Below are 57,671 nucleotides of genomic sequence, written 5' to 3'. Positions count from 1 at the left end.
ACCCGGGATGCCGCAACCATTGCCGGACGCGCATGGGTTGAGGAGGTGTTCCGGCAGGTGGACCCGGGGGTCACCCTGAGCTGGCAGGTGCAGGACGGAGACGAGGCAAGCCCCGGCCAATCGCTGTTTTCCATGGAAGGCCCGGCTCGCAGCCTGCTCACCGCCGAGCGCTCAGCCCTGAACTGGCTGCAGTTGCTGTCCGGCGTTGCCACCACATGTGCCGGCCATGCCCGCCGTGTCGCCCATACCGGTGTTCAGCTACTGGATACCCGCAAGACCTTGCCTGGCCTGCGACTGGCGCAGAAATACGCGGTCACCTGCGGTGGCTGCCATAACCATCGCATTGGTCTGTGGGATGCCTTCCTGATCAAGGAAAACCACATTGCCGCCTGTGGCTCCATTGCGGATGCCGTCAGAGAGGCCCGCCGACTTGCCCCTGGCCGGCCGGTGGAAGTGGAAACCGAAAATCTGGAAGAACTGGATCAGGCCCTGGCCGCAGGCGCGGACATCATCATGCTGGATGAGTTCTCACTGGAGGATATGCGCCAGGCGGTTATTCACACGGCTGGCGCCGCAAAGCTGGAAGCGTCCGGCGGCGTCAACAGCGGGACACTGGTGCCGATTGCCGAGACCGGTGTCGACTATATCTCTATCGGAGCACTGACCAAGGATGTCAGGGCGGTGGACCTGTCCATGCGCCTAGACACCCACGACTGATTCGGCCGGAGGCCCAGTTTACACGCTCAGGTCTGATTACGATTACACGCTCAGGGCTGTCCGGACAGCAGGCGGTCCATTTCTTCCAGCTTGCTAATCAGGGCGGCCCCGGACTCTTCCCTGCCCCTGAAGTGCTCTTCCGCCATCGGTGCCATACCTGACACCTGAGGCAGGGGCTGACCGCCCTCAATCAACACTTTCATGCGGCTGACAAAGACGAACTGCAGCCACTGGGTAAACTCCAGCGTGTCCACGGCAAATGGCTGGGCACTCTGCAGCGCCTCTGGCGATGGAGGCTCGCTCTCCCAAGCATCAATTCGCCGCAACTCAATCTCTATCTGAAGCAGGCTGTCCGCGACACAGGTGGTATGGTCGGACGAATTCGCCATAGATACGCTCACTCTCAATCTGCCAGGGGTTCCAGTTCAACGGTTTCGCCATGAAGCACTCGGTACAGGTCTTCATACTGCCGTGTCAGCGGATGTTTCGGTGCCATATGAATCAACGGTTGCCGGCTCTGGTGCGACTCCTTCATCTTCACCGAGCTGGACAACCTCACCGGCAATACGGGCAGGCCCTCGTCCATCAGCTCACGCACCAGCTTCTTTGGCAGGCTGGCGCGGGGCTGGAACTGGTTTGCGACAATACCTTCGACCACGAGGTCTTCGTTGTGGTCTTCCTGCAGCTCCTGAATCTCGTGAAGGATGCTGTAGAGGGCCTGACGGGAAAAATCATCGCAATCGAAAGGGATAAGGCATCGCTGCGCCGCAATCAATGCGGATCGAGTGTAGAAATTGAGCGCCGGCGCCGTATCAATGTAGATTTCGTCAAACGACTCACCGAGTTTCTTCAGCGCTTCTCTCAGCTTGTAAATCTTGTGCTTGGCTTCCAGTTTGCGCTCCAGAAAATCCAGTTCCGGGCTGGAAGGCATAACAAACAGGTTGTCGAAGGGAGAGGCGTGGACAAACTCGTCAGCGCGCCGATTAAACACGGTAAACGCTACCGTCTGCTCAAGGTAGTCGGCAATGGTATCCTTGAGCTCGCCCGCGGGCCTACCCAGCAGGTAGTGGGTGGAATTACCCTGGGGATCAAGATCGACAACCAGTGTTCGTTTGCCCCGGGCGGCGCTGATCGCGGCCAGGTTACAGGTGATACTGGACTTGCCGACGCCACCTTTTTGGTTAAACACTACTCGTCTCATGCTGCTTCCTCTGACAGTTTCCCTGCGAATATAACGCCCTACCAGCCCAACACCGACTTAACGAACGGGATCGTCAGTCGTCGCTGGGCGCGTAATGAGTTTTCATCCAGGCGATCCAGAATGGCCAGCAGATCGGCCAGTTTCCGGGGTGCTCGCCTGAGTATGAATACGGCCACATCATCACTGAGGACAAGGCCGCGCTGCTCCGCCCTCGCCATCAGTATCCTCAGGCGATCATCGTCGCGATAGATGCCCAATTGAATGGTCAGGCCATGACTCAACCGGGACACCAGGTCCTGCAACCCGAATGGCAACGACGCCGGCAGTTCCGACAGGCTGACGACCATCAGGTGCCCATGGTCATTCACCCGATTGTACAGATGGAAGATGGCCTCTTCCCAGTTTTCCTGGCCCGCAATGAGATCCAGGTCATCCAGGCAGATCACTGACTGGCCTTCCAGCCCTGAGAGCGAGTCGGGCCCCAAGGGCAACAACTCCTCCATGCTGACACAAACTGCACTCTGTTGGTTTTGCTCCGCCAGATGACAGACCGCCTGCAACAGGTGGCTTTTGCCAGTGTCTGCGTCGCCACAGACGGCGATGACGGGTACAACACCAACCTGCTCGCAGGCAGACTTAAGTCTTGCCGCGGCATCGGCATTCCGGCCACCATGAAAATTATCAAAACGGGCGTCGTCTCGAAGCTTGACCCCCAACACCAGCTGTGACGCACTCACTGCCTCTTTGCCCTCCATGCCCTCAGACTCCATACGCCGATATAGTGCGCACCGCTGAAAATGGCTGAGGCCGCCACCAGCAGAATGCCAACGTCCATAACCCACGGTTGCATCGGCAAATCCGCCAGCAGAATGATGATCGCGAGGGCCACCAGAATCTGGATCAGGGTGTTAAGTTTGCCGGGCAGGCTCGGCTGCATTTCAAAGCGACCGACACCGTAATGAAACGCCAGCCCACCACACACGATCAGGAGATCCCGGCCCAGCACCAACCAGAACAGCCAGGCCGGGAGTACGCCAGTTATAGCCAGCATCAGATAGGTGGTGATCAGCAGTGCCTTGTCCGCCAATGGGTCGGCAATGGCGCCAAGCCGGGTTCGCCAGTTGTAGTGACGAGCTAGGAAACCATCAAAGGCATCCGTTGCGGATGCCAGAAAAAATATCACCAGGGCAAAACGATATTCCTTGGCCATAAGGGCTGCCGCAAAAGGAGCAATCAGCAAAATGCGCAAAAACGTCAGCGCATTTGGAATCCAGCGCCAGCGGTGCGTCATGACATGACTCCCCTAATACCGAACACCGCGATATTATTCCCCGTCTTCCGACTCGACGATGGAGGCAGGCTGCCAGCGGTAATGAAGCACCTGATAGAGTGACTCGAACGCCTGTTCTGACTCTTCCTCGTTTGCCAGTAGAGGCTGGTAAACGAACAGCGGGTTGGCGGAGGCCGCAGCGCTCTCCGTGCTCTGTTCCGCCAGTGCAATACCGCCTTGCGGGGCCTGCTGCACCGATTGGGCCTGCGCCTGACCACCGGGTTGACGCTCATCACCTGTGGGCATGCGTGAGACCTCGGCGTCTGAAAGCGGAACCAGCCGCGGGTCCAGGGCAATGTACTGCTTCAGCTGCTCCATCTCCCCTGAAAAGGCAACCCTGAGCGTCAGTTGGTCCTTCCGCGCTCTGGTGGCACCCGCATCGACCACGGGCGACAGGTTTTTGAGAACCCCATTCACACGGGCGTAATCCTTCAGATTGCTGACTCCATGCACAACGATGTCCACCTGTGGAGACTCGCCGACATCACTGCCCGCAACCGCATAACGATCGGCAAACATTTCCGCCCAGCGCCCGACCACGGCAGCAGCCAGAGCTTGCGGCGTGTCGGCGGTCACCGATTGCTCCGTACTATCCAGCCCCATACCGTCAAACACCCATCCGGCACGCCACTGTGATCCGGAACGGCTGACCCGTACCAGCGACATCAGGTCATGCTCCATATCCTCGGACGATCTGCGAACACTGGATGTAAACTGTCCCCATATGTCCGACAACAGTTCACGGTCGTCCCGGTATCTTGCGGGAGGAAGCCCCACCGGCAAACCCCGGTCAACCGCCGCGTCCTGAAAAACGCGACGCCACTGTTCGTCGGCGCCCGTCCCTGTACTGTCGCTTCCCTGATGAACCAAGGTACGGCGCCCGCCTTCTTCGACCGCGATCCAGGCCAGCGTCAGCGGCCGATTCGCGCCCCAGACCGGTGCATCCGCGGACGCCAGCGCACGGTTGACGCCGACCGCGCCGAAGCTCATCCGTAGCCTGTGATTTCCCGTATCGGAGCGTAAGAACTGGTAGGACTGAAGCAGCGATTCGGCGTTCGCCAGGAGTTCTTCAACGCCTTCGTTGCGCAGCACGTCGCGGGTGCCGGAAACGCGTACAAACACCCGGCTCAGGCCGTCCGCATAGCCCTGCTCAAGTTCCTGTGGCTGCGAGCCAGCGACGGGCACTTCCACCGAGTAAAGGCCGGTAACGGTAACAGCTGCCGCTGGCGCGGCCATCAGCGCCAGTACGCCAAACAACCGGAGTGACTGACGGACTATCCGCGCTGCCTGCATCGAGATTTTTCCTGAGTCTGGCATGAAACACCCTGCGATTCGTCTTAATGGCGCATAGGATACACCAAGCCCCCTGGTGTGAGTAGCTAACCGGGATTGCAGAAAGTCAATCCGGCGCCACACTGCCTAAAGGATGACAAACGGGGCAATTGCATTTGGAGCGCCGTTCCGCACCTGTTAAAATCCGCCGCCTGTCCCACTGTCCAAACGGTTAAGCACACCATGAGCGAACAGAAGCCCTCTCTCACCTATCGTGATGCCGGCGTTGATATTGATGCCGGTAACGAACTCGTCGACCGCATCAAGAATACCGCGGCGCGCACACGTCGCCCGGAAGTCCTTGGCGGCCTCGGTGGCTTTGGCGCCATGGTGGCTATTCCCCCTGGCTACAATGAGCCGGTGCTGGTATCAGGCACCGACGGCGTCGGCACCAAGCTTCGACTCGCCATGCAACTCCAGAAGCACGACACCATTGGCATTGACCTTGTGGCCATGTGTGTCAACGACCTGGTAGTAGGCGGCGCGGAACCCCTGTTCTTCCTGGACTACTACGCTACCGGCAAGCTGAATGTCGACGTGGCCGCCCAGGTTGTCGACGGCATTGGCGCTGGCTGTGAACAGGCCGGCTGCTCCCTGGTGGGTGGCGAGACGGCGGAAATGCCGGGTATGTACGAAGGGGACGACTACGATCTGGCCGGTTTCTGTGTGGGTGTGGCAGAGCGCAGCGAGATCATTGATGGCAGCCGCGTGCAGGCTGGCGACGTTCTGCTCGCCCTGGGTTCTTCCGGCCCGCATTCCAATGGTTACTCCCTGATCCGCAAGATCCTGGAAGTCAGTAACGCTGACCTGAACCAGATGGTTGCCGACGTCACCCTCGCGGATGCCCTGATGGCGCCCACCCGCATTTATGTGAAAAACCTGCTCCAGCTCGTCCGCGAAGTGGACGTTCGTGCACTTTCCCACATCACCGGCGGCGGCCTTCCGGAGAACATTCCCCGGGTTCTGCCTGACGGCATGGTAGCAGCCATCGATACGGACAGCTGGCAGCTACCCCCGGTGTTCCAATGGCTGAAGGATGCCGGCGGCGTTGCCAGCGAAGAAATGTACCGCACCTTCAACTGTGGCGTCGGTATGGTTGTATGCATCCCCGCCAACCAGCGCGAACTGGCCCTTGATACGCTGAACGCTCTGGGTGAAAAAGTCTGGCAGGTCGGCATCATTGAAGCCTCTGACGACGCCACGGCCTCTGCATCAGTACGTTATGCGCCAGGGCTGTTGTCGGCATGAAGGCAGATTCCGTAACCGCCCCACGCATCCTGGTCCTGGCTTCCGGCAGCGGCACCAACCTCCAGGCCCTCATCAACGCCAGCCGGGAGCGGGACTTTCCCGGCCAGATCGTTGCGGTAGGGTGCAACCGCCCTGGCGCCTTCGCTCTGGAGAGGGCAGCCCAGGCCAACATCGACACCTTCACCGTGGATCACACCCATTACGGTTCCCGCGAGGAGTTCGACGGCGCACTGATGGCGGAGATTCGCCGTCACAACCCGGACCTGATCGTCCTGGCGGGCTTCATGCGCATCCTGACCACGGATTTCGTGCGGGCACTGCGTGGCACCATGCTGAACGTGCACCCTTCCCTTCTGCCCAAGTACACCGGGCTGAAGACCCATCAGCGTGCACTGGACGCTGGCGAAACAACCCACGGCGTGTCCATTCATTTTGTCACCGAAGAACTGGATGGCGGGCCGGTGATTGCCCAGGCAGAAGTGAGCATATCCCCGGACGACACCCCGGAATCCCTCGCCGAGAAAGTCCAGGAGAAAGAACACGTGCTTTACCCGATCGTAGTGCGCTGGTTCTGTGAGGGACGCATTCAACTGGGCACCGACTATGTAGTGTTCGACGGTCAGCCACTGAATCGACCGGTGGTACTTCCGGACGAGAACTCAGCAGCCTCGGCCTGAGTAAACTTATCGTCATCTCCGGAAGCAACCAGTCACGCTAGACTGTTCAGTGACAGATCTGCCATTGCAACCGGAGGAGTCGCATGCCCCTGAAATTCAGCCTCACAGCGTTGCCCGCCCTGTTAACCGGGGCGCTGCTTCTCGGAGCCTCGCTCGCACACGCCTCGGACGAGCAGGAGGACGTTACCCTCCAACCCATGAAGCTCAGCTACAACGCCTCCCTGGACAAGGGCATCTCCCTCAATGGTGACGCCCGCCGCATCCTGGAACAACGGGACGATGGCACCTGGCATTTCAGAACCGACGTGGATTCCTTTGTTGCAGACATTGACGAATCGCTGATCTTCCGCTGGGAAGACAATCAGGTGGTTCCCCTGCGTTACCGCTACAAGCTCTCCGGCCTCTTCATCCGGGACCGTGAGGAAGCGATCGATTTTGACTGGGAAAATAACGTGGTCAGTGGGCATCACGAAGGCGATAAGTTTTCGATGAAGCTGGAGAAAGGCGCCATGGACCCCATGGGCTATCAGCTGCAGCTAAGCCAGGACATCAAGGCCGGCAAGCGCGAGATGGAATACCGCGTCATCGACAAGGGCGACTACGACACCGACAAATTCGCCGTCGTTGACGAGGAAACCGTGCGCATCAACGGCGACGACATCCGCACACTTAAGGCCGAGAAAGTTCGCGACAGCGACAGCAAACGCGAATCCCTGATGTGGTTCGCGCCGGAGCGTGACTATCTGCTGATTCGCTTCCTCCAGGTAGAACCTGACGGCAGCGAGTACGAACTGACCATCAGCGACGCCAGGGTGGGCCACTAGAGCGGTGAGTTAAGGGCTGGCCGTCGCCCAGACAGTCTTCACCTCATCCGCGATGATTCGCAGCCCCTCCGCCACGCGCTCATCGTCCTGTGAGTAGGTCACCCGCAGGCATTCGTGGCGGTGCTTCCAGCCGTCTTCCGGCAAACCGGGGAAGAAGTAGTGCCCCGAGACCACCAGCACGCCCCGCGCTTTCAGCCGCTGATACAGCTCCAGACTGCTGATCGGCAGCCCCGGAAACCAGAGCCAGAGAAACATGGCGCCTTCGGGTTTATGGACATACCAGCGACAGCTGTCCTCGCCCATGGCATCCCGGAACACCGCCACCGCCCGCTCCATTTTCGCCTTGTAGAACGGGCAGACCACGTCCCGGCTGAGAGACAGGATTTCTCCTGAGCGCACCAGAGGCTCCGCCAGCATGGCGCCAAAGCTACCAGTGGCAAGGTTCATGATGGCATTGATGCCCGACAAGGCCTTGATCACCGGCTCCGCCGCAATAACGATGCCCGTACGCACGGCCGGCAGGCCGAACTTGGACAGGCTCAGACACAGGATCACCTGGTCGTTCCAGTGGGGTTTCGCATCCACAAACAGCAGGCTTGGAAACGGTGTACCGTAGGCTCCATCCACAATCAGCGGGATGTCGTGCTGGCGGGCCATGGCTTCCAACCGGGACAGCTCTTCGTCGGTGACCACATTTCCAGTGGGGTTCGTGGGCCGGGAAACGCAGATGGCGCCGGTTTCAGCCGTTACCTCAACCGCATCGAAATCCACCCGGTATTTGAACTCATGGGCGTCGGTGAATGAGATATCCGGCTGCACGGCGTGGAACAGCCCGGGCTCAATACCGGCATCGGCATAGCCTATGTACTCTGGCGCCAGTGGCAACAGGACATGCTTGTGCACCCCATCACCATAGTCACCACCAAACATATTGAACAGCATGAAAAACGCGGCCTGACTGCCATTGGTCAGGGCAATATTTTCCGGCTTCAATCCCCAGCCATACTCACGATTCAGAAGCTCGGCCAAGGAGGCAATGAACTGCTTCTCACCCTGGGGCGGGTCATAAATACCAACCAGCCTGCGCGTATCACCATCACTTTGGGCCATGTCGGCCAGTATCTGCTGGACCCGAGCCTGGATCTCGGGAATATGACCGGGATTGCCCCCACCCATCATGATCATGTCGTCGCCGGACGCCAGGGCGTTGCCAAGGTCATCCATCAGGGAGGTGATTCCCGCATCCGCGGTAAATTTCCGACCAAAGGAAGAGAGTTTCATGATGCTTTTCGGTACCGGATTAGAACGGATTGTCACCCAAGTGTAGGCCAGAGCCAGCAGCGCTGCCGGTCAGTCGCTCAGCGAGATGCCCAGGTTGCTCACACCGTCGTTGGCGGCATCGCCGTGGATGCGTTCAACAAACTGGCTGGTGGGCGTGCGCTGGCGTTTGAGGGCCAGGATCAGGTCGCGCTGGAATACCTTGTCTTCTTTCATCAGCGGGTGCTGGTCCAATAGCCTGACCAGCTCATCTTCTTCCAGATCTTCACCTTCAGAAAGCTCAACAAAGTTCATGACGGTCGCGGTGGCCATCTGGGAGGCGTCGGTTGCACGGTGCTTGCCCGGATTGAGCCGGTTCAGCAACGCCTGTTCCAGCAACTGGCAAAAATCAAAGGCGGGATAGACACCGTAAGCGTCATAGGCGCTCACATCTGGCGACAGCGATTCGAGTTTCGCCAGCAATTGGGGAATGGCCGCTTCGGAAACGTCCTTTTGCAGCATTTCCCAGCCAAGATCGAGCAAGTGGCGCATTTTCGCACCGGTTTTGAGCCCAACGGCGTCCGCAAACAGGGCGTAATTGGGGAAGGAGCGCTCAGCGAGGGCCATCAGGAAGGTAAATTCCCGCCAGCCCTGCAGTTGTGAGACAGCTTTCAGAAACTGATTGGCGTTCACTGTGGCTCTCTCCTGACGATGTCGCTTACCGGAATCGCCCCTGCGGCACTGCCACTCATGTTCGCGGCAGGGTCACGCCTGTTTGCCCCAGGTACTTTCCGCCCCGGTCTTTGTAGCTGGTGTCGCAGATTTCATCGGACTCAAAGAACAGCATCTGGGCGACGCCTTCGTTGGCGTAGATTTTGGCCGGCAAATTGGTGGTGTTGGAAAATTCCAGGGTGACCTGCCCTTCCCACTCGGGTTCCAGTGGTGTGACGTTGACGATGATGCCACACCGCGCGTAGGTGGATTTGCCCAGGCAGATGGTCAGCACACTGCGGGGGATACGGAAGTATTCCACGGTGCGCGCCAGGGCAAAGGAGTTGGGCGGGATGATGCAGACGTCGCCGGTGTAGTTGACGAAGCTGTTGTCGTCGAAGTTCTTCGGGTCCACGGTGGCGGAGTGGACGTTGGTGAAGATTTTGAATTCGTTGCTGCAACGGACATCGTAGCCGTAGCTGGATGTGCCGTAGGAGATTACGCGGCCTTTTTCGGTTTCGCGGACCTGATCGTATTCAAAGGGTTCGATCATGCCGTGATCCCGGGACATCCGGCGAATCCAGTGGTCGGATTTGATGCTCATGGGTGACGTCTCGTATCCATAAAAAAGAGAGGCGGTAGTTTACCTGTTCACTTAATGACTGTCGAAGGCTTGGGTTCTGAATTTGCTTCCTGGCTTCGGGGGCTGCCAGAACAGACGGGACCTTCCGAAACACGCCGTTGATACGTCCATGTAGGCTTGAGAAAAACATCCATGTTTTTCACAGTTTCGGAAGGCCCCGTCTGTTCTGGCGATCCAGCTTTCGTGGTGGTCTATAGCTCAGCCCACCTCTTGGTGTTGCGGGCTTTACTAGTGTTCAGTGACGGACACGCTGGAGATCGAACCGGTAAGATTTCGCTCTCGTGTGGACAACTCCGCACCTACCCGGCGGGCGATATCCTTGTAGCGCCTTGCCACTTCCGAATCGGGTTCTGCCACCACAGACGGGGTGCCGCCGTCGGTCTGTTCGCGGATGGTCAGGTGCAGCGGGAGTTGGCCCAACAGCGTGGTGTCGTACTCTTCGGCGATGCGTTCGCCGCCGCCGTGGCCGAAAAGGGGTTCTTCGTGGCCGCAGTTGCTGCAGATGTGGACGCTCATGTTTTCCACCACGCCCAGCACGGATATGTCCACCTTGCGGAACATTTCGATGCCTTTTTTGCCGTCCAGCAGGGCGATGTCCTGGGGTGTAGTGACGATGACGGCGCCGTTTACCGGGACTTTCTGGGCGATGGTGAGCTGGATGTCGCCCGTGCCCGGGGGCATGTCGAGGATGAGGTAGTCCAGTTCGTTCCACAGGGTCTGTTGCAGCAGTTGCATGACGGCGCCACTGACCATGGGGCCGCGCCAGACCATGGGGGTTTTATCGGTGACGACGAAGGCCATGGAGTTGGCCTGCAGGCCGTGAGCTTCCATGGGGACGAAGTATTTGTTTTCCCGGGTGTCGGGGCGTTTGCCCTCGGGAACGCCCAGCATCATACCGATGCTGGGGCCGTAGATGTCTGCGTCGAGTATGCCCACGCGGGCGCCTTCGGCTTGCAGCGCCAGGGCGAGGTTGACGGCGGTGGTGGATTTGCCCACACCGCCCTTGCCGGAGGCCACGGCAATGATGTTCTTGACGCCGGGAACGGACTGGATGTCTTTCTGGCCTTTGTGGGAGTGGATTTTCTGTCCCACGTGGACATCCACGCCTTCAACGCCCTCGACGTCGTCGAGGGCGTTGGTGAGCAGCTCTTTCAGGGCGCCGGCGATGCCTTTGGACGGGTATGGCAATTCGATCATCACGGTGACCTTGCCGCTGTCGTCCGCGGTCAGGGATTTCACCGCACCCAATTCATACAGGTCCTTGCCCAGGTAGGGGTCGCGGTACTGTTGTACGGCGGTTTCCAGTGCCTGCTGTGAAATCTGTGCCATCGGAATCTCCGGTCTAACGTCACGCGCATTTATTAGCGCGGAAACAGGTGTTTCGGGTGAAAATTATCTGCTCGGAAGGTATCATTTGTGCCCGTTTCTGGCCATAAGGGTTCTTTACCCGGAGCAAGGCCGGTAAACGCGAACGCCCAACTCCTGACGAATGAAGGTTCGGACCACAACATGACGCAAGCGAGTTCAAAGCAACAGCGCGATATTCTGGTAACCAGCGCCCTGCCGTACGCCAATGGCCCCATCCACCTGGGCCATCTGCTGGAATACATTCAGACGGATATCTGGGTGCGCTATCAGAAAATGCGTGGCCAGAACTGCTACTACGTTTGTGCGGACGATGCTCATGGTACTGCTATTATGCTCCGTGCCGAGCGGGAAGGCATCTCCTCCGAGAGCCTGATCGACCGTATCCGGGACGAGCACCAGCAGGATTTCGGCGGCTTCCACATCCGCTTCGACAACTATTACACCACTCATTCCGAGGAGAACCGCCAGTTCTCGGAATACATTTATCGCCAGTTGCAGGAAAACGGCCACATCGCCACCCGCAAGATTACCCAGGCGTTCGATCCTGAAAAGAACATGTTCCTGGCGGACCGGTTCATTAAGGGCACCTGCCCCAAGTGCAAGACCGAAGACCAGTACGGCGACAACTGCGAAGCCTGTGGCGCCACCTATACCCCGGCTGAGCTGATCAATCCCCGCTCGGCGGTCTCCGGTGCCACGCCGGTGGACAAAGAATCCGAGCACTACTTCTTCCGCCTGCCGGAATTTGCGGACTTTCTCGCGAACTGGACCCGCAGCGGTACGCTGCAACCCCAGGTGGCCAATAAACTGGCCGAGTGGCTGGATGCTGGTCTGCAGGAATGGGACATCAGCCGCGATGCGCCCTATTTCGGCTTCGAGATTCCGGATGCACCCGGCAAGTACTTCTACGTCTGGCTCGACGCGCCCATTGGTTACCTCGCCAGTTTCAAGAACCTGTGCAACCGGGAAGGCATTGATTTCGAGCATTTCTGGAAGGCGGATTCCACCGCCGAGGTGTACCACTTTATCGGCAAGGACATTATCAATTTCCACGCCCTGTTCTGGCCGTCCATGCTGCACAGCGCCGGGTTCCGCACACCCAGTGCCGTCTGGGCCCATGGTTTCGTGACGGTAAATGGTAAGAAAATGTCCAAGTCCCGGGGCACGTTCATCATGGCCCGGACCTATCTGGACCATCTGAATCCGGAATACCTGCGCTACTACTTCGCCGCCAAACTCACCGGCAGCGTCGACGATATGGACCTGAACCTGGAAGACTTCGCCGCGCGGGTGAACTCGGACCTGGTGGGCAAGGTGGTCAACATTGCCAGTCGCAGCGCCGGGTTCATCACCAAGCGCTTTGATGGCCAGCTCGGTACCGTCACCGAACATGAAAAGCTGAAAGAGTTTATCGAGGCCGGCGATGAGATCGCGGACTTTTTCGAGGCCCGGGAGTTCGGCCGCGCCATGCGTCGAATCATGGAACTGGCTGACATCGCCAACCAGTACGTGAATGACGAGCAGCCCTGGGTCATTGCCAAGCAGGACGGCCAGGACGACAACCTGCAGGCCATCTGCACCAACGCCATCAACATGTTCCACCTGCTGATGACTTACCTGGCGCCGGTTCTGCCGGAAACCGCCAAGGCTTCCGAGGCGTTCCTGAATGCGCCGCTGGACTGGAACAAGCGCGAGCAACGGCTTGAGAATCACGGCATCAACAAGTTCAAGCCGCTGATGAACCGCGTGGATATGGCTCAGATCGAAAAAATGCTGGACGCGTCCAAGGAAGAAATGCCCGCAGCGACAGGACAGAAGGCCCCGGAAGCCAATCTCGAGCCCATTGCGGATGAAATAGAATTCGGGGATTTCGCGAAGGTGGATCTTCGGGTCGTCAGAATTGTCAAAGCCGAACACGTGGACGGCGCCGACAAGCTGCTTCGCCTTACCCTTGACGTTGGAGAGGGCGAGCGCAACGTTTTTGCCGGCATCAAATCGGCGTACAAACCTGAGGACCTCGAAGGACGCCTGACGGTGATGGTGGCCAACCTCAAGCCCCGAAAGATGAAATTCGGAATGTCAGAGGGCATGGTGCTGGCGGCCGGCCCCGGCGGAAAAGACATTTTCATCCTGTCACCGGATTCGGGCGCCACGCCCGGCATGCGGATTATGTAATGGCGCGCTCTGATGACTGAGTATCTGCTGATCCTGGTCAGCACCATACTGGTGAACAATTTTGTGCTGGTTCAGTTTCTTGGACTGTGCCCGTTCATGGGCGTATCCGGGAAGCTGGAAACCGCCATGGGCATGTCATTGGCCACCACGTTTGTGCTGACCCTGGCCTCGGTGTGCAGCTACCTGGCGTATACCTACCTGCTGGAGCCGCTGGACCTGGCGTTCCTGAAAACCATCACGTTCATCCTGGTCATCGCCGTTGTGGTGCAGTTCACGGAGATGGTGGTGCGCAAGACCAGCCCCCTGCTCTATCGGGTATTGGGCATTTTCCTGCCGTTGATCACCACCAACTGTGCGGTTCTGGGTGTTGCCCTGCTCAACCTCAACAAGAACAATAACTTCGTGGAGTCTGTCCTGTACGGGTTCGGCGCCGCCGCCGGCTTTTCGCTGGTGCTGGTGCTGTTTGCTGCCATGCGTGAACGCATCGCCGTGGCCGATGTTCCGGTTGCCTTCCGGGGCGCCGCCATTGGCATGGTCACCGCCGGGTTGATGTCTCTGGCTTTCCTGGGCTTTACTGGTCTGGTCAGCGTCTGACGGAGCGTTTGTATTATGTGGACGAGCATACTGATTGCCGTACTGGTTCTGCTCGCGCTGGCGGTTGTGTTCGGCGGCCTGCTGGGCTTTGCCGCAGAGCGCTTTCGGGTGGAAGGCAACCCGTTGGTGGACCAGATTGACTCCATGCTTCCCCAAACCCAGTGCGGCCAGTGTGGTTTTCCCGGCTGCCGTCCCTACGCCGAATCCATTGCCAACGGCGATGCCATCAACAAATGCCCTCCGGGCGGTGAAACCACCATCAAGGCACTGGCGGACCTGCTGGACGTGGAGCCACAACCGCTGGACGCGGAACACGGGGTGGAACAGGCCAAGCGTGTTGCGGTGATTCGCGAGGACGAGTGCATTGGTTGCACCAAGTGTATCCAGGCCTGCCCGGTGGACGCCATCCTCGGCGCCGCAAAACACATGCATACCGTAATCGAGAGCGAATGCACCGGCTGTGATCTGTGTGTGGAACCCTGCCCGGTGGACTGTATCGACATGATTACGGTAGAGCCCGACATTCGCTCCTGGACCTGGACACCGCCCAAATCCGGTGTGATTGCCACCGATCGTCAGGGGGCCAACGCCTGATGACACAGCTCTGGGACTTTTCCGGCGGCATCCATCCTGCCGAAAACAAACACCAGTCCACATCACGCCCGATCACTGGCGCCGGCCTGCCAGAAGTTCTGGTATTGCCGTTGCAGCAGCATATAGGCGAGCCGGCCGAATCCTGTGTTGCAGTCGGCGATCGAGTCCTCAAAGGCCAGAAAATAGCCGACGTGACCGGCGGCATGGGCGTACCCGTTCACGCGCCGACGTCCGGCACCATTGAATCCGTCAGCCTTCAGCCCGTTCCCCACCCCTCCGGAATGAGCGACTGGTGCATTACCCTCAAGCCCGACGGAAAAGATGAGTGGGCACCTCTCAACCCGATAACGAACTACCGGGATCTGGACCGGGAAACGGTGCTCGAACAAATCCGCGACGCCGGCATTTCCGGCATGGGAGGCGCCGGCTTCCCCACAAACATCAAGCTACGCCCGCCGAGGGACCGGAAGGTAAACACGCTGATCCTGAACGGCGCGGAGTGTGAGCCCTACATCACGGCCGACGATATGTCGATGCGGGAGAACGCGGTCGAGATCATTGCCGGGTTGCGCATCATGGCGTGGATACTGCGCCCGGAGCGGGTTGTGATCGGCATTGAGGACAACAAGCCAGAGGCCATCTCAGCGCTCAGGAAAGCCGCGGAGGGCACCCAGACAGAGATCGCGGTCATCCCCACCAAATATCCCTCTGGCGGTGAAAAACAGCTGATACAGATCCTGACAGGCATGGAAGTGCCCAGTGGCGGGATTCCAGCGGATATTGGAGTGATGTGCCAGAACGTGGGCACAGCCATCGCCGTATCCGCCGCCATTCATCGGGGCGAGCCGTTGATTTCCCGTGTCACAACGGTCACTGGGTATGCAGTGACCGATCCCGGTAATTTCGAGGTCCTGATCGGCACACCTATCGACTACCTGCTCTCGCAGGCCGGGCAGGAAAACAGCAAGCTCCACCGCCTTGTTCTGGGTGGGCCGATGATGGGCTATACCCTGGAAACGCCAGCCGTACCGGTGGTCAAGACCACCAACTGCGTCATTGCCGCCACTGCCACGGAATTACCGGACCCGGCTCCGGAACAACCCTGTATTCGCTGCAGCATGTGCGCCGAAGCCTGCCCAATGGAGTTGCTGCCCCAGCAACTGTTCTGGTACTCCAAAGCCGGGGAGTTCGACAAAGCCGAGCACCTGAACCTGTTCGACTGCATCGAATGTGGTGCCTGTTCTTACGTCTGCCCCAGCTCCATTCCGCTGGTGCAGTATTACCGGGCGGCCAAAGGCGAGATACGGGTACAACAGGCTGAACAGCTGAAAGCGGATCGCGCCCGTGAACGTTTTGAAGCCCGTCAGGCGAGACTCGAACGGGAACAGCAGGAGAAAGAGCAGCGCCGCAAAGAACGAGCGAAGGCGGCTGCCGAAGCCCAGGCCAGGAAGCAGGCCGAGGCTGAAAAGGCGGAAGCAGAAGGCCAGCCCGCCGATGACCGTGCCGCCAAAGCCGCCCTGGTGCAGGAAGCCCTTGCCCGCAAAAAGGCCAAGGGCCAACAACAGGCCGAAACGAAAGCCGAGACATCTGAAACCAAAGCCGCCAGCGAACCGGCACCCGATATTGACGCCCTAGAGAAGCAGCTTGCCCAGGCCACCGCAAAGCTGAACACCATGCAAAGCATGCTGGAGGACGCCAGGGCCGAGAATGCGGACAATGTCGAAAAACTCGAGAGAGCCGTCACCAAGAACCACGACCGGGTGAAGCGGGCGGAAGAGGCTCTGGCAGAGGCCCGGCAATCTGTGGCGGCCACCGATACCCAAACGACAGACTCATGATGAACAGGCTCCAACGCTAATGGCACTTGCGCAACAGTCCTCGCCCCACGCCCGTAACGCCCGCTCCACGTCACAGGTCATGCTGTGGGTGATTCTGGCGGCCCTGCCCGGCCTGCTGGCGCTGACCCTGTTCTTTGGCTGGGGCAATCTGATCAACGTGGTCTGGTGCATCGCGGTGGCACTGGCAGCCGAGGCTGCCATTCTGAAGCTTCGCAAGCGCCCGGTGGTTTTCTTCCTGAAAGACAACACCGCTGCGGTCACTGGCCTTTTGCTGGGCCTTTCCCTGCCTCAGTTTGCGCCCTGGTGGGTGTCCGCGGTTGCCGTCATCGCCGCCATCGTCATGGCCAAGCAGCTCTATGGTGGCCTGGGCTCCAACCCGTTCAACCCTGCCATGGTGGGTTACGCTCTGGTGTTGATCTCGTTCCCCGTGGCCATGACCACGAATTGGGCACAGCCCGGTCTCCTATGGGAGACCGCTCCGGGGTTTGGCGACACCCTGGGCATGATCGCCTCCGGTCAGCAAACAGCGGTAGACGCCTTTACCATGGCCACGCCGCTGGATGAGTACAAACACAAGATTACCACTCACACCGCAGCGGAGGTGCTTGCTCACCCCACTTTCGGCGACGGTGTTGCACGGGGCTGGGAGTGGGTCAACGCCGCGTTCCTAGTGGGTGGCCTGGTTCTTGTCGGCCTGAAGATTATCACCTGGCACATTCCAGTCAGCATGCTGGCGGGCCTCGCGCTTATGGGCCTTGCCTTTGGCAGCAACGCGGACCAGTATGCGCCGCTGTCCATGCACCTGCTGGCAGGGGGCACCATGTTAGGTGCATTCTTTATCGCCACAGACCCGGTGTCCGCCGCGTCCAGCCATCAGGGCAAGCTGATCTACGGAGCGGGTATTGGTATCCTGATTTACCTGATCCGCACCTGGGGCGCCTACCCCGATGCGGTGGCCTTCAGCGTTCTGCTGATGAACTTCGCGGTGCCGTTTATCGACCACTACACGCCGCCTCGTACCTATGGGCATCACAAGCCCCGGCGCGGCATTCCCGGCAAGGGTCAGGGGTAAAGCATGGCAGCACTCGCAAAGTCCATCCGTCGCAACGCCATTGGCCTGGGCCTGTTCGCCATCATTACCGGCGGCACCATCGCCATCACCCAGGTTATGACGGCCGAGCGCATACAGGAACAGGCCGCCAGAGCGGAAGCTCAGGCGCTGTTTGAGATCATTCCGGAAAACCGGCACGACAATCATCTGCTGACCGACACGGTGCAGCTTCCTGCGGATAACGGAATGAACGCTAACGACCCCGTCACGGCCTGGGTGGCACGTCGCAATGGCCGCCCTACCGGATTGATCATGCCGGTGGTGGCCCCTGACGGTTATTCTGGCAACATTCACTTATTGGTGGGCCTGGATATGAAGGGCACGGTGCTGGGCGTTCGGGTGACCAGCCACCGGGAAACCCCTGGCCTGGGCGACCGCATTGAAACCAAGAAGTCAGACTGGATCCACTCGTTCACCGGCCGCTCTCTTGGCAACCCGGAACCAGAACGCTGGACTGTCAGGAAGAATGGCGGGGTATTTGACCAGTTCACCGGTGCGACCATCACCCCGAAAGCCGTGGTTAATGCGGTGCAAAAAACACTCATCTATTTCCGTGAGCATCGCAGCGACATTCGCGACATCCTCAATGAACCCGCGTCACCCCGAAGCACGCCTCTGACGCCCGAGGAAATCGCTGGCCAGACACCAGAACGGGAGCATTCGTAGCATGGCGACCAAATCCAGCTCAGAGATCATCCGTGACGGGCTTTGGACCAACAACCCTGCCCTGGTTCAGGTGTTGGGGCTTTGCCCCCTGCTAGCGGTGACCAGTACCGTCGTTAATGCCATCGGCCTGGGCCTGGCAACGCTGATGGTACTGATGGGCTCGAACCTGGCAGTGTCACTGATCCGCAACTTTGTCAGCGAGTCGGTGCGCCTGCCTGCCTTCGTGATGATCATCGCCTCTTTCGTCACCTGCGCTGAACTGCTGATGCAGGCCTATACCTATGAGCTCTACCAGATCCTGGGTATTTTCATTCCATTGATTGTGACCAACTGTGCCATTCTGGGCCGCGCGGATGCGTTTGCCTCCAAGAACCCGCCCCTACCCGCCCTGCTGGACGGTGTCATGATGGGTACCGGCTTTCTGGTAGTGCTGATTGCACTCGGCGCCATGCGGGAGCTCGTAGGCCAGGGCACCCTGTTTACCGATATGGATCTCCTGCTGGGCCCTATGGCGGCAGACTGGGGAATCCGTCCGCTGGAGCAATACCCTGACGTGCTCTTCATGGTACTGCCACCGGGCGCCTTTGTAGGGCTGGGGCTGCTTATCGCGCTGAAGAATGGCATCGACAATCATCTCAAGGCCCGCCGTACAGCGGCAGAGCCCATCGTGGCCGGTAGCAAGCGAGTGCGGGTAACAGGCCATGTATCCTGAACATCCAATGACCATTACTGTCTCAGCCAGCGGATAACCCATGAACAAGGCAAAACGTACGGAAATCTTTACCCGTTTGCGGGCAGCCAATCCGACGCCCACAACCGAGTTGAACTATACCAACCCGTTCGAACTGCTGATCGCAGTGATCCTCTCGGCCCAGGCCACGGACGTCGGTGTGAACAAGGCAACAGCAAAACTATACCCCGTAGCCAACACACCCGAAAAAATACTCGCACTGGGAGTGGATGGCCTGAAGGAATACATCAAAACCATCGGGCTGTTTAACAGCAAGGCCGAGAACGTGATCAAGACCTGTCGTGCGCTGATTGAAAAACACGGCGGGGAAGTTCCGGACAACCGGGAAGACCTGGAAGCCCTTCCGGGTGTGGGCCGCAAGACCGCCAATGTGGTTCTGAACACCGCGTTCGGGCAACCGGCAATGGCGGTGGATACCCACATCTTCCGGGTATCGAACAGAACGGGAATTGCGCCGGGCAAGAACGTGCTGGAAGTGGAGAAGCGCCTGATGCGGCTGGTGCCCAGGGAGTTCCTGCTGGATGCCCACCACTGGCTGATCCTTCACGGGCGCTACACCTGTACCGCCAGGAAGCCCAAATGCGGCGCCTGCATCATCGAAGATCTGTGCGAATTCAAGCAGAAACGGGATTACATGGACTGACACCGGCCCCGGATAACCGGAACCGGTGCACCTTACTGTGCGCTTACCGCTGGCCCAGCATCTTCTCTTTCAGATCTTCCTGGGCAGGCTCGTCTGACAACCAGATGCCGAACAGGGCCTTCTTGAACTCCAGGTCGCCAATGGTGGCGCGTTCCTTGCCATTCTTAAGAACGCGCACGCCTTCACCCGGCAGGTAAACGAGATCAAACACGTCACCGTCCTTGATCTCTTCTGAAAACACATCCAGGAACGCATCCACATCGTCCTTGATCGCGGCCAGGTCTCCCCCTGTGGAATTCTCAAACCCTTCCATTGTGGCTGATTTCATTTTGTCGCTGGTGATCATCCCGGAAATAATGTGCAGGGTGATGGCCTGGGGCTCGTCAGCGTTGATAATGGCCTGGCCATCGTCGATGGTCTCAGGCACATACAGACCGCCGATATAAAGGTCCATGAACCACTTGGAACGGGTACCCGCACCGTTGAGCTTGAGCTCGGTATCCATCGCCGAGTAGGTATCCGGCACATCAACGCCCTCCACCGTCAGAGCGGCGGCTGGTGTTGTAAGGGCTGCTGTCAGCAGCAGTGATGCAAATCCTGTTGATAGGGCCTTCTTCATCGTCCTTTCCTTATTGATCGTTATTATTGAATGTCTGATTGCACCGGAGTTCGACACCCATATCCCCCTCCGGCCATCAAAGTTTAACAGGGAGCAAACGAACGCTTACGCCGGCTGGTTCTCATTTGGCAACGCAAAAAAAACCGGCCTGCAGACAGCGGGCCGGTTTTTGGTGGTACAGAACCGATTACTTGAACAGCATGGTTCCCGACAGGCCTTCCTTCTCCAGGATTTCGCGAAGGCGACGTAGCGCCTCCACCTGGATCTGGCGAACCCGCTCACGGGTCAGACCAATCTCCTGGCCCACTTCCTCAAGCGTGCTGATGGGGTAACCTCTCAAGCCAAAGCGGCGGGACAACACTTCCTGCTGTTTGTCACTGAGCTGATCGATCCACTTTTCGACACAGGAGCACATGTTGTTGTCCTGCAGCAGGTCGGCGGGATCAGAGGCGCCTTCGTCTGCGACGGTATCCAGAAGGGATTTTTCACCGCCGGTACCAATAGGCGTGTCCATGGACGCAACGCGCTCGTTCAGGCCCAGCATCCGCTTAACGTCTGCTACCGGCTTGTCGACCATGCGCGCAATTTCTTCCGCCGACGGCTCGTGGTCCAGCTTCTGGGTAAGCTCCCGTGCCGCGCGCAGGTACAGGTTGAGTTCCTTAACGACGTGGATGGGAAGGCGGATGGTGCGGGTCTGGTTCATGATGGCCCGCTCAATGGTCTGGCGGATCCACCAGGTCGCGTAGGTGGAGAAACGGAAGCCCCTCTCGGGGTCAAATTTCTCTACCGCACGGATAAGCCCAAGGTTACCCTCTTCTATCAGGTCCAACAGTGTCAGACCACGGTTCACGTAACGCCGGGCAATCTTGACCACCAGGCGTAGATTGCTCTCGATCATACGTTTGCGACCGGACTCCTCTCCCTTACGGGCGAGCCGTGCAAAGTACACTTCTTCTTCGGGTGTTAAGAGAGGAGAGAAACCGATTTCGTTGAGATAAAGCTGGGTGGCGTCCAGTTGTTTCTGGCTGGTGAAGTATCGACCCTGGGCCGGGATGTCTTCTTCTGTTTCAACGGCTTCCACTTCGGCCGTTTCTTTTTCTTCTACTTTGTCTTCCGCTAACAGCTGATCGTCTGCGTCTTCAACATCTGATACACGATCAATGATGAGTTCTTCATGCTCTGCTGACATAACTCTTTGCCCCGCCTTTCAATGATCCTGGAAATTCGCTCACGTCTTTTTGTTATTGCGAGCGCCTGCTTTCTTCGTGTTCTTGTTCAGGACATTTATTGCTAGCTGTTGACGGTTGCCGGAACCGTCGTTTTTTTATTGTTTGTCTCGACTATTATCTTTCGTTGCCTCTGATTTTCGGTGCCGAACGCCAGGTTTTGTTCTGCCAATCCGTTTCATCGGGCCGGGAGGTAGTGGGCGGGGTCGACCGGGTTGCCATTTTTCCGGATTTCAAAATGCAACTTGGGCCTGTCCGTGCCGCTGTTTCCCAGTTCAGCGATGACCTGTCCGGCTTTAACGTCCTCCCCTTCCTGCACCAGAATCTTCCGGTTGTGAGCATAAGCACTCAAATAGTGCTCGTTGTGGTTCACTATGATCAAGTTGCCATAACCGAGCAACCCACTTCCAGCATAAACGACATTACCACTTGCCGCTGCCCTCACAGAGTCACCTGCTTTTCCAGCAATATCAATACCTTTATTGACTTTCCCGGATGTAGAATAACCTGCAATTACGGTGCCAACGTGGGGCCAGCGCCAGTTGACATTGGATACTGTCTGGCTTTGACCCGTTAATGGTGACGACTTATCGGGCCGCCGCGAAACCGTCGGCTTTGGCTCCGGTTTGGGAGCAGGCTGTCGCGATGCGGTGCGGGTTGGTGGTCGCGAGACCGACGTTTTACTACTTCCGCCAGTCTGCGCTGTGGATGTTACATTTCCGCGAAGGTCCAGCCTGAGAACCTGCCCTGCCTTGATGTGGTAAGGCGGGCTTATACCATTGGCATTACCTAATTCCCGGTAGTCACGGCCGTACCGCCAGGCGATGCTATAGAGCGTTTCCCCGGATTTGACAACGTGGCGGCCCCAGTACACTGGCGGGTTGTAGAGGTCATCACGGTAGATTGCCTGCGTGTTGCAGCCAGTCAGCAGCATGGCGCCAAAAAGCACAAGCAGAAAGGTGTAGAGGCGCGTCCGTTTTTTTGAACACGGAGAGGCAGGGGCACCGGAGGGGAGCCGCGGGAAGACTGCCGTCGCAGCAATGATGGACCCACGCACTAATCTCAAAAGAATAAAAATACGCCCGTTATTAGTAATTCGTATAAAAAATTCGGCGGTTTATAAAGTGTTTTAAGTAACTTGCTAATTTATTGCACATTTTGGGCATGAAACCAAGTTACCCATCTGTTGCGTTTGTTACTGCCCGAAACAACCGTACGGATCAAAAAGTAACACTTAGTCTCGATACGCCCGTGAACGCCGTCACAACAGCGAGCAGAAAACCAGGCTAGCGGGCGGCGCCAGGCTGTTTTTTCCTGCCCACCCATTCCACCAGCAAAACCAGCAACAGACCGGCGAACGCACAGGTTATCGCCAGCAGTAACTGTGACTCGTCACCGGTCAACTCAGCATAGCCCATCGGACTGACGCTTGCTTCGTTCAGGGGCACCTGCTGGCCGGCACTATTGGTGCGCCAGCTTAGTGTCTCTTTCCAGGGCCAGACCTTGTTCAGCGCCCCCACCATAAAGCCAGTCAACAACGCCAGCACAAGGTCATGGTAGCGATGGAACGCCCAGGTAATGAGCCGGGCAACCGACAGTAAACCGACCAGGCAACCAACAGCGAAAATCCCGAGGATGCCCAGATCCAGGGAACGTATGGCGTCCAGCACCGGGACGTACATACCCAGAATCACCAGGATAAAACTGCCGGAGATTCCTGGCAGGATCATGGCGCAGATGGCCAGGGCCCCGGCACCGAAGAACACCGGCATAGAGGGCGACAACGGGCTGCCGGACAAAGTCGTTACCCACCAGGCAAAAACGGTTCCCACCGAAAATGGCAACAGCAACAATGGCTCATAACGACGAACCTGACGGCCGACGTGCCACACTGACGCGACGATCAGGCCGAAGAAAAAACTCCAGATAAGGATCGGATAAGTGGCAAGGGCATGACTGATCACGGACGCGAGGGTGGCAATACTGCCCAGGATCCCCGCCAGCAGACACAGTAGGAAGGTGCCGTCACACGCCGCCCAGAATTGCCTCACCTGACCACGGATCAGATGCTGGAAGAAGGCTTGTGGAACGGCATTGATGGCTTCCAGCAACCGGAAGTAGATGCCGGTAATGAATGCAATGGTGCCACCCGACACGCCGGGGACGATATCAGCCGCCCCCATGGCCATGCCCCTCAGGAATACCGCAAAGGGGTGATGGGAGTGAGGTACGTCGGCAGAAGACTCAGAGGGGCGTTCTGCGGTCACCGTACAACCCCACCCAACAACGGCACAAAACGCACCGGTTCAATATCCCTGGTCTCGAAACGGTCGCCCTGGCGTACCATTTCCACCAACATCTGTGTGCCCTCGCCGATCGGCGCCACAATAACGCCTCCATCCGCCAGTTGGTCTTTCAGTTCCGGCGGGATCTCACGGGGTGCCGCGGTGACGATGATGCCGTCAAACGGCCCCTGTTCTGGCCACCCCATACCTCCGTCTGCGTGCTTGAGCATCGTGTTACGGTAGCCAAGCTGTCGAAGCCGGTCACGGGCCCGGTCCTGGAGCGGTTTGATGCGCTCAACGCTGAAAACCTGATCCACCAACCCGGCAAGGATCGCGGTCTGGTAGCCCGACCCGGTTCCCAGTTCCAGCACTTTCCGGGGTTTGTGGTGCATCAGGGATTCTGTCATTCGCGCGACAATATAAGGCTGAGACAGGGTCTGACTGTAGCCAATGGGCAGCGCAGTATCTTCGTAGGCCCTATGGGAAAGCGCTTCATCAAGGAATATGTGACGCGGCACGTCCGCCATGGCCGTAAGCACCTGCTCATCGGCTATACCAGCCTCTCTGAGCCTTTGTATCAGTCGCATACGGGTTCGGCGGGACGTCATTCCAATACCGTCAATCGCTGCCACCATTAACGTCCCTCCCGTCCTGACAGCAACTCAACCCACTCTCGCAGTGGCGACAGTACCTCATGGCGCGTCATATCCACATGGACGGGAGTGATCGAAACGTAATTCTCGCGCACCGCGTTGAAATCGGTCCCCGGTCCGGCGTCGCTGCCCTTGCCAGCGGCACCGATCCAGTAACGGGACTTGCCCCGGGGGCAGGTCATCGGCACCGCGCCTTCAGCCCGGTCGCGATGGCCAAGCCGGGTCACGCGGAAGCCGGCAATATCTTCCCATGGCACATCGGGAACGTTCACATTGAGAATGCATCGAGGACCAAGAGTTAACGGCTGATCGCTTTCCAGCAACGCGCGAACAACCCTGGCCGCCGTTTCGTAGTGGAAACGGCCTTCGTTCACCAGCGATACCGCTATTGCTGGCAACCCCAGGTTTCTGCCCTCGGTGGCAGCCGCCACCGTACCCGAATAGATAATATCGTCGCCGAGGTTAGCGTGGGTATTGATGCCCGAGACCACTCGATCAAACGGCTCTTCAAACAGCCCGTTAACCGCAAGGTGAACGCAATCTGTCGGGGTCCCGTCCACGGACCGGAAGCCATTGGGATGGTCTTCCACTGTTAGCGGGCGGCTCAGCGTCAAGGCATTGCTGGCACCGCTATGGTCCCGATCCGGCGCCACGACTTCAAGATGGCCCAGCCCCTGGAGCCCGTCGTGTAGGGCCTGAAGACCAGGCGAATGAACGCCATCATCATTGGACAACAGAATTCGCACAATTTTCTCCAATAAACGTGGTTGCGTCCATTATATCAAACACATCGTCCAGCAACGTTGTTGCGTATTGCCCCGGCGCAAGCCGGAACGACAACCGCAACTGGTCATTGCCGTCCCAATGCCACTCCAGACCTTCCGGTTTCAGGCTCAGCGGCCGACGCTCAGGCTTCATGCGGGTGGTTGAAAACACCGCTGCCAGCTGCGGGTGCTCCGCAACCACGGAACGCTCGATTTCGCCCTGGACCGACACTGCCTCGGTGCCACCGTCGCCCCAGAGAGGACCTGTCACCATCAGGTTCTGATTTTCACAGGCGCCAGGCTCTCCCTCCAGAGGTTCCAGCCAGGTGCCAGTCTCAACACGATGGGCGAGCACCTCGTTGAATAACCACGAACGTGCCGCCGAAAAGTACAATACGTTCTTACTGTCGCGACTGCCAGAGGTTGACCGCCCTCGCCCACGCTTTTTGACATTGCGACCACTCCGACGGTTCAGTGTTGTCGGGTCCATGGTCAGCGCCCTATCCAGATTGGCACCGCCATGGCCAAACCGTTGCGAACCGAAATAATTCGGGCATCCGAGGTCCCGCAACCGGGCCAGAGCCGCATCGATAGCAGATGTGTCGCCGACCACGTCCTTTAGCACCAGCTCAAACCGGTTGCCCTGATGATCGCCCCGCCTCAGTTTTCGAGCCTGGCGGTACTGAGCCAATACCGGCCAGTGTTCCTCCACCGCCTGGATGAACGCTCCATCGTCGTCTTCCTGTCCCGGCCGATAAAGGCTAAACCACTGACGCGTGACCGCATGACGGTCCTTCAGCCCGCAAAAACCCACGTCGAAATGCCTGCAACCGCAGATATTAGCAAGCTGCCGCGCCACGTAGTCGGTGTTATCCCCGACTTTTTCCAGACGCAGGCACAGATGCTCTCCCCCACCGCCACTGTCATCGGGCATAGACAGATCTTCATCCACGAAAAAGTCGCCGGGGAGCGATTTGATACGCGCCGAAGCCACCCGAGAGCCCGAGGAGGTTGGCCAGTCGAGTCGCCAGCCGTTGGAAGCGTGCTGAGCATCCGTCATGATGAAACCGGCTCCAGCAGGCAAACCGCCTGGCACGCAATGCCCTCACCGCGGCCGGCAAAGCCCAGCTTTTCGGTGGTGGTCGCCTTGACGCTGACCCGGCTCGCCGGGATGGCAAGATCCTCGGCAATGGTCAACCGCATGGCCTCAATATGGGGCGCCATTTTCGGGGCCTGGGCAATAATGGTGGCATCCACGTTACCGACACCATACCCTTCACCGGCAACACGCTCCATCACGCGGCGCAGCAAGTCCCGGCTGTCCGCTCCCGCCCACTCATCACTGGTATCGGGAAACAGGTGACCGATGTCGCCCAGGGCCACGGCACCCAACAGGGCATCTGCAAGGGCGTGCAAAAGCACGTCCCCGTCGGAATGGGCCTTGAGGGCATGGGTGTGCGGAATGGTCACACCGCCAATAACGACTTGATTTCCCTCACAGAAAGCATGGACATCAAAGCCCTGCCCGATTCGCATAGTGCTGTTTCCTTTTCAATCAGTAACGATGCAGGCTTGCCGCTAGAGACGGCTGAGGATAAAACCGGCCAGTGCCAGATCAGCGGGTACCGTAATCTTTATATTATCCGGTCGCCCCTCAACGATACAGGGAACATTGCCTGCGTATTCCATGGCCGAGGCTTCATCGGTCACCGGGTAACCTGACGCAATGGCAGCTTTCAGAGCCATCCTCAAGGCGCCACAACGGAACATTTGAGGAGTCAGGGCGCGCCACAGATGACGACGGTCGATGGTTGTCTCCACCTGATTGCTGTCACTTGCCACAAGTTTGAGCGTATCGGCCACCGGCGTCGCCAGCAAGCCACCCACAGGGTGATCCTGAAGTTGGGTCAGCAATCGTTCGAGGTCATTGGGATGCAGGCAAGGCCGGGCGGCATCGTGTACCAGCACCCAATCGTCGTCATCCGCCCGAGAGGCCAGTGCCTCAAGTGCAGACAATACCGAATCCGCACGCTCAGCGCCCCCGGCACAGGACTCTATACGTGCGTCAGAACTGGCTGCAGTTTCCGGCCACCAGGGATCGTCCGCGCGAATAGCGACCACACAACCTGAAAAATCAGCATTGTCCAATAACCTGGAGAGAGTGATATCAAGGATATATTGATGGTCCAGCCTGAGATACTGCTTCGGGCAGTCTGCCTTCATTCGCTGGCCGGAACCGGCGGCGGGAACAATCAACCAATAGCGGGGTTTACTCATGGACGTGGTCAGCTTTGATCGGCCTGGCTTGCGGCTGGGTTACTGCTCGACCACCAGGAAGAAGGTTTCATCGTTGCGGATCAGCCCCAGGTTCATGCGGGCACGTTCTTCAACCGCACCTTTCTCACCGCGGAGGTTACGAACTTCCGCATAGAGACGCTCATTGCGGGCTGAAAGCTCGGCGTTTTCCTCGCGCTGCTCGGCAATGGCGTTCTCCAGTCCCCATACCTGGGCAAAACTACCTTCCCCAACCCACAGGCGCACCTGCAGCAGGAGAATAAGAATAATCATGATGGACCAGAGTAACTTCATTGCGAATTCCGTTTACGATGCATCAACCGGACAGTAAGTATAGACCTTAGTGTAGTTTAGCAACAAGTTCTGCTAACCAGTTGTACAAAAAGGCCATCATGCCTCACATTTTGAGGATCACGATGGCCTTTCCGGATCGGTTACCTGTCAGCATCCCGCCGACAGGGTATCCTTCACAGGCGATTAGCCCTGGCCTTTGATCTCGCTCAGGCCACGATAGGGAGCCTTTCCATCCAACGCTTCCTCAATGCGAAGCAACTGGTTGTACTTGGCAACCCGGTCAGAGCGGCACAGGGAGCCGGTCTTGATCTGACCCGCACAGGTGGCCACGGCCAGATCGGCGATGGTGGTGTCTTCAGTTTCACCGGAACGGTGGGAAATCACCGCCGTGTAACCCGCATCCTGAGCCATCTTGATGGCGTCGAGAGTTTCGCTCAGGCTACCAATCTGGTTGAACTTGATCAGGATGGAGTTACCAATGCTCTTGTCGATACCCTGCTTGAGGATTTTGGTATTGGTCACGAACAGGTCGTCACCTACCAGCTGAACCTTGTCACCCAACTTCTCAGTCAGCACTTTCCAGCCGTCCCAGTCGCTCTCATCCATACCGTCTTCGATAGACACAATCGGATAACGCTCGCACAGACCAGCGAGATAGTCGGCGAAACCGGCGGAATCAAAGGACTTGCCCTCACCGGAAAGCTGGTACTGACCATCCTTATAGAACTCGGATGAGGCACAGTCCAGCGCCAGGGTCACATCAGTACCCAGCTTGTAGCCAGCCTTCTCCACCGCTTCCTGGATCACCGCCAGAGCGCCTTCGTTGGAAGGCAGATCCGGTGCAAAACCACCTTCGTCACCCACGGCGGTGTTAAGGCCTTTGCTGTTCAGCACTTTCTTCAGCGCGTGGAAAATTTCCGCACCAATGCGCAGCGCTTCGGCAAATGACTTCGCAGCCACCGGCTGGACCATAAATTCCTGGATATCAACGTTGTTGTCTGCGTGCTCGCCACCGTTGAGGATATTCATCATCGGCACCGGCATGCTGTACTTGCCGGAGGTGCCGTTCAGGTCCGCAATGTGAGCATACAGCGGCTTGCCCAGTGAAGCGGCAGCGGCTTTGGCAGCGGCCAGGGAGACAGCCAGAATAGCGTTGGCGCCCAGGTTGGCTTTGTTCTCAGTGCCATCCAACTCAAGCATGATGTTGTCGAGAGCACGCTGATCAGCTGCGTCTTTACCAATCAGGGCATCGCGAATCTTGGCGTTTACCGCCTCAACAGCTTTCAGAACGCCCTTACCCAGATAGCGGCTCGTATCCTTGTCACGAAGCTCCAGAGCTTCGCGTGAACCCGTCGACGCACCAGAGGGGGCGCAAGCACTGCCGATGGTGCCGTCCTCAAGAATCACGTCCGCTTCAACCGTGGGGTTCCCGCGAGAATCCAGTACTTCACGGCCTTTAATGTTGGCAATCTTGGTCATTCTTCTCTGTCTCCAAGTTTGATTTCAAAATTGGGAGTAAGAGCGAGCGGGAACGGCCCTACGAAAAACGCTAAAAGCACATCCCTGTGCGCTTGGGCTCCGCCATCCATGGCTCCGCACATTTTCGTAGGGCCGTTCCCGCTCACTCCCACAGTCCTTCTGGAACGCAAAAAAACCGCCAATCAGGCGGTATCAATAGGTTTGAAACTCTTCACAAGGTCATCAACGGCCTTCACCCGGGCCAGGAACGGCTCAAGCTGGCTCAGGCGGAGAGCACAGGGCCCGTCGCACTTGGCTTGATCCGGGTCGGGGTGAGCCTCAAGGAACAGACCCGCAAGCCCCTGGGACATGCCCGCCAGGGCCAGGTCGGTTACCTGGGCTCGGCGGCCACCGGCTGAATCCGCGCGACCACCGGGCATCTGCAAGGCGTGAGTGACGTCAAACATCACCGGCACATTCATGGACTTCATGATACCGAAGCCCAACATATCCACCACAAGGTTGTTGTACCCGAAGCTGGTGCCGCGCTCACACAGGATCACCTTGTCGTTACCGGCTTCACCACACTTCGCAATGATGTGCTTCATTTCCTGTGGCGCCAGGAACTGGGCCTTCTTGATGTTGATGACCGCTCCGGTTTCTGCCATGGCAACAACAAGATCCGTCTGTCGGCTCAGGAAAGCCGGCAATTGGATGATATCGCAAACTTCTGCGGCAGGTGCAGCCTGCTCAGGCTCGTGAACATCGGAAATGATAGGGACACCGAACTTGCTCTTGATGTCCGCCAGAATCTGCAGCCCCTTCTCAAGACCGGGGCCGCGGAAGGAATGCACGGACGAGCGGTTGGCCTTGTCGAATGACGCTTTGAATACGTAGGGAATCCCGAGCTTGCTGGTGGCCTCGACGTACGCCTCGGCCACTTCCATCGCCATTTCGGCAGATTCCAGCACGTTCATGCCACCGAACAACACGAACGGCTTATCGTTGGCAACCTCGATTCCCGAGACGTTCACCGTACTCTGCGCCATGATCAGGATTCCTTTTTACGGGCCAGGGCTGCCTCAACAAAGCCCTTGAACAGCGGGTGGCCGTCCCGGGGCGTGGAGGTAAATTCCGGGTGGAACTGGCATGCCACGAACCAGGGATGATCAGGCACTTCCACAACCTCAACCAGCTTGCCGTCGGTGGAGCGACCGGAAATTCTCAGGCCGGCACCTTCCAACTGTGGCAGGAAATGATTGTTCACCTCGAACCGATGACGGTGGCGCTCACGGATGGTCTTACGACCGTAACAGTTGGCGATGGTGGAACCTTCAGCGACCACGCAGTCCTGAGCGCCCAGGCGCATGGTGCCGCCCAGATCAGACTCTTCGGTGCGCTCCTCTTTCTCGCCGCTGGCATCCAGCCACTCCGTGATCAGCCCCACAACCGGCTCCGGGGTGTGTTCGCGGAATTCGGTGCTGTGGGCATCTTTCAGGCCCGCCACGTTGCGGGCGTATTCAATAACGGCCACCTGCATACCCAGGCAGATACCCAGGTACGGAACCTTGTTTTCGCGGGCGTACTGCACCGTGCGGATCTTGCCTTCGACACCGCGTTCACCAAAGCCACCTGGAACCAGAATGGCATCGGCACTGGCCAGCGCACCGGTACCATCGCGCTCGATGTCTTCGGAGTCAATGTAGTTCATACGGACTTTGGTGCGGGTCTTGATACCGGCATGCAGGAGCGACTCGATCAACGATTTGTAGGCGTCCAGCAACTCCATGTACTTGCCGACCATGGCGATAGTAACTTCACCTTCCGGATTCATCAGGGACTCAACGACCGCATCCCATTCGCCCAGGTTGGCCGGGCTGGCATCCAGACTGAAACGCTCAATAACCAGCTGGTCCAGACCAAATTCGTGCAGCATGCGCGGAATGGCGTAGATGGACTTGGCATCCTGCAACGGAATGACCGCCCGCTCTTCCACGTTGGTGAACAGTGCGATCTTGCGACGGGAACTGGCGTCCACTTCGTGCTCCGAACGACACAGCAGAATATCCGGCTGCAGGCCGATGGAACGCATTTCCTTTACCGAGTGCTGGGTAGGTTTGGTCTTGATCTCACCGGCCGTGGCGATGTAGGGAACCAGGGTCAGGTGCATGAACAACGCACGCTGCGGGCCAACTTCCACCTTCAACTGGCGGCAGGCCTCAAGGAATGGCAGCGATTCAATATCGCCCACCGTGCCGCCGATTTCGATCAGTGCCACATCGGCGCCGGAAGCGCCTTCAACCACACGACGCTTGATCTCGTCCGTGATGTGGGGAATCACCTGAACCGTACCACCGAGGTAATCACCCCGGCGCTCCTTACGAATCACTTCCTCGTAGACGCGACCGGTGGTGAAATTGTTCCGGCGTGACATCGGCGTGCGAATAAATCGCTCGTAGTGCCCCAGGTCCAGATCGGTTTCCGCGCCATCTTCGGTGACAAAAACTTCACCGTGCTGGAACGGACTCATGGTGCCGGGGTCCACGTTGATGTACGGGTCCAGCTTGAGAATAGTGACCTTCAGGCCGCGTGCCTCTAGGATCGCAGCCAGAGAGGCCGATGCGATACCTTTCCCCAAGGAGGACACGACACCGCCGGTGACGAAAATATAACGCGTCATGCAGATTCCGTGATTTGTCTGGTTCGGTGAAGGAGGGAGATTGTCATCTCAAGATGGGACGCCAGACTACCAGAAAGGCGCCACCTTCTCAATTACATTCCCGCTCCACAACAATCCGCCAGCCACTGGCCGGGGCCTCTCCACAGTATTTGCCGGAAACCCACAAGTCGCCAGCTCCGACCACTTCTTCATGGCCGTCCACCACCTCAAGAAGCAGCGGTAGCCGGGCTCTTTCCCAGGGTGGAACATTTTTTTCCTGAAGCCAGTTCTTCAATAATTTCGACGGGCCGCCAGGGGCTGGGCGGATGCGTTCGCCCCCTGCCCTCGTAGATACCCTTATTTCCGGCGCCGGTGTTTTAGGCTTACCTGACGCCGCCAGCGTCAATCGCCATCCACCCCACGATAGCGCCTGATCCGGAACCAGGACAGGCTTTCCGGCAGGCAATTTCGTGAACTCGGGAACCAGGTACAGGCACCCCCGAAAACGTCGAATCACGAACCCCGTTCCCCGAAGCTCCGGCTCCCTGTCCGCCGGCGAGCTCAGAAAATCTTCCAGAACCTGCGGCCAGTCTGCAATGGCGGGGGGCTGATAACGAAAATACCTTGCCCACCAGCGCAGCAGGTTTTTCTGCTCCGCCAGAGACAGTGCACCGAGCGCACTCAAACAAAGCTCACCAGAAGGCCCGGCACATTGTTTAAAGTGGATTTCCGCCAGCTTTGCAGCCAACTCGTCCCCCTCTCGACACGAATGGGCGGTATGCCCCATACGACTGATCAGCGACGGCCAGCGTGACTTGAGGAGAGGAAAAATCGACGTACGGAGAAAGTTGCGATCAAAGCGCTCATCGATATTACTGGGATCTTCCATCCACTCGATACCGTGCTGAACTGCCCATCCGTGAAGCTCTGCGCGACTGAAATCAAGCAGTGGTCGATACAGCCGACCAGCACCCAGAGGGCGTGTCACCGGCATACCACCCAGCCCCGCCATGCCAGTCCCGCGCAACAACCGAAACAGCACTGTTTCAGCTTGATCATCACCATGATGGGCCATCAACAGTAACTCTCCCGGCGCCAGAATCTCCTCAAACACCTGGTAACGCGCATTCCGGGCGGCCTCCTCAATACCGCCACCGCTAGCGCCAATATCCGAAGATTCGCGACCGCTGACGGTGACACGGTGACTGTCGAGTGGCACACCAAGCTGCCGGCAAATCGATCGACAGAAACGCTCGGTTTGATCGGCGTTAGGCTGCAACTGATGGTTGATATGAACCGCAGAAATCTGGCCGCTATGGGCGTACAGCCAGGTGGCAACATGAAGAAGCAGAACGGAGTCCATGCCACCGCTGAGGGCAATGCGAAGGTGTGAATGATCAGGCAGGTGCCTGACCGGAGTACATAGCGCCTCCGGCCAGTCTCTTCCGGAGCCGGGGTTACCGGCCGGTGTCATATCGGGTCAACCGCTCGTAGCGGCGGGACACCAGTTCGTCGGCCGGCAGGCGACCGAGTTCGGCAATGCCCTTACTCAGGGTCTCACGCAGGGATTCTGCCATTTCTTCCAGGCTGCGATGCGCCCCGCCCAGCGGTTCTGTAATAACGTTGTCCGCCAGCCCAAGATCCTTCAGTCGGTCGGCGGTCACGCCCATCGCTTCTGCCGCCTGGGAAGCGTATTCCGCACTCTTCCACAGGATTGACGCACAGCCTTCGGGTGAAATGACTGCATAGGTGGAATACTGAAGCATATTCAACTGATCGCACACGCCGATGGCCAAAGCACCGCCAGAGCCACCCTCGCCTACCACCGTAGAAATAATCGGCGTCTTCAGGCGGGACATGACGGCCAGGTTGAAGGCGATCGCTTCACTCTGGCCACGCTCTTCGGCTCCGATACCTGGATAGGCACCCGGGGTATCAATAAAGGTCAGGATCGGCATGCGAAAACGCTCAGCCATCTCCATCAGCCGCAAAGCCTTACGGTACCCTTCCGGGCGCGGCATACCGAAATTCCGCTTTACCTTGTCGCGTACTTCCCGGCCTTTCTGGTGACCAATCACCATGACTGGCTTGCCATCCAGGCGGGCAGTGCCACCGACGATGGCCTGATCATCCGCATAGCGACGGTCACCGTGCAACTCGTCGAAGTCGTCAAAGATCATGTCAACGTAGTCGAGGGTATAGGGCCGGCGGGGATGACGAGCCAGGCGGGCTACGTCCCAGGGTTTGAGGTTCGAGAAGATGCTTTCAGTCAGGCTGACACTCTTCTTGCGCAGCCGGCTGATCTCATCGGTGATGTTGATATCGGTATCATTTCCCACCATGCGAAGCTCTTCAATCTTGGCTTCAAGGTCGGCAATCGGTTGTTCGAAATCCAGATAATTAGGGTTCATGATGTTCCATCATTTGCTTGCAAGGCGAGAATGTAAGTCGCCAAACCAGAATTTTGGACAAAGATAGCAGCGCCTGAGCATTGGCTAAAGCGGACCTTCGTATGAGTCCGCTTTCTGACAAAAACGTAATTATTCAACGTGTCCGCCATACCCGGGATGAACCTTGCCGGATAGTATCAATCATAGACCAGTTCTACCGACTGGTCGCCTACGAGGTATTTCAACTCCAATAACAGGTCGTCATCGGGCTGTACGCGCCACGATTCACCCAGTTCGATACGGGTACTGGCATTATCGCTACTGTATTCAATCCATACCGGGCTGCCCTCACAACGGAAGGGCCTGAGCGTGGAGTCCAGTTTATCCAGCAGGCCGTTCTGAAGCTGATCCGCGTGAATAGCGAGCTTGAGACCACGACTGAACTGTTGCCGGGCCGTACCAACATCCATCACCGAGCTGACGCGCATCTTCATCTGGCCAGAATAATCATCATGGCTGACCTGGCCTTCCACCACAATGACCTGGTCGGACTGAAGCAACTCCCGATTCTCGAAAAAAGCCTCTGAAAACAAAGTGGCCTCAATGCGGGCACTGCGATCATCCAGGGTGATAAACGCCATGGTCGACCCTGTACGGGTCTTCATGGAACGTTGCGCAACGACAAGGCCGGCAACACGCTGGGGCTGGCGAGCCGGTTTGAGATCAGCAATGGATGAACGCACGAACCGACGCACTTCTTTCTCATATTCATCGAACGGATGGCCCGTCAGGTAAAGGCCCAAGGTGTCTTTTTCCCCCTTGAGGCGCTCTTTCTTGGGCCATTCCCGCACATTCGCCACGTCGGAATAAGGATCGCCATCTTCCCCGCCCATCAGCATGTCGCCAAACATGTCGGTCATGCCCACGGACTCGTTGCGGGATTGCTGGCCGGCCTGCTGAATGGCCTTATCTATGCTGGCCATCAACTGGGCGCGCCCTGCCCCCAGCTTATCCATGGCACCGGAGCGGATCAGGGCCTCCATGGCCCTCTTGTTTACTTTTTTCAGATCCACCCGGCGGCAGAAATCGAAAATATCCTGGTAGGGCTCGCCGTCGGCGCGGCCGGCCTGAATACTGCCAATCGGTCCCTCACCAAGCCCCTTGATGGCGCCGAGACCGTACACAATGGCGCCGTCATCGTTGACGGTAAAAGTGTATTCAGAGCGGCTGACGTCGGGCACCAGCAGCTCCAACCCCATGCTGCGGCACTCCTCCACCAGCGTGACCACCTTGTCGGTGTTCTGCATATCCGCCGTGAGTACCGCGGCCATAAACTCAGCGGGATAATGAGCCTTCAGCCACAGGGTCTGGTAGGAAACCAGCGCGTAGGCCGCCGAGTGGGATTTGTTGAAGCCATAGCCAGCAAACTTTTCAACCAGGTCGAAAATGTTCTCCGCCAGGGTTTTGTTGATGTCATTGTTTTCACAGCCGTCGAGAAAGAACTGCTTCTGCTTGGCCATTTCCTCGGGCTTTTTCTTACCCATGGCCCGGCGCAGCATGTCGGCGTTACCAAGACTGTAGCCGGCCATCACCTGGGCAATCTGCATAACCTGTTCCTGATACAGGATAACGCCATAGGTGGGCTCGAGAACGGGCTTCAACCCCTCATACTGATAATCAGGATGCGGGAATGACATGGGCTGCCTGCCATGCTTCCGGTCGATGAAGTCATCCACCATGCCCGACTGCAGTGGCCCCGGACGGAACAAGGCGACCAGGGCGATCATATCCTCCAGGGAGTCCGGTTGCAGGCGGCGAATCAGGTCTTTCATGCCACGGGATTCAAGCTGAAACACCGCTGTGGTTTCCGCCTTCTTGAGCATGTCGAACGAAGGCACGTCGTCCAGCGGAATCTCGTTAATGTCCAGCGCCGGCTTGCCCTGTTTCTCCAGGCGCGGGTTAATCATCTTCAGGGCCCAGTCGATGATGGTCAGGGTCCGCAGCCCCAGGAAGTCAAACTTCACCAGGCCGGCGTCTTCCACATCGCCCTTGTCGAACTGGGTCACCAGGCTGCCGCCCTCGTCATCACAGTACAGCGGCGAGAAATCGGTAATCTTGGTGGGCGCAATCACCACGCCGCCGGCGTGCTTACCGGCGTTTCGACACACACCCTCGAGTTTCAGGGCCATTTCCCAGATTTCCTGGGCTTCCTCGTCATTTTCCAGGAACTCGACCAGTTGTGGTTCCTGCTCCAGGGCCTTCTCCAGGGTCATACCCGGCTCAAAGGGAATCATCTTGGAGAGTTTGTCCGCCAGCCCGTACGACTTGCCCTGAACCCGGGCAACGTCCCGCACAACCGCCTTGGCAGCCATGGTGCCGAAGGTAATGATCTGGGATACCGCCTCGCGGCCGTATTTTTCCGCCACGTAGGCGATAACACGATCACGGCCTTCCATGCAGAAATCGACGTCGAAGTCGGGCATCGAAACCCGTTCGGGGTTCAGGAAGCGCTCGAACAGCAGGTCGTATTCCAGAGGATCAAGATCGGTAATCAACTGGGCGTAGGCCACCAGGGAGCCAGCACCGGAACCCCGGCCAGGACCTACCGGCACGCCGTTATTCTTGGCCCACTTAATGAAGTCCATAACGATTAGGAAGTACCCCGGGAACCCCATCTGGATAATGATATCCAGCTCGAAGTTCAGGCGCTTATAGTAGGCCTCGCGCTTGGCATCGTATTCGGGGTCGTCCTTGCTGAGGGTTTTCGCCAGCCGCTCTTCCAGGCCTTCTTCCGACACCTTTCGGAAGTAGTCATCCATGGTCATGCCATCGGGAATGGGGTAGTTCGGCAGGAAATACTCCCCCATACGCACCGGGACCGAGCAGCGTCGGGCAATTTCCACCGTATTTTCGACTGCCTCGGGGATATCAGAGAACAGCTCAATCATTTCATCGGCGCTGCGCAGATACTGCTGGTCGCTGAAACGACGCTCCCGCCTGGGGTCGTCCAGGGTCCGGCTCTCGCCAATGCAGACCCTTGCCTCATGGGCTTCGAAATCCTCGGCATGGAGGAAGTGGACATCGTTTGTCGCCACCACCGGGCAGCCCAGCGCCTCCGCCAGCTCAACATTCAGGTGCAGGCAATCTTCATCCCCAGGACGCCCGGTGCGTTGCAACTCCAGGTAAAACGACCCCGGGTAAAGGTTCATCCAGTATTCGGCACGCTGTCTGGCAAGGTCCAGCTTGCCCGACATCAGCGCCTTGCCCACGTCCCCCAGTCGCGCTCCAGACAGGGCAATCAGCCCTTCGGTGCGGCTTTCCAGCCACTTTCGCTGGATAATTGGCTTACCGAAACGCTGCCCCTCTGTGTACCCCAGCGAGACCACTTCGGTCAGATTCAGGTAGCCATCGTTGTTACGGGCCAGCAGAGTGATGCGAAACGGGTTGTCGGGCTCGTCCGGGTTTTCGACCCACAGGTCTGCGCCGATAATGGGCTTCACCCCAGCACCCATGGCCGCCTTGTAGAAGCGCACCAGGGAGCACATATTGGACTGCTCCGTAAGCCCGACAGCGGGCATGCCCAGTTCTGCAACACGACCGATCAGGGGTTTCACGCGCACCAGGCCATCGACCATGGAATATTCGGAATGCACGCGGAGGTGGACAAAGGTCTGTGACATAGCGTCGGAAATTTCCTGCAGGTTAATGGCGGTTCGGGGCCAGGTCAGCGACCAATCAATTCTTTGATGTCTTCTTCAGTTTGCGGGCCGAAGCGGGCCTCGACGAGGTCTCCATCCGGATCCACAATAAACGTTGCGGGCAGGGCCACGGGTGTTTCCCAGCCAAATTGCGGCCCTGGATCCTCTGCCAGCATGCTGTACTCAATACCCATTCTTCGCCCCAGGTCGATCAGTTCCTGGCCACGAACATCATCAAAATTCACACCGAGGACAACCACGGCACTGGCGGTGTCGATACTGTTCAGCTCCGGAATTTCCTCCAGGCAGGGTTTGCACCACTCGGCCCAATAATTGACCAGCACCCAGTGGCCCCTCAGGCTCTCCCACTGCAGTACGGTTCCGTCCGACTTTTCAAACTCGTGGTTCTGGCAGCCTGCCAGCGGCAACAAGGCCAATAGTATACCGATCCCGCACAACCTGGTGGAATAACGCACCAGTGCAGAGTACTTTGCAGGATATCGCGCAGGGTATTGCAAAGGGTGGCCTCCTGTTAGACTACGGCGCTCAGACAAACTTGCGGTTAACCTGACCTGGGAAGAGGGAGAACCATGACAGAACCAACCCGAATTTTCCACAATCCGCGCTGTTCAAAATCCCGGCAAACCCTTGAACTCCTTCGCGAACAAGGTGTTGAACCGGACATTATACGTTACCTGGAAACGCCACCGACAGAGCAAATCCTGGAACAGATCCTTGCAGCCCTGGACATCACTCCCAGAGAGCTGATGAGAACAGGGGAAAAGGAATACAAGGAACAGGGCCTGGACGACCCCGAGCTTGGCCGTGAGACGCTGATCAAAGCGATGGTCGACACTCCGAAGCTGATTGAGCGCCCCATCGTAATCAGGGGTAACAAGGTAGCCCTGGGCCGACCGCCCGAAAATGTCCTGAATATTCTCTAACCGGAGATCTCCAATGGCGACCACCTCGCCCTATATCCTGGTGCTGTATTACAGCCGCACTGGGCAAACGGCCGAATTGGCCGCCCAGATTGCCCGGGGCGTATCCCGGGTGCAGGGTATGGATGCCAGAATTCGCACCGTGCCCAGCGTGTCGCCGGACACCGAGGCGTCCCTGCCTGCGGTACCGGACGACGGCGCGCCCTATGCCAGCAAGGATGATCTTGCGAACTGTGCGGGCCTGGCCATCGGCAGCCCGACCCGGTTCGGCAACATGGCAGCACCGCTGAAGTATTTCCTCGACAGCACCGGCGACCTGTGGCTGAACGGAACCCTCAACGGAAAGCCCGCCGGCGCGTTTACGTCCACTGGCAGCCTGCATGGCGGTCAGGAGAGCACCCTGCTGACGATGATGGTGCCACTGCTGCATCATGGAATGGTGCTGTGCGGTGTGCCCTATTCGGAAAGCGCGCTCAACGAGACCTCCGCCGGGGGTACGCCCTACGGCCCTTCCCACTGGGCTGGCACCGGAGAGCCACAGTCCGTGAACGACCACGAAAAAGCCATATGCCAGACATTTGGCGAGCGCCTTGCGCGGCTTGCCATGAAATTGCGCTAACCCCGGCGCCACTTAACGACAACGGATCACCGAATGCTTCACAACCCCAAAGCCCGAATAACCGCCCGACTGACCATACTGCTTTATCTGGCCACACTGGCGGCCCTGCTTGTCAGCACCTTTTACCCCGTGCAGGTCGAGGGCGTTTCCGTCACGCTGATGCTCAGCGTAAAGCTGGTCCCGCTGCTGGCGTTTGCCGTACCAGTGTTCCGGGGCCACAACCGTGGTTACATCTGGCTCAGTTTCGTGGTGATTTTCTATTTTACCCAGTACGTCGTATCGTCCTGGCTCAGCGAAGGCGCTATCACCCCTCTGATCATCGCAGTGCTGACCTTCCTGCTGTTTACTGTGGCCATGGTCCACCTTAAGGTGAACCGTCCGCAGCCCGTTACCGAAACCTGACAGGGAACGCATCATGGCCGACAGCACTCATCCACCCGCGCCACATAGAAGTACCTTGACCCTGAGGGATATCTGCACGGCGCTGGTCACCGGTGGTGAGATTACCCAGGAGGATGCCGAACGGGTTCTCTCGGCCAATATTGGTATCCAGACAGGGGGCAGCGGGCCCGCTAGCCAGCGCCATCCACTGGAACTGGTCGCCAAGGCCGGGTTGGAGAGCCAGAAAACCGGCCGCACCCTGGATCTGGACAGACTGACCCAGTGGCTCGCGGAGTGGGCGGAACAGCCCTACTACCACATCGACCCCCTGAAGATAGATACACCCGCGATTGCCCGGGTGATGTCCTATGCCTTTGCCCAGCGACACGGCATTCTCGCGGTTGAAATAGGTGAGGATGAAGTTCTCATCGCCAGCACCGAACCCTTCAAGAATGACTGGGAAGGCAACCTGCGCCAGGCGGTGAGAAAAGACATCCGCCGCGTGGTCGCCAACCCCGAGGATATCCGCCGTTACACCGTTGAGTTCTATCAACTGGCGAGCTCCGTCAGCAAGGCAGGCGGCAACAACGCAGCCAACCCCGCCGGTACCCAGAATTTCGAGCAACTGCTGGACCTCGGGGCCAGCGAACACCCGGATGCCAACGACCAGCACGTGGTCAAGATTGTTGACTGGCTGCTGCAGTACGCCTTCGACCAACGCGCATCGGATATCCACATAGAACCACGGCGCAATGTCACCCAGGTGCGCTTTCGCATCGATGGGGTGCTGCACAACGTCTACGAATTCCCGGACCAGGTCGGCGTGGCCGTGACCAGCCGCCTGAAGATTCTCGGCAGGCTGAACGTGGCGGAAAAGCGCCGCCCCCAGGACGGCCGCATAAAAACCCGAAAGCCGGACAACAGCGAAGTGGAGTTGCGGCTGGCCACCATGCCAACCGCGTTTGGCGAGAAAATGGTGTTGCGGATATTTGATCCGGAAGTGCTGTTAAAGTCCTACGAACAACTGGGGTTTTCCAAGGAAGACCGGGAACGCTGGCAGGCTATTACCGATCACCCCCACGGCATTGTTCTGGTCACCGGCCCTACCGGCTCTGGCAAGACCACCACCCTGTACTCAACCCTCAAGCAACTGGCCACTCCCGAGGTGAACATCTGCACCATCGAGGACCCGATTGAGATGGTGGAGCCGGCCTTCAACCAGATGCAGGTTCAGACCAACATCGAACTGACGTTTGCCTCGGGCGTGCGGGCGCTGCTGCGACAGGATCCGGACATCATCATGATTGGTGAGATCCGTGACCTGGCAACTGCAGAAATGGCGGTTCAGGCGGCTCTGACCGGGCACCTTGTGCTGTCCACCCTGCACACCAACGATGCCCCCAGCGCCATCACCCGCTTGATGGAACTGGGCATCCCCCCCTACCTGATTCGTGCCACGGTGCTGGGCGTAATGGCACAACGGCTAACCAGAACCCTGTGCCCCCACTGCAAGGCGCCAGGGCCGGTGGACGCGCAGGCCTGGCAAAGCCTGACCCGACCCTGGAAAGCCACCATGCCCAAGCAGGTCTACCACCCGGTTGGCTGCCTGGAGTGCCGAAACACCGGTTACTATGGTCGGGCCGGCGTGTATGAAATCATGCAACTGTCCGGCAACCTGATCCGGCAGATTACCGAGCAGTGCGAACTGGACCAACTGAGAGTGGATGCGTACAAGGATGGCATGAAATCCCTGCGGCTTAGCGGCGCGCAGAAAGTGGCCGCCGGCTCCACCACGGTCGAGGAAATCCTGCGGGTAACCCCCGAAAGCCAGCGTTGATGCGCTCCCGGTTATCATGCCAGACATGGTTGAGCGCTACTGGGGAAACGCTCCGCACTGGGTGAGCAACTGCTGCCAACGCTCTTTATGGGCCGTAATGGCGCGGGCCAGTTGTCCCCAGACACTGTCGGTATTGCCCGTTTCCAGATAGAGCCGATACCAATCGCGGAACGCAGACGGCATGGTCTCTGACTGCTGGGCGGCGAGCGTATCCAGCGGTTTGATCAGCGCCTCCCTCGCCTGCTCAATGCGGCCGAGATAGTCCTCAATATCATCGCCGTAACCGTCGGTATAGATATCCACGAGCTCGTCGGGCGGCGCTTCAGGCTCCGACCCCGAGCAAAGTGGTGCCCCTTCCACTCTCCTGGTCAACAGAGCCGTTGCGTCCTCAAGCCGCGCTGTGATCAGCCGAGCGCTGTTTAATAGCTGACCCGCACGATGTTCTGCCTGCCAGAGTTGATGCACACCACCCACATAATCCAACGGCTCATCTGTGTTGCCGTCCAGCAGGCCTCTGACCGTCTGGTTGACTCGCTTTACGCCCGAAGACAACTCCGCCAGAACCTTGTCATCGCCGCTCCCGAGATAATATCCCTGCGACAGGGTAAACAGACGCTCAATCTCTTCCACCCCCCAGGTGGCGTTCCATATCGCAATGGGGAGCGACTCGGTTTTATGGGCGATGGCCTCTTCCAGTTCTTCCTGTATATCCTCGCCATCGGTCTCCGAAATACAGGTCTCAGCGGCACGGATAAACCGTGTTTCATAACGCAATCGATTCAACGGTTGCATTACCCGCCCCATGATCGAATTCCTTTCGCCGACCACGTATTGCAACTCACACCCGTAAAGAGACAGGAAATCGAGCATTCCCATGTCCAGATCCGGCATGTCGAGAACGCGCTCCCGTCGGTGCGGGATCTGGGGAACAGGGGCTATATCGGAGAGTTCGGGGCGCAGTTCCAGAGCATCGGCTACGCTCACAACGTACCCATCCATCATATCTGGAACACCGGAATCCGGCGCGCAGCCGGCAAGATATAGGCACACCAAAGGCATTATCAGGCATCGAACGTCAGGCACCATGGAGGGTCAACCCTGCTGCAGAAACCTGTCGACCCCTGCAAAGTCCGTAGCCACCGCCCGCTTCGTGTCCGGCAGATCTCCCTCACGCACAAGCCAGACCGTGCGCATGCCAGCGTCCTCAGCGGCCTTCAGTTCGGCCTCAACATCGGAGAGGAACAGCACCGTTCTGGGTTCGACACCCAATTCGTCGATGATGTTGCTGTAGGAAGTTGATTCCTTCTTACCGCCGATACGGGTATCAAAGTAACCGGAAAAGAATGGCGTTAAATCCCCGGCTTCGCTGAAACCGAAAATCAGCTTCTGTGCCTTCACAGAACCGGAAGAATATACGAACAGCCGCAAACCTCGATCATGCCAGCGCTGCAGATACTCGGCGGCATCGTCGTAGATGTGCCCCCGGAAAGCACCCTGCTGGTAACCCTGCTCCCAGAGCATTCCCTGCAAGGCCTTCAACGGTGTTTCCTTGCGATCTTCCCGAATCCAGGTATCCAGCACCTCAACAAGCCCGTCGATATCCTCCCTGGCGACACCTGATGTGTGGGCAACGGCATACAACTGCTCACGGATTTCCGTGCTGTCCGCCGCACCTTCCCGTACAAACTCGGCCATATGCTTCGCCGAGTAGGGAAACAAAACCTCATGCACAAAGGAGATCGAACTGGTGGTTCCCTCGATATCCGTCAGGATCACGCGGATCATCCAGCCACTCCCGCCAGGCGCTCATAGCGCGGCAGCCGGCTGGCGATGTCTTCACCAGTGAAGTCTGCCACCCAGCCTTCCGGGTTGGTAAACAGACGGATGCAGGCAAACGCAGGCTCCGGCCCCATATCAAACCAGTGGCGTGTGCCATCCGGCACGCTGATAAGGTCATTTTTCTGGCACAGAACAGCGTACACCTGGTCACCAAAATGCAGGTAAAACAGACCCTGCCCGCGAACAAAGAAACGCACCTCGTCTTCGCTGTGCACATGCTCATCCAGAAATTTCTGGCGGAAGGCCTCTTTCTGGGGGTTGTCCGGGTTCAGGCTGATGACATCCGCTGCCTGGAAGCCACATTCCTCCTTCAGCGCCTGGATCTCACCGGAATAGGCCTCAAGAATGTCATCAGATGACGCGTCTGCAGGCAGATCCCGGGTAGCCCATTGCTCAAAACGAACGCCGTGCTCTGCCAACAGGTTAGCGATTTTGCCCGCGTCTTCGGTCACGATGCGGGGGGATTCGGGCACACTCTGGTCAAAAATACTCAAGGTTGTCATCGGCGGACCCTCATGGTTTCAAGCTCACATTCGAAAAGGAATTCAAAGGCTTCGACGTGGCGCAGGCAGTCTGACATGGTCCTGCCCCAGGTATAAAGGCCGTGCCCACGAATCAGGTAACCCGGTTGTTCAGGATGCTGACGAAACCAATCTCTGGTTTGGTCCGCCAGCGCCGGAATATCCTGAGTATTGTCGAACACCGGCACGGTCAGTTGCGACTCGTGGGTATCAACCCCGGAAAACGCTTTCTGTAACTCGTACCCCTGTAACTTCAGCGGTTCTCCGGCGGGCAGCAGCCGGCTCAACACCGTTGCCTTGACAGAGTGGGTATGCAACACCGCACCAACGTCCGGAAAGGTCTGGTAAAGAACCGTATGCAAACGTGTTTCCGCCGACGATCGTGCATTGCTCTGGATGGGGTTACCAGAAAGGTCCACCACCATGACATCACCCGCCACCAGCTGGCCTTTGTGTCGGCCGGACACCGTGACGGCGATATGCTCATCATCGATCCGCGCCGAATAGTTGCTGCTGGTAGCCGGCGACCAGCCCTGGCCGTAGAGAAACCGGCCGGCATCAATGATGGACTGCGCGGCAATGGCGTAGCGGGTTACGTCAAACAAAAATCACCTCGGAACAGACACGCCGGATCAGCGCTTGATGATTACCATTATAAGGATGAGCGTGCCGCCCGCAAAGGCCGACGAACGCTCACCGGTCGGCTTGGAAAGCCATGGATCATACCGTGGCTTTCAGCGGAAGGCTGCGCTGGCGCTTCCCGCTCAGGGCAAATAACGCGTTACCCAAAGCGGGTATCACCGGAGGTACACCGGGCTCCCCCACACCGGTGGGCGATTCATCGCTATCAATGATATCCACCACCACCTCGGGCCGCTGATCATGACGCATGAGCGGGTAATCGTGAAAATTACTTTGCTGGACCTGTCCGCCTTCCAGGGTAATGTTGCCGTAGAGCGCTGCCGTGAGGCCAAAGATAATACCGCCCTCGATCTGGTCGCGAACAATGTCCGGATTGACCACCTGGCCGCAATCCACAGCACAGCACACCCTGTGCACCCGGATTTCCCCGAACTCAACGCTGGCCTCAACCACCTGGGCCACGTAGGTGCCAAAACTGCGGAACAGGGCAACGCCACGGGCCCGCCCTTCGGGTGCGGCGCTATCCCATTGGGCAAGTTGGGCAACCCTGTCCAGCACGCCCAGGTGTCTAGGTTCGTGATCAATCAATGAGCGCCGGAACCGGTACGGGTCCTGGCCTTGCTCATGAGCCAGCTCATCCATAAAGGTTTCAACAGCAAAGCCGTTGTGAGAGAAACCCACAGACCGCCACCAGGACACCGGCACCCCCGGATCTGTGTGGGTATGGCGTATGTCGATATTCGGCACCCGATACGGATATTCTATGGCACCTTCGATGGCGGAATGATCCTTCGGAGTCGCGACACCCTCGGCGAGCAGCCCAACGCGCCCCAGAGTGCCGTACAGGAATTTCGGAGCCCAGGGGTACTGGGCTGGTGCCGCATTTCGTACGTACCAGTCCAGTATCTGCGGGCCAACAATCTGATGGTGCCAGCCAGTGACGTTATCGCCGCTGACACTGGCCCGCATCCGGTGCAGCATGGCCGGACGATAAACATCGTGACGGGTATCTTCTTCCCGAGACCAGATCAGCTTGACCGGTTTGCGTACCCGGTAGGCGACAGACGCCGCTTCCTCGATGTAATCATTGGTCAGCCGGCGCCCAAAGCCACCGCCTAGGAAGGTGGTATGGATGGTCACCTCATCGGGCGAGAGATCCGTCACCCTCGCAGCCGCGATCCGACCAAGATCGGGTGCCTGGGTCGGTGCCCAGACTTCAATGGCGCCGTCCCGATACCACGCCGTGGCATTCATCGGTTCCAACGTCGCATGGGCAAGGTAAGGCTGCTCATAACTGGCCTCCACCACGCGCTCCGCACCTTGTTGTGCGTCGTCATAATCACCTTCGCTGCGCTCGCTTTCCCCCGGGTCTTCATCGGCGGCTTTGTGGTACGAGGAGAACACCTGTTCGGAGGACACATCCAACGCGCCGTCGTTGTCCCATTCGATCGTCAGGGCGTCCTGGGCCTTACGGGCCCGCCAGTATTTATCTGCCACAACTGCCACGCCACGCTCGATCTCGAACACATCCAGAACGCCCGGCAACCGGCGAGCGGCGGTATCATCGTATGATTTTACCCGGGCGCCATAGCGCGCAGGGCGGGACACCACCGCGTAAACCATGCCCTCAAGTTCGACATCAATGCCGTAGATTGGCGCGCCTGTGGACTTGGCTTCGGCATCCAGGCGTCCCCGTTGCTTGCCTATGTACTTCCACTCCTCACGGGGTTTGAGTGACGGAGCCTCCGGCACCGGCTGCTTCGCCGCCAGTTCTACCAGCCGACCGTAAGCCAGGCTGTCGCGCCCGTTCGGATGGATGACCCTGCCTTCGACCGCCCGGCACTCAGCGGGGCTGACTTCCCAGACATTGGCTGCGGCAGCAACCAGCATCATACGGGCAGAGGCTCCCGCCACCCGTAACGGCTGCCAACTGGTCGCCAGACTGGTGCTGCCGCCGGTCAATTGCAGGTTGTAGAGGGGATTACGGTATTCCGGGGCCGCAGGGGCAAATCGCGGTTTGATGGAGGCTGGCGCCACCCCGAGCTCTTCCGCAATGAGGGTGGTCAGGCCAGTGTAAGTTCCCTGCCCCATCTCAACACGCGCCAAGGTGAAGTAGACCTGATCATCGGTCGTCAGCTCCAGCCAGGCATCCGGTTTCCAGCTACCATCCTGCTCATCATAACCATTCTGGATGCCAGCGCAGCCCGGAAGCGACAGGGACAAGACCAGCCCGCCGGAGGAGCCGGCGGTTACCTTCAGGAAATCGCGTCGATTCATGGACATATTACGCTTCCCCCCGATCAGGTCGGGCAGCGTCGTCAACAACCACAGACTCAACCGCCGCGATGATGCGGGAATAGGTACCGCAACGGCAAAGGTTTCCGCTCAAGGCCGCGACGATATCATCGTGAGAGGGAGCGTCGTTGTGCTGCAAAAGGTGGGCGGCGCTCATGATCTGGCCGGACTGGCAGTAACCGCATTGGGGCACGCCATGTTCGACCCATGCCTTTTGCAAAGGATGCAGGTTTCCATCTTGCGACAGACCTTCGATGGTCGTCACATCCCCACCGTCGGCCAATTCTACCGGGGTGGAACAGGAACGCACCGGATGCCCGTTCAGGTGCACGGTACAGGCGCCGCAGAGCCCCATGCCGCATCCAAATTTGGTACCTTTCAGTCCGAGTTCATCGCGGATCACCCACAACAGCGGAGTATCGCTGTCTATGTCGAGCATCCGTTCCCGGCCATTAACGGTAAGGCTCACGGCCATGGTTGTTCTCTCCCCTGCTGCCCAGAGCACTGGCCCCGGCTGAGTTTTATTATTATGAACGCTGAGCGTTCTTATTTGATGACGTCGTTGCCGTCCTTATCCGTCCAGATCTTCCGTTCGCCGGTTTCCATTTTACCCTGGGAGTCCCAGACCTCGCGGTCGGTTGTTGCCTCTTCCACCTTGCCGTTGTCATTCCACATAACCCGGTCTTTACATCCGGCCAGTGCCGCTACCACGAAAAGTACCAACATCAGTTGCTTCACACTTACCTCCAGACCGATCTTATCGGCGTTGGGTGAATAGTCAGGATCCGTGAATCTCACGGTTACGCTGTTTGTCGCGGTCGCCCTTGCGGACCATGACATAGACGGCGCCGGTGCCGCCATGGCGCTTCTGGGCCGAATGAAACGCCAGCACATCTTCCAACTCTGGCAGCCATTTGGCCAGATGGCTCTTGAGCTGGGCGATACCGTCGGGGTTACGCTCTCCCTTGCCGTGGAGAATAATGACGGATCGAAGTCCATAGCGCACGCAATCATTAATGAAGCCGAATACATCCCGACGCGCTTCTTCAACGGTCATCCGGTGCAGGTCCAGGCGCGCTTCGATCGGGTATTGCCCAAGACGGAGCTTACGGAATACGCCATGCTGAACTCCGGGCCGTTGCCAACAGAGAACATCGTGCGCTGTCAGAGGCTCAACCATATCCGCCGTCAGTGGATTGCAGTCTCTGTGCGGCTGATCTATGGCGGACCGCTGACGCTCAAGGTGCCCTGGGGTCAGATCCTTTGGGGCTTTAACATCGGCTTTGTTCGGCTTCCGGATACGGCGGACATCCTTCATTTCCTCCAGGAAGCTCAGGCGCTCATCTTTGGTTGTCATGGCGATATCATTTACGGTCGAAGTTGCATGGACTTTACCACCCGGCTCACCCATCATAAAGGAGGCCCCTCGCCCTACCCACTGCCGGGCCGGGGCTGGCCCGCGCTCAGACAACCATCGTAGGGCCGGTAGATAGACCGTTGGTCTACACTTCAGGCTCATAAGCACGACAACGGACCGCGATTATGACTGCCGCATCGCAAGACAGTGCACGCCCCCAGAATACCCGTGCCATCATGGCATTTCTGCGGGAGCATTCGCCTTTTTCAAACATGGACGATGCACATCTGGCCCATTATGCCGAGCATGCCTCGCTGAGATTCTACGCCGATGGCGATGTAGTGCTGTCACCGGACGACGGCCCGGTGCAACGGTTCTACGTGGTCAAACAGGGCCGTATTCGCGGCGAACGGGAGCGAGACAGGGACGGAGAAACCGAAACCACCTTTGAAATCAGCCAGGGCGAATGTTTTCCATTGGCCGCGCTGATTGGAGAACGCCCCACCCGCACACTGCATCGCGCCTCCGGAGACACCTTCTGTCTGAGCATTGAACACGACACCTTTGTCATGCTGTTCTCGCAGAGTGATCCCTTTCGTGATTTCTGCCTTCGCGGCGTCAGCAGCCTGCTTGATCAGGTGAATCAGCGCATACAGACCGGCGCCATGGCTTCCATTGGTTCCAGTAACTCGCTGGACACCCCGCTGGAACGTTACGCTATTCGCAACCCCATCGTCTGCTCGCCGGACCTCCCGGTCCGAAAAGCGGTTGCGCGCATGCACGAAAACAGTGTCGGGAGCATCGTGATCACCGATGACGAACGGCATCCTACGGGTATATTCACCCTCAGGGACCTGCGCACCATGGTGGCAGAGGAGAAGGGCCCTCTGGACACGCCTATCGGCCAGGTCATGACCCGGAACCCCTGCTGCCTCACAGCCAACGCAGATGCTTTTGAAGCCGCCATGCTGATGGCAGAGCATCACTTTGCTCACATTTGCGTGGTGGATGACGAGCACCGACTGATTGGCATGGTATCCGAGCGTGATCTGTTCTCGCTTCAGCGGGTCGATCTGGTCAACCTTGCCAGGACCATTGGCACTGCCAGTCATCTCCGCACCTTGGTCAGCCTCCGTAAGGATGTGTCCCGGCTGGTGGACGCGATGCTCGCTCACGGGGCCGATTCCGGTCAGGTGGTAAAAATCATTACCACCTTGAACGATGTCACTGTAAGACGGGTCCTGGAACTGAACATCAAGAAGAACGACCCCGGCATCCCTTTCACCTGGCTGACATTCGGAAGCGAAGGTCGGCAGGAACAAACCCTGTTAACGGATCAGGACAACGGCATCCTGTTCCAGACACCGGAGGGGATGACCGAGGAACAGGTCAGGGAAAAACTGCTGCCCTTCGCGGAAACCGTCAACAAGGAGTTGGCGGAATGCGGCTTTACCCTGTGCAAGGGTAATATCATGGCCAGCAATCCCAAACTGTGCCTTAGCGGCAGGGAGTGGGATGACTGGTTTGCCCGTTTCATTGACGCCTCAACCCCGCAGAATCTGGTGTATTCGTCCATTTTTCTCGACATGCGGGCGGTATTCGGGCCAATGGAACCACTGGAACGATTGCTGGATAAAGTGCTTACGCGCATACGCAAGAACGACCTGTTCCAGAAGATGCTGGCGGGCAACGCCATTACCCGCAAACCTCCCCTGACCATGTTCCGCAACTTCCGTTATGCCCCGGATGGCAAGAAAAACACACTTGATCTGAAGCGCCAGGGGCTTGCTCCTTTCGTGGAAGCCGTTCGGGTATTTGCCCTCGCCAATAGCGTCGGCTCGGCCAACACATTGGAGCGCATGCAACAGCTCGCCATAAAAGGTGTCTTTGACACCAAAGACGCCAACGCATGGCAGGAGGCCTACAGCCTGATCCAGGCTATCCGGATGAGGGCACACCAGGAAATGCTGGACCGGGGCGAGCCCCTGTCCAATTATATAAACCCGGATGACCTTAACCCGCTGGACCGCCGGATTCTTCGCGAATCCTTCCGCCAGGCACAACGCCTGCAACAGAAACTGGAAATCACCTACCAACTCTGAAAACCGGGTCAACAGTTATGCTGGAGCAGATCAAAGACTGGATCGAACGGCGCAGGGCCGGCAGCACCGGTGGTCACGACCGAGAACACTTGCCAACGCCAAAAACCGCCGGAGACCAGCGCCTGTCAGACTGCCGGCTGATCGTACTTGATCTGGAAACGACCGGCCTCAACCCGGCAAAAGACAATGTCATCGCCATTGGCGCGGTGGCTATCCGGCACAACGCCATTGACCTGGGTGACCAGTTTGATCTGATCCTGCGTCGCCCGGAGCTGGACATCAGCGAGACGGTACTCATCCACGGCATTGGGCCGGAAGCCCTGACTCAGGGACATGAGACTGAAGACGCACTGCTCCATCTGCTGGAATGGATGAATGGCGACCCTATCCTTGCCTACCATTCCGCCTTTGACCAGAAATTCCTTGAAAAGGCTCTCAAGCAAACATTGGGCTACACCCAGCCCCACACCTGGCTCGATGTCGCCGAGATGCTTCCCGCCTACTTCCCCAATTCCAAAACCGGGGGCAAAGGACTGGACAACTGGGCCGATTTTTTCGACCTGGAAGTCAGCGCCCGCCACCATGCCGCTGCCGACGCCATGGTGACGGCTGAGTTAACCCTCGCAGTTATCAATAAGGCACAAAAAAGCGGTGTCACCAGCCTGCGTGACTTCAATGGCAAACTGAAGTACTACCGACAACTGAAGAATATCCATCGACAAGGCTAGAGCCCCGGAACTGTGTCGCGTTTGCAGACCTTTTGGCCCTCAAATAACTGAGAATTAGACCTTTTGCCAATATCTATCTATCGCTTGACGGGTAAAGTCGAATAGGACATCACGTCGGAGAAGAACTATATGAATAATAATTTCTCTACAACCAACACTTCACAGAAAACCCACCCAACCTCCACAACAACAATACAGGAGTGATCCTATGTCAGGTCATGACTACGATGCTGTGAACTACTGGAAGGCGAACCTACGCCTTATATTCGGGAGCCTTATTGTCTGGGCCCTCGTGTCTTATGGGTTTGCGATACTGCTTCGCCCCATGCTCGCCGGAATCCCCATTGGCGGAACCGACCTCGGCTTCTGGTTCGCCCAACAGGGTTCGATTCTTACTTTCATCGCGTTGATCTTCCATTACGCCTGGCGGATGAACAAGCTCGATGAAAAATTCGACGTGCATGAGGAGTAAGTTCGAATGAGTCAATTTGCCATTAACCTATTATTTGTGGGCGGCTCATTCGCCCTCTATATCGGTATCGCCATCTGGGCGAAGGCCGGTAGTACGAGTGATTTCTACGTTGCCGGCGGCGGCGTTCACCCGATCACCAACGGTGCGGCGATCGGTGCTGACTGGATGTCCGCAGCATCCTTTATCTCCATGGCGGGCCTGATTGCCGCTGGTGGTTATGCAAACTCGACGTTCCTGATGGGCTGGACAGGCGGCTACGTTCTGCTGGCCATGCTTCTGGCGCCTTACCTGCGTAAGTTTGGTAAGTTTACGGTTCCCGAGTTCATTGGTGACCGCTTCTACAGCAAAAATGCTCGCTTGGTGGCAGTTATCTGTCTGATCGTAGCTTCTGTAACCTACGTCATCGGCCAGATGGCGGGTGCCGGCGTAGCCTTCTCCCGCTTCCTTGAAGTCGAATCAACCATGGGTCTGATCATTGCGGCTGTGGTGGTATTTGTCTACGCCGTACTCGGCGGCATGAAGGGCATCACCTATACGCAGGTGGCTCAATACTGCGTACTGATCGTCGCCTATACCATCCCTGCGGTCTTCATCTCCCTACAGTTGACCGGTAACGCCCTGCCCCCGCTGGGTCTGTTCTCGACTCACGTGGATTCTGGCATGCCGATCCTGGACAAGCTGAACCAGGTCATCACGGATCTCGGCTTCAACGAGTACACCGCTGATGTGGACAACAAACTGAACATGGTTCTGTTTACCCTGTCCCTGATGATCGGTACCGCTGGTCTGCCTCACGTCATTATCCGGTTCTTCACTGTGCCAAAAGTAGCGGATGCTCGCTGGTCTGCAGGCTGGGCGCTTGTTTTCATCGCCCTGCTCTACCTCACAGCACCGGCTGTTGCTTCCATGGCTCGCTTGAACCTGATGACCACCATCTACCCGGAAGGCACCCAAGCAGAGCCGATCCAGTATGATGAGCGTCCAAACTGGATCAAGGACTGGGAAGTCACTGGGCTGATCCAGTTCGAGGACAAAAACCAAGACGGCCGTATTCAGCTGTACAACGACTCACCTGAGTTTGAAAGCACAGCTCAGTCCCGTGGCTGGGAAGGAAACGAGCTGGTCGTTAACCGGGACATCCTGGTACTGGCCAACCCGGAAATCGCCAACCTGCCAGGATGGGTTATCGGCCTGATTGCCGCTGGTGGTCTGGCGGCAGCCCTGTCGACGGCAGCCGGTCTGTTGCTGGCAATATCGTCGGCAGTCAGTCACGACCTGATCAAAGGCTCGATAAATCCCAACATCACGGAGAAAGGCGAGCTGCTCGCAGCCCGAATATCGATGGCAGTCGCAATCTGTGTTGCCACCTATCTGGGTGCAAACCCACCGGGCTTCGCGGCACAAGTTGTTGCACTAGCCTTCGGCATCGCAGCAGCGTCCCTGTTCCCGGCACTGATGATGGGTATTTTCTCCAAGCGGGTTAACAATGTCGGTGCAATCGCCGGTATGCTGACCGGTCTGGGCTTCACCCTGGCGTACATCTTTGTGTACAAGGGCTGGCTGTTCATTCCGGGTACCAACAACCTGGCAGACACCCCAGAAAACTGGGTACTGGGCATTTCGCCCCTGTCTATCGGTGCAGTTGGTGCTGTCGTTAACTTTGCGGTAGCCTTCATTGTGTCCAACGCAACTGAAGAACCGCCCGTTGAGATTCAGGAACTGGTTGAAAGCGTCCGCTACCCACGTGGTGCGAGTCAGGCTCACGACCACTAAGCAACGAATCAGCCTAATTCACTGAATGAATTAGAAGGTTGATGACGAACGGGCTTCCTCTGTGAGGGAGCCCGTTCTTTTTTAAGGAAACCCGTTTTATGTTCTGGACGTTTGTCGCTACCGTTGTTTGCGGCCTGGGAGCCGCAGGTATTGCGCTCGGAATTCGGGCGATTACCCGAAACCTCGCTCCGAAGTGGATCATTCCAGTCTTTGCCGGGGCTGGTATGCTCGGGTACCTCATCTACACCGAATACACCTGGTTTGAACAGAAACAGTCCCTGATGCCCGAAGAGGCTGTCATCGTGGACACAGAGAGCAACGGCATTCTCTGGCGCCCGTGGACGTTTTTCTTCCCTTACGTCAATGCTTTCTCGACAGTCGATACCAAAAGCATCAGCGAAACCCCGTCAAACCCGGACGTTTTGCGCTTCACCCTGTATCGCTTTGAGCAGAAAATGGTCGATGCTGTTTCTCATCGGATTCATATTCTTAACTGCAATACCCGCGAACTTGTACCACTGGGTTCAGACGGCGCCCCACGGCTTGATAACATGAAAAAACTGGACCCGCATGACAAACTGTTGATGACCGTTTGCGGCGAATGACGATACCCCAAACCGCTCCCGAGAACCCCGGGTAGAATAAAAAGAGCGAACTATGATTAGTGCCTGGTTGCTGGTCTTAATTTCCATCACCTACATTTCGATTCTTTTTGTTATTGCCTGGGCCGGCGACAAGCATCCTGGTCTCTACCGTCGCCGACTGGCACGTACCCATATCTATGCTCTGTCACTGGCGGTCTACTTCACCTCCTGGACGTTTTACGGTGCCGTAGGCCGAGCCACTCAGGAGGGGCTCGGCTTTTTGCCAATCTATCTCGGCCCGTTACTCGTTTTTGTCTTTGGCGCTCCCCTGTTGCGCCGTATCATCTTCATCAGCAAGCGCAACAACACCACCTCGATTGCGGACTTCATAGCATCCCGTTATGGCAAATCCCAGTCACTCGCCGCCATGGTGGCAATCTTCGCGCTGATCGGCAGTGTTCCTTACATCGCCCTGCAGCTTAAAGCCATCTCCATGGGCTTTAGCGTGCTCTCGGACACTGGCGTGGAACCCAATGAACTCAGTACCGCTGCATGGAACGATTCGGCCTGGTATATCACGCTGGTACTCGCAGTATTTACCGTCCTGTTCGGTACCCGACACCTCGAGTCAACCGAGCACCACCGGGGCATGATACAGGCAGTGGCCTTTGAGTCGTTGATAAAGCTCGTGGCCTTCGTGGCCGTTGGCCTGTTCGTTATCTATGGTCTTTATGGCGGCTTCGGTGATCTCTGGGGCAATGTCCGCAGCGCCGGGCTCGTCGGCACACTGACCACCGACAGCGTAGAGGCTCCGGCTTTTATTACCCAAACGCTGGTGGCCATGCTGGCAATCATCTGCCTACCCCGACAGTTCCATGTCATGGTGGTGGAAAACACCGACCACCGGGATTTTGAAACCGCCCGCTGGGCGATGCCGATTTACCTGATTATTGCCAGCGCCTTTGTTCTACCTATTGCGGCAGCAGGCTTGTTGTCCCCGGAAGCCAGCGCGTCCGATCCGGACATTCTGATTCTGAACCTGCCAATTCTGGCCGGAGAACAATGGCTCGCTATCCTGGCATTCCTGGGCGGTGGATCAGCGGCGGCAGCAATGGTCATCGTCTGTTCGGTCGCCATCGCAACCATGGTCAGCAACGAAATCATCATGCCGGCGCTGCTGAAGTTCTTCCGCCCCGGCATGAACAAACGTTCCGATCTCAGCTACCTGCTACTCAGCATTCGACGGGTTGCTATCTTCGTGGTGCTACTCACTGCCTACGGGTTCTATCGCATGGCAGGAGCGGATTACAGCCTGACGGCCTTCGGGCTGCTCTCATTCGCCGCAGCGGCCCAGTTCGGGCCTGCACTTGTCGGAGGTATCCTCTGGCGCAAGGGCAACCATACCGGCGCTGTCTGGGGCCTTGGTCTTGGTTTCCTGATGTGGTGCTATACCCTGTTGTTACCCGCCTTGGCATCCACTGGCTGGTTAAGCGATACCCTTATTGATCATGGGGTTTGGGGCATTAACTGGACAAGGCCCACGGCTCTTTTCGGTTCTGAACTTGATCAGACCAGCCACGGCATTATCTGGAGCCTGGGCATCAACACCGTTACCTACATCGTTCTCTCGATGCTGACCCGCCAACGGGTGCGGGAAAAGATCCAGATCGCCTCGTTCTTCCACGATCCCCAACCGAGAGCTGAGACGCCGCAGCAACAGAGCTGGCAGGGTGAAATCTTGACCTCTGATCTGCAGGCAATCTCCGACCGTTTCATGGGGGAAGAGCGAGCCGAAGCCATCTTCCGCAACTACGAGCGGCGCAACGCCATTCGCCTGCACCCTCATAGGCCAGCTTCGTCACACCTGATGAAGTTCATTGAGCGGCAACTGGCATCGGTTATCGGGGCGTCCACGGCACGCGTGGTACTGGAGTCCACGCTCACCGGGCGGGACATGCAGATCGAGGACGTCGTGAGCATCGTCGATGAAGCCTCGCAGGCCATGACCTTCAGCCGGGAATTACTGCAATCGGCAATTGAAAACATCAGCCTGGGTGTTTCCGTCGTGAACCACCAACAACAGCTGGTGGTATGGAACCACCGCTACCTGGAGCAATTCAGCTACCCGAAGGGCTTCGTCCGGGTCGGCCGTCCGGTGGAAGACCTGATGCGGTACAACCTGACCAGTGCCAACCTGCCAGCGAGACGAATCGACGAGGTCATTGCTGATCGCTGCGCCAGCATGCGCGAGGGTCGGCCGATGTCCTACGAGCGACAACGACCGGACGGCACCGTACTGAGGATTGATGGTAGCCCGATTCCCGGAGGTGGTTACGTAACCACCTTCCAGGACATCACCGCTATGCGAAGGACCGAGCAAGCGCTGAAGGAAACCAATATCTACCTGGAGCAGCGCGTCAAAGAACGCACCCAGGAACTCCAGGTGATCAATGAGCAGATGCTCAAGGCGAAATCCGTGGCTGAACAGGCCAACCAGAGCAAAACCCGCTTCCTGGCGTCAGCAAGTCATGACCTTCTCCAACCCCTGAATGCCGCGCGCCTGTTCACCTCGGCTCTGGCGGGTAAAGCCAGGGATCCTGAAATGACCGAACTGGTGGACCACATTGACAGCTCGCTGGGCGCCGCCGAAGAAATCATCAGCACCCTATTGGACATCTCAAAGCTGGACGCCGGTGCACTGGAACCGGATATCGGTGTGTTTCCGGTTAACGAGATCATGCGGCACCTGGCAACCGATTTCTCTGCCATCGCAAAAGACCAGGGCCTGGATCTTCATGTTGTCCCCAGCAGCGCCTGGGTACGATCAGACTCAAAACTGCTGCGGCGCGTTATCCAGAATTTTCTTTCCAACGCCATTCGTTACACCCCAAGTGGGAAAATCCTGCTGGGCTGTCGGCGTCTGAAAGGGTATATCCGCATTGAGGTATGGGATACCGGGCCGGGTATTCCGGAAGACCAGCTTACTCACATCTTCGAGGAATTCCGTCGTTTTCAGCAGGGCCGGGACAAAAAAGGCCTTGGTCTGGGGCTCGCGATTGTCGACCGCATCTGTGGCATGCTAAATCACCCGGTGAACGTACAGTCAGTTCAGGGACTCGGCAGCGTATTCAGCATCACCGTGCCAGTTGCGCCGGCCGAGCAAAGTGACCAGAGCACCACCAAATCTGCACCCGCGTCGCGGCGTGTATCGAGCCTGGGAGGCCTTCACGTGGTCTGTATCGATAATGACCCTGCTATCCTCCATGGCATGAGTGCCTTGCTGGATAACTGGCACTGTGACGTGACAACAGCCGAAAGTCTGGAGGATGCTCGGGACAAACTGAACGGCACGAAACCGGACATCATATTGGCCGACTACCAATTGGACGATAACCGGAATGGGCTCGACGCCATGGACTCATTGAGGGACGAGATCGGCAATGATATACCTGGCATACTCATTACCGGCTATATGGCTCCGGACGTGAGGGAGGATGCGATCAACAGGGGCTACCAGATCCTTTATAAACCGGTGAAACCAGCCGCATTGCGAGCACTG

At 57.9% G+C, this 57,671-nt stretch carries 56 protein-coding genes (1 of these 56 running past the window's edge); 22 read left to right on the top strand and 34 right to left on the bottom strand.

Going from position 1 to position 57,671, the window contains the following annotated elements; all coding sequences use genetic code 11:
- Positions 1–717, top strand: partial view of a carboxylating nicotinate-nucleotide diphosphorylase gene (nadC, locus tag AXW11_RS03800; RefSeq protein ID WP_041335018.1) — the 3' portion only. It extends 132 nt beyond the left edge of the window; the window shows 717 of its 849 coding nt (coding positions 133–849); its start codon lies beyond the left edge, outside the window; its stop codon occupies positions 715–717.
- 50 nt (positions 718–767) lie between these two features.
- Here nadC and AXW11_RS03795 read toward each other — a convergent pair whose 3' ends face one another.
- Genes AXW11_RS03795 through AXW11_RS03775 form a run of 5 tightly spaced genes read right to left on the bottom strand, consistent with a single transcriptional unit; the run spans position 768 to position 4,541 of the window.
- Positions 768–1,106, bottom strand: coding sequence for a YqcC family protein (locus AXW11_RS03795; protein WP_041335016.1), 339 nt, complete (start codon positions 1,104–1,106; stop codon positions 768–770).
- 14 nt (positions 1,107–1,120) lie between these two features.
- Complete coding sequence (locus AXW11_RS03790) at positions 1,121–1,918, bottom strand: ParA family protein (protein WP_036206700.1); 798 nt, start codon at positions 1,916–1,918, stop codon at positions 1,121–1,123.
- A gap of 38 nt (positions 1,919–1,956) precedes the next feature.
- The gene (hda, locus tag AXW11_RS03785) at positions 1,957–2,673 is read right to left on the bottom strand and encodes a DnaA regulatory inactivator Hda (protein WP_041335014.1); all 717 of its coding nucleotides are present in this window, start codon (positions 2,671–2,673) and stop codon (positions 1,957–1,959) included.
- Positions 2,652–3,209: a CDP-alcohol phosphatidyltransferase family protein gene (locus tag AXW11_RS03780; RefSeq protein WP_036206696.1), complete on the bottom strand. Its 558-nt coding sequence runs from the start codon at positions 3,207–3,209 to the stop codon at positions 2,652–2,654. Before AXW11_RS03780 ends, hda begins: the two co-directional genes overlap by 22 nt.
- A 33-nt stretch (positions 3,210–3,242) precedes the next feature.
- Positions 3,243–4,541, bottom strand: coding sequence for a DUF2066 domain-containing protein (locus AXW11_RS03775; RefSeq protein ID WP_091643919.1), 1,299 nt, complete (start codon positions 4,539–4,541; stop codon positions 3,243–3,245).
- Positions 4,542–4,763: 222 nt separating this feature from the next.
- Between AXW11_RS03775 and purM the strand changes: the two genes are divergently transcribed.
- From purM to AXW11_RS03760, 3 genes are all read left to right on the top strand, one after another.
- Positions 4,764–5,828, top strand: a complete 1,065-nt coding sequence (gene purM, locus AXW11_RS03770; protein ID WP_091643922.1) for a phosphoribosylformylglycinamidine cyclo-ligase — start codon at positions 4,764–4,766, stop codon at positions 5,826–5,828.
- Positions 5,825–6,505, top strand: coding sequence for a phosphoribosylglycinamide formyltransferase (gene purN, locus AXW11_RS03765; protein WP_085681091.1), 681 nt, complete (start codon positions 5,825–5,827; stop codon positions 6,503–6,505). Before purM ends, purN begins: the two co-directional genes overlap by 4 nt.
- An 83-nt stretch (positions 6,506–6,588) precedes the next feature.
- Complete coding sequence (locus AXW11_RS03760) at positions 6,589–7,329, top strand: DUF3108 domain-containing protein (RefSeq protein ID WP_091643925.1); 741 nt, start codon at positions 6,589–6,591, stop codon at positions 7,327–7,329.
- Between the two features lie 9 nt (positions 7,330–7,338).
- On the opposite strand, the gene AXW11_RS03755 is transcribed toward AXW11_RS03760, so the two are convergent.
- The 4 genes from AXW11_RS03755 to apbC form a co-directional block, all read right to left on the bottom strand.
- The gene (locus tag AXW11_RS03755; RefSeq protein ID WP_091643928.1) at positions 7,339–8,610 is read right to left on the bottom strand and encodes a valine--pyruvate transaminase; all 1,272 of its coding nucleotides are present in this window, start codon (positions 8,608–8,610) and stop codon (positions 7,339–7,341) included.
- Between the two features lie 69 nt (positions 8,611–8,679).
- Positions 8,680–9,279, bottom strand: coding sequence for a YjaG family protein (locus tag AXW11_RS03750; protein ID WP_091643931.1), 600 nt, complete (start codon positions 9,277–9,279; stop codon positions 8,680–8,682).
- 55 nt (positions 9,280–9,334) lie between these two features.
- A complete protein-coding gene (gene dcd, locus AXW11_RS03745) occupies positions 9,335–9,901 on the bottom strand; it encodes a dCTP deaminase (RefSeq protein WP_007155426.1) in 567 nt (188 codons plus the stop codon).
- 267 nt (positions 9,902–10,168) lie between these two features.
- Positions 10,169–11,269, bottom strand: coding sequence for an iron-sulfur cluster carrier protein ApbC (apbC, locus tag AXW11_RS03740; protein ID WP_091643934.1), 1,101 nt, complete (start codon positions 11,267–11,269; stop codon positions 10,169–10,171).
- Between the two features lie 180 nt (positions 11,270–11,449).
- Between apbC and metG the strand changes: the two genes are divergently transcribed.
- The 8 genes from metG to nth are packed head-to-tail and all read left to right on the top strand — an operon-like array spanning position 11,450 to position 19,680.
- Positions 11,450–13,483, top strand: a complete 2,034-nt coding sequence (gene metG / locus AXW11_RS03735) for a methionine--tRNA ligase (RefSeq protein ID WP_041335010.1) — start codon at positions 11,450–11,452, stop codon at positions 13,481–13,483.
- A gap of 12 nt (positions 13,484–13,495) precedes the next feature.
- Positions 13,496–14,077 carry an electron transport complex subunit RsxA gene (rsxA, locus tag AXW11_RS03730; RefSeq protein ID WP_007155451.1) on the top strand — a complete coding sequence of 194 codons (582 nt, stop codon included), beginning with the start codon at positions 13,496–13,498 and terminating at the stop codon, positions 14,075–14,077.
- A 15-nt stretch (positions 14,078–14,092) separates the two neighbouring features.
- Positions 14,093–14,671, top strand: a complete 579-nt coding sequence (gene rsxB / locus AXW11_RS03725; protein WP_041335008.1) for an electron transport complex subunit RsxB — start codon at positions 14,093–14,095, stop codon at positions 14,669–14,671.
- Positions 14,671–16,509: an electron transport complex subunit RsxC gene (gene rsxC / locus AXW11_RS03720; RefSeq protein ID WP_091643938.1), complete on the top strand. Its 1,839-nt coding sequence runs from the start codon at positions 14,671–14,673 to the stop codon at positions 16,507–16,509. Before rsxB ends, rsxC begins: the two co-directional genes overlap by 1 nt.
- 19 nt (positions 16,510–16,528) lie before the next feature.
- Positions 16,529–17,581, top strand: coding sequence for an electron transport complex subunit RsxD (rsxD, locus tag AXW11_RS03715; RefSeq protein ID WP_091643941.1), 1,053 nt, complete (start codon positions 16,529–16,531; stop codon positions 17,579–17,581).
- Positions 17,582–17,584: 3 nt separating this feature from the next.
- On the top strand, positions 17,585–18,286 hold the full coding sequence (gene rsxG, locus AXW11_RS03710; protein ID WP_091643944.1) for an electron transport complex subunit RsxG: 702 nt from the start codon (positions 17,585–17,587) through the stop codon (positions 18,284–18,286).
- Between the two features lies 1 nt (position 18,287).
- The gene (locus AXW11_RS03705; protein ID WP_041335006.1) at positions 18,288–18,998 is read left to right on the top strand and encodes an electron transport complex subunit E; all 711 of its coding nucleotides are present in this window, start codon (positions 18,288–18,290) and stop codon (positions 18,996–18,998) included.
- Between the two features lie 40 nt (positions 18,999–19,038).
- Positions 19,039–19,680 carry an endonuclease III gene (gene nth, locus AXW11_RS03700; RefSeq protein WP_091643947.1) on the top strand — a complete coding sequence of 214 codons (642 nt, stop codon included), beginning with the start codon at positions 19,039–19,041 and terminating at the stop codon, positions 19,678–19,680.
- A 43-nt stretch (positions 19,681–19,723) separates the two neighbouring features.
- On the opposite strand, the gene AXW11_RS03695 is transcribed toward nth, so the two are convergent.
- From AXW11_RS03695 to AXW11_RS03615, 17 genes are all read right to left on the bottom strand, one after another.
- Positions 19,724–20,299 carry a chalcone isomerase family protein gene (locus tag AXW11_RS03695; RefSeq protein ID WP_036206658.1) on the bottom strand — a complete coding sequence of 192 codons (576 nt, stop codon included), beginning with the start codon at positions 20,297–20,299 and terminating at the stop codon, positions 19,724–19,726.
- 187 nt (positions 20,300–20,486) lie between these two features.
- Complete coding sequence (rpoS, locus tag AXW11_RS03690; protein WP_036206655.1) at positions 20,487–21,488, bottom strand: RNA polymerase sigma factor RpoS; 1,002 nt, start codon at positions 21,486–21,488, stop codon at positions 20,487–20,489.
- A gap of 215 nt (positions 21,489–21,703) precedes the next feature.
- Positions 21,704–22,459 (bottom strand): peptidoglycan DD-metalloendopeptidase family protein, encoded by a 756-nt coding sequence (locus tag AXW11_RS03685; RefSeq protein ID WP_174447636.1) that lies wholly within the window; start codon positions 22,457–22,459, stop codon positions 21,704–21,706.
- Between the two features lie 352 nt (positions 22,460–22,811).
- Complete coding sequence (locus AXW11_RS03680; RefSeq protein WP_041335003.1) at positions 22,812–23,792, bottom strand: polyprenyl-phosphate transporter; 981 nt, start codon at positions 23,790–23,792, stop codon at positions 22,812–22,814.
- Positions 23,789–24,445, bottom strand: coding sequence for a protein-L-isoaspartate(D-aspartate) O-methyltransferase (locus tag AXW11_RS03675; protein ID WP_036206648.1), 657 nt, complete (start codon positions 24,443–24,445; stop codon positions 23,789–23,791). Before AXW11_RS03675 ends, AXW11_RS03680 begins: the two co-directional genes overlap by 4 nt.
- Entirely contained in the window at positions 24,445–25,209 is a 765-nt protein-coding gene (surE, locus tag AXW11_RS03670) for a 5'/3'-nucleotidase SurE (RefSeq protein ID WP_041335000.1), read from the bottom strand. The genes AXW11_RS03675 and surE overlap by 1 nt, the downstream gene beginning before the upstream one ends.
- Positions 25,187–26,287 (bottom strand): tRNA pseudouridine(13) synthase TruD, encoded by a 1,101-nt coding sequence (truD, locus tag AXW11_RS03665; protein WP_041334998.1) that lies wholly within the window; start codon positions 26,285–26,287, stop codon positions 25,187–25,189. The genes surE and truD overlap by 23 nt, the downstream gene beginning before the upstream one ends.
- Positions 26,284–26,763 carry a 2-C-methyl-D-erythritol 2,4-cyclodiphosphate synthase gene (ispF, locus tag AXW11_RS03660; RefSeq protein ID WP_085681112.1) on the bottom strand — a complete coding sequence of 160 codons (480 nt, stop codon included), beginning with the start codon at positions 26,761–26,763 and terminating at the stop codon, positions 26,284–26,286. Before ispF ends, truD begins: the two co-directional genes overlap by 4 nt.
- A gap of 42 nt (positions 26,764–26,805) precedes the next feature.
- Positions 26,806–27,504, bottom strand: coding sequence for a 2-C-methyl-D-erythritol 4-phosphate cytidylyltransferase (gene ispD, locus AXW11_RS03655; protein WP_036206636.1), 699 nt, complete (start codon positions 27,502–27,504; stop codon positions 26,806–26,808).
- A 39-nt stretch (positions 27,505–27,543) separates the two neighbouring features.
- Complete coding sequence (locus tag AXW11_RS03650) at positions 27,544–27,816, bottom strand: septum formation initiator family protein (protein ID WP_036206633.1); 273 nt, start codon at positions 27,814–27,816, stop codon at positions 27,544–27,546.
- A 183-nt stretch (positions 27,817–27,999) separates the two neighbouring features.
- A complete protein-coding gene (eno, locus tag AXW11_RS03645) occupies positions 28,000–29,295 on the bottom strand; it encodes a phosphopyruvate hydratase (RefSeq protein WP_085681114.1) in 1,296 nt (431 codons plus the stop codon).
- A 182-nt stretch (positions 29,296–29,477) separates the two neighbouring features.
- On the bottom strand, positions 29,478–30,323 hold the full coding sequence (gene kdsA, locus AXW11_RS03640; protein WP_041334993.1) for a 3-deoxy-8-phosphooctulonate synthase: 846 nt from the start codon (positions 30,321–30,323) through the stop codon (positions 29,478–29,480).
- 2 nt (positions 30,324–30,325) lie between these two features.
- The gene (gene pyrG, locus AXW11_RS03635; RefSeq protein ID WP_036206623.1) at positions 30,326–31,954 is read right to left on the bottom strand and encodes a CTP synthase; all 1,629 of its coding nucleotides are present in this window, start codon (positions 31,952–31,954) and stop codon (positions 30,326–30,328) included.
- Positions 31,955–32,042: 88 nt separating this feature from the next.
- Complete coding sequence (tilS, locus tag AXW11_RS03630) at positions 32,043–33,407, bottom strand: tRNA lysidine(34) synthetase TilS (protein ID WP_085681116.1); 1,365 nt, start codon at positions 33,405–33,407, stop codon at positions 32,043–32,045.
- Positions 33,391–34,344 carry an acetyl-CoA carboxylase carboxyl transferase subunit alpha gene (gene accA / locus AXW11_RS03625; protein ID WP_091643950.1) on the bottom strand — a complete coding sequence of 318 codons (954 nt, stop codon included), beginning with the start codon at positions 34,342–34,344 and terminating at the stop codon, positions 33,391–33,393. Before accA ends, tilS begins: the two co-directional genes overlap by 17 nt.
- 176 nt (positions 34,345–34,520) lie before the next feature.
- Entirely contained in the window at positions 34,521–38,003 is a 3,483-nt protein-coding gene (gene dnaE, locus AXW11_RS03620; RefSeq protein WP_091643953.1) for a DNA polymerase III subunit alpha, read from the bottom strand.
- Positions 38,004–38,047: 44 nt separating this feature from the next.
- Complete coding sequence (locus AXW11_RS03615) at positions 38,048–38,458, bottom strand: TlpA family protein disulfide reductase (protein ID WP_226909903.1); 411 nt, start codon at positions 38,456–38,458, stop codon at positions 38,048–38,050.
- A gap of 153 nt (positions 38,459–38,611) precedes the next feature.
- On the opposite strand from AXW11_RS03615, the gene arsC reads away from it, so the two are divergent.
- From arsC to tfpB, 4 genes are read left to right on the top strand one after another with little or no spacing between them, the layout of a single operon-like run.
- Positions 38,612–38,965 (top strand): arsenate reductase (glutaredoxin), encoded by a 354-nt coding sequence (gene arsC / locus AXW11_RS03610; protein WP_041334988.1) that lies wholly within the window; start codon positions 38,612–38,614, stop codon positions 38,963–38,965.
- A gap of 13 nt (positions 38,966–38,978) precedes the next feature.
- Entirely contained in the window at positions 38,979–39,581 is a 603-nt protein-coding gene (gene wrbA / locus AXW11_RS03605; RefSeq protein ID WP_041334984.1) for an NAD(P)H:quinone oxidoreductase, read from the top strand.
- Between the two features lie 33 nt (positions 39,582–39,614).
- Positions 39,615–39,983 carry a DUF2069 domain-containing protein gene (locus AXW11_RS03600; RefSeq protein ID WP_041334981.1) on the top strand — a complete coding sequence of 123 codons (369 nt, stop codon included), beginning with the start codon at positions 39,615–39,617 and terminating at the stop codon, positions 39,981–39,983.
- A gap of 13 nt (positions 39,984–39,996) precedes the next feature.
- Positions 39,997–41,799: a type IV pilus assembly ATPase TfpB gene (gene tfpB, locus AXW11_RS03595; protein WP_091643956.1), complete on the top strand. Its 1,803-nt coding sequence runs from the start codon at positions 39,997–39,999 to the stop codon at positions 41,797–41,799.
- Between the two features lie 36 nt (positions 41,800–41,835).
- Here tfpB and AXW11_RS03590 read toward each other — a convergent pair whose 3' ends face one another.
- The 8 genes from AXW11_RS03590 to smrA all read right to left on the bottom strand — a co-directional run bounded on the left by AXW11_RS03590 (position 41,836) and on the right by smrA (position 48,453).
- Positions 41,836–42,801 carry a DUF3080 family protein gene (locus AXW11_RS03590; RefSeq protein ID WP_091643959.1) on the bottom strand — a complete coding sequence of 322 codons (966 nt, stop codon included), beginning with the start codon at positions 42,799–42,801 and terminating at the stop codon, positions 41,836–41,838.
- A 90-nt stretch (positions 42,802–42,891) separates the two neighbouring features.
- A complete protein-coding gene (gene mtnC / locus AXW11_RS03585) occupies positions 42,892–43,584 on the bottom strand; it encodes an acireductone synthase (protein WP_091643961.1) in 693 nt (230 codons plus the stop codon).
- Positions 43,581–44,141 carry a 1,2-dihydroxy-3-keto-5-methylthiopentene dioxygenase gene (locus AXW11_RS03580; RefSeq protein ID WP_091643964.1) on the bottom strand — a complete coding sequence of 187 codons (561 nt, stop codon included), beginning with the start codon at positions 44,139–44,141 and terminating at the stop codon, positions 43,581–43,583. Before AXW11_RS03580 ends, mtnC begins: the two co-directional genes overlap by 4 nt.
- Positions 44,138–44,764 (bottom strand): methylthioribulose 1-phosphate dehydratase, encoded by a 627-nt coding sequence (locus AXW11_RS03575; RefSeq protein WP_041334971.1) that lies wholly within the window; start codon positions 44,762–44,764, stop codon positions 44,138–44,140. The genes AXW11_RS03580 and AXW11_RS03575 overlap by 4 nt, the downstream gene beginning before the upstream one ends.
- Positions 44,765–44,879: 115 nt before the next feature.
- Positions 44,880–47,084 (bottom strand): xanthine dehydrogenase family protein molybdopterin-binding subunit, encoded by a 2,205-nt coding sequence (locus AXW11_RS03570; RefSeq protein WP_091643966.1) that lies wholly within the window; start codon positions 47,082–47,084, stop codon positions 44,880–44,882.
- A 1-nt stretch (position 47,085) separates the two neighbouring features.
- Entirely contained in the window at positions 47,086–47,571 is a 486-nt protein-coding gene (locus AXW11_RS03565) for a (2Fe-2S)-binding protein (protein WP_075195295.1), read from the bottom strand.
- A gap of 71 nt (positions 47,572–47,642) precedes the next feature.
- A complete protein-coding gene (locus AXW11_RS03560) occupies positions 47,643–47,834 on the bottom strand; it encodes a hypothetical protein (RefSeq protein WP_040474675.1) in 192 nt (63 codons plus the stop codon).
- 40 nt (positions 47,835–47,874) lie between these two features.
- The gene (smrA, locus tag AXW11_RS03555) at positions 47,875–48,453 is read right to left on the bottom strand and encodes a DNA endonuclease SmrA (RefSeq protein WP_075195305.1); all 579 of its coding nucleotides are present in this window, start codon (positions 48,451–48,453) and stop codon (positions 47,875–47,877) included.
- A gap of 185 nt (positions 48,454–48,638) precedes the next feature.
- Here smrA and AXW11_RS03550 point away from each other — a divergent pair, with 185 nt between their 5' ends.
- From AXW11_RS03550 to AXW11_RS03525, 6 genes are all read left to right on the top strand, one after another.
- A complete protein-coding gene (locus AXW11_RS03550) occupies positions 48,639–50,555 on the top strand; it encodes a putative nucleotidyltransferase substrate binding domain-containing protein (protein WP_075195296.1) in 1,917 nt (638 codons plus the stop codon).
- Positions 50,556–50,572: 17 nt separating this feature from the next.
- Entirely contained in the window at positions 50,573–51,283 is a 711-nt protein-coding gene (locus AXW11_RS03545; RefSeq protein WP_075195297.1) for a 3'-5' exonuclease, read from the top strand.
- A 208-nt stretch (positions 51,284–51,491) separates the two neighbouring features.
- A complete protein-coding gene (locus AXW11_RS03540; RefSeq protein WP_007154785.1) occupies positions 51,492–51,755 on the top strand; it encodes a DUF4212 domain-containing protein in 264 nt (87 codons plus the stop codon).
- A 6-nt stretch (positions 51,756–51,761) separates the two neighbouring features.
- The gene (locus AXW11_RS03535) at positions 51,762–53,528 is read left to right on the top strand and encodes a sodium:solute symporter family protein (protein ID WP_075195298.1); all 1,767 of its coding nucleotides are present in this window, start codon (positions 51,762–51,764) and stop codon (positions 53,526–53,528) included.
- A gap of 98 nt (positions 53,529–53,626) precedes the next feature.
- Positions 53,627–54,133: a hypothetical protein gene (locus tag AXW11_RS03530; RefSeq protein WP_091643969.1), complete on the top strand. Its 507-nt coding sequence runs from the start codon at positions 53,627–53,629 to the stop codon at positions 54,131–54,133.
- 52 nt (positions 54,134–54,185) lie between these two features.
- Positions 54,186–57,671 (top strand): hybrid sensor histidine kinase/response regulator (locus AXW11_RS03525; RefSeq protein ID WP_286791842.1); only part of this gene is annotated, 3,486 nt, incomplete at its 3' end.

This window comes from Marinobacter sp. Hex_13 (genome assembly GCF_001566815.1).
GTDB lineage: Bacteria > Pseudomonadota > Gammaproteobacteria > Pseudomonadales > Oleiphilaceae > Marinobacter > Marinobacter salarius.
The sequence above is the reverse complement of the archived record's forward strand: the minus strand, read 5'-3'. Positions and strand labels throughout refer to the sequence as shown.

Coding starts and splice junctions, on each gene's coding strand:
- tfpB (WP_091643956.1), top strand. CDS start 39,997: ATGGCCGACAGCACTCATCCACCCGCGCCACATAGAAGTACCTTGACC.
- wrbA (WP_041334984.1), top strand. CDS start 38,979: ATGGCGACCACCTCGCCCTATATCCTGGTGCTGTATTACAGCCGCACT.
- mtnC (WP_091643961.1), bottom strand. CDS start 43,584: ATGATCCGCGTGATCCTGACGGATATCGAGGGAACCACCAGTTCGATC.
- AXW11_RS03580 (WP_091643964.1), bottom strand. CDS start 44,141: ATGACAACCTTGAGTATTTTTGACCAGAGTGTGCCCGAATCCCCCCGC.
- dcd (WP_007155426.1), bottom strand. CDS start 9,901: ATGAGCATCAAATCCGACCACTGGATTCGCCGGATGTCCCGGGATCAC.
- rsxB (WP_041335008.1), top strand. CDS start 14,093: ATGTGGACGAGCATACTGATTGCCGTACTGGTTCTGCTCGCGCTGGCG.
- ispD (WP_036206636.1), bottom strand. CDS start 27,504: ATGAGTAAACCCCGCTATTGGTTGATTGTTCCCGCCGCCGGTTCCGGC.
- metG (WP_041335010.1), top strand. CDS start 11,450: ATGACGCAAGCGAGTTCAAAGCAACAGCGCGATATTCTGGTAACCAGC.
- AXW11_RS03540 (WP_007154785.1), top strand. CDS start 51,492: ATGTCAGGTCATGACTACGATGCTGTGAACTACTGGAAGGCGAACCTA.
- AXW11_RS03550 (WP_075195296.1), top strand. CDS start 48,639: ATGACTGCCGCATCGCAAGACAGTGCACGCCCCCAGAATACCCGTGCC.
- tilS (WP_085681116.1), bottom strand. CDS start 33,407: ATGACACCGGCCGGTAACCCCGGCTCCGGAAGAGACTGGCCGGAGGCG.
- AXW11_RS03695 (WP_036206658.1), bottom strand. CDS start 20,299: ATGAAGAAGGCCCTATCAACAGGATTTGCATCACTGCTGCTGACAGCA.
- AXW11_RS03780 (WP_036206696.1), bottom strand. CDS start 3,209: ATGACGCACCGCTGGCGCTGGATTCCAAATGCGCTGACGTTTTTGCGC.
- rsxA (WP_007155451.1), top strand. CDS start 13,496: ATGACTGAGTATCTGCTGATCCTGGTCAGCACCATACTGGTGAACAAT.
- purN (WP_085681091.1), top strand. CDS start 5,825: ATGAAGGCAGATTCCGTAACCGCCCCACGCATCCTGGTCCTGGCTTCC.
- AXW11_RS03760 (WP_091643925.1), top strand. CDS start 6,589: ATGCCCCTGAAATTCAGCCTCACAGCGTTGCCCGCCCTGTTAACCGGG.
- AXW11_RS03675 (WP_036206648.1), bottom strand. CDS start 24,445: ATGGTGGCAGCGATTGACGGTATTGGAATGACGTCCCGCCGAACCCGT.
- pyrG (WP_036206623.1), bottom strand. CDS start 31,954: ATGACGCGTTATATTTTCGTCACCGGCGGTGTCGTGTCCTCCTTGGGG.
- kdsA (WP_041334993.1), bottom strand. CDS start 30,323: ATGGCGCAGAGTACGGTGAACGTCTCGGGAATCGAGGTTGCCAACGAT.
- AXW11_RS03705 (WP_041335006.1), top strand. CDS start 18,288: ATGGCGACCAAATCCAGCTCAGAGATCATCCGTGACGGGCTTTGGACC.
- smrA (WP_075195305.1), bottom strand. CDS start 48,453: ATGACAACCAAAGATGAGCGCCTGAGCTTCCTGGAGGAAATGAAGGAT.
- AXW11_RS03530 (WP_091643969.1), top strand. CDS start 53,627: ATGTTCTGGACGTTTGTCGCTACCGTTGTTTGCGGCCTGGGAGCCGCA.
- eno (WP_085681114.1), bottom strand. CDS start 29,295: ATGACCAAGATTGCCAACATTAAAGGCCGTGAAGTACTGGATTCTCGC.
- AXW11_RS03755 (WP_091643928.1), bottom strand. CDS start 8,610: ATGAAACTCTCTTCCTTTGGTCGGAAATTTACCGCGGATGCGGGAATC.
- rsxC (WP_091643938.1), top strand. CDS start 14,671: ATGACACAGCTCTGGGACTTTTCCGGCGGCATCCATCCTGCCGAAAAC.
- accA (WP_091643950.1), bottom strand. CDS start 34,344: ATGAACCCTAATTATCTGGATTTCGAACAACCGATTGCCGACCTTGAA.
- rpoS (WP_036206655.1), bottom strand. CDS start 21,488: ATGTCAGCAGAGCATGAAGAACTCATCATTGATCGTGTATCAGATGTT.
- AXW11_RS03565 (WP_075195295.1), bottom strand. CDS start 47,571: ATGGCCGTGAGCCTTACCGTTAATGGCCGGGAACGGATGCTCGACATA.
- truD (WP_041334998.1), bottom strand. CDS start 26,287: ATGACGGATGCTCAGCACGCTTCCAACGGCTGGCGACTCGACTGGCCA.
- rsxD (WP_091643941.1), top strand. CDS start 16,529: ATGGCACTTGCGCAACAGTCCTCGCCCCACGCCCGTAACGCCCGCTCC.
- hda (WP_041335014.1), bottom strand. CDS start 2,673: ATGGAGGGCAAAGAGGCAGTGAGTGCGTCACAGCTGGTGTTGGGGGTC.
- nth (WP_091643947.1), top strand. CDS start 19,039: ATGAACAAGGCAAAACGTACGGAAATCTTTACCCGTTTGCGGGCAGCC.
- AXW11_RS03570 (WP_091643966.1), bottom strand. CDS start 47,084: ATGTCCATGAATCGACGCGATTTCCTGAAGGTAACCGCCGGCTCCTCC.
- AXW11_RS03795 (WP_041335016.1), bottom strand. CDS start 1,106: ATGGCGAATTCGTCCGACCATACCACCTGTGTCGCGGACAGCCTGCTT.
- AXW11_RS03535 (WP_075195298.1), top strand. CDS start 51,762: ATGAGTCAATTTGCCATTAACCTATTATTTGTGGGCGGCTCATTCGCC.
- apbC (WP_091643934.1), bottom strand. CDS start 11,269: ATGGCACAGATTTCACAGCAGGCACTGGAAACCGCCGTACAACAGTAC.
- AXW11_RS03590 (WP_091643959.1), bottom strand. CDS start 42,801: ATGATGGATGGGTACGTTGTGAGCGTAGCCGATGCTCTGGAACTGCGC.
- AXW11_RS03545 (WP_075195297.1), top strand. CDS start 50,573: ATGCTGGAGCAGATCAAAGACTGGATCGAACGGCGCAGGGCCGGCAGC.
- dnaE (WP_091643953.1), bottom strand. CDS start 38,003: ATGTCACAGACCTTTGTCCACCTCCGCGTGCATTCCGAATATTCCATG.
- purM (WP_091643922.1), top strand. CDS start 4,764: ATGAGCGAACAGAAGCCCTCTCTCACCTATCGTGATGCCGGCGTTGAT.
- AXW11_RS03600 (WP_041334981.1), top strand. CDS start 39,615: ATGCTTCACAACCCCAAAGCCCGAATAACCGCCCGACTGACCATACTG.
- AXW11_RS03650 (WP_036206633.1), bottom strand. CDS start 27,816: ATGAAGTTACTCTGGTCCATCATGATTATTCTTATTCTCCTGCTGCAG.
- AXW11_RS03685 (WP_174447636.1), bottom strand. CDS start 22,459: ATGCTGCTGACTGGCTGCAACACGCAGGCAATCTACCGTGATGACCTC.
- arsC (WP_041334988.1), top strand. CDS start 38,612: ATGACAGAACCAACCCGAATTTTCCACAATCCGCGCTGTTCAAAATCC.
- ispF (WP_085681112.1), bottom strand. CDS start 26,763: ATGCGAATCGGGCAGGGCTTTGATGTCCATGCTTTCTGTGAGGGAAAT.
- AXW11_RS03775 (WP_091643919.1), bottom strand. CDS start 4,541: ATGCAGGCAGCGCGGATAGTCCGTCAGTCACTCCGGTTGTTTGGCGTA.
- AXW11_RS03790 (WP_036206700.1), bottom strand. CDS start 1,918: ATGAGACGAGTAGTGTTTAACCAAAAAGGTGGCGTCGGCAAGTCCAGT.
- rsxG (WP_091643944.1), top strand. CDS start 17,585: ATGGCAGCACTCGCAAAGTCCATCCGTCGCAACGCCATTGGCCTGGGC.